At 64.3% G+C, this 56,172-nt stretch carries 55 protein-coding genes (1 of these 55 only partly in view); 23 read left to right on the top strand and 32 right to left on the bottom strand.

The features are described from left to right. Positions 1-1,308: the 3' portion of a DEAD/DEAH box helicase gene (locus tag ACX80M_RS08575; RefSeq protein ID WP_252598288.1), read on the top strand. The gene continues 387 nt to the left of window position 1, outside the view; only the last 1,308 of its 1,695 coding nucleotides appear in the window; the start codon falls outside the window, past its left edge; its stop codon occupies positions 1,306-1,308. Between the two features lie 8 nt (positions 1,309-1,316). Further along, positions 1,317-2,189 carry a DNA-methyltransferase gene (locus tag ACX80M_RS08570; RefSeq protein WP_104062147.1) on the top strand — a complete coding sequence of 291 codons (873 nt, stop codon included), beginning with the start codon at positions 1,317-1,319 and terminating at the stop codon, positions 2,187-2,189. Here the strand turns inward: ACX80M_RS08570 and ACX80M_RS08565 are convergent, their stop codons facing one another. After that, the gene (locus ACX80M_RS08565) at positions 2,190-3,038 is read right to left on the bottom strand and encodes a PHP domain-containing protein (protein ID WP_459309393.1); all 849 of its coding nucleotides are present in this window, start codon (positions 3,036-3,038) and stop codon (positions 2,190-2,192) included. Positions 3,039-3,109: 71 nt separating this feature from the next. On the opposite strand from ACX80M_RS08565, the gene ACX80M_RS08560 reads away from it, so the two are divergent. The 4 genes from ACX80M_RS08560 (at position 3,110) to ACX80M_RS08545 (ending at position 8,209) form a co-directional block, all read left to right on the top strand. Continuing rightward, positions 3,110-4,708: an aminopeptidase P family protein gene (locus tag ACX80M_RS08560; RefSeq protein ID WP_252598292.1), complete on the top strand. Its 1,599-nt coding sequence runs from the start codon at positions 3,110-3,112 to the stop codon at positions 4,706-4,708. A gap of 202 nt (positions 4,709-4,910) precedes the next feature. Further along, positions 4,911-6,275, top strand: a complete 1,365-nt coding sequence (locus tag ACX80M_RS08555) for an ABC transporter substrate-binding protein (protein WP_252598293.1) — start codon at positions 4,911-4,913, stop codon at positions 6,273-6,275. A 33-nt stretch (positions 6,276-6,308) separates the two neighbouring features. Then, complete coding sequence (locus tag ACX80M_RS08550; protein ID WP_459309392.1) at positions 6,309-7,295, top strand: carbohydrate ABC transporter permease; 987 nt, start codon at positions 6,309-6,311, stop codon at positions 7,293-7,295. A gap of 80 nt (positions 7,296-7,375) precedes the next feature. Next, positions 7,376-8,209: a carbohydrate ABC transporter permease gene (locus ACX80M_RS08545; RefSeq protein WP_252567658.1), complete on the top strand. Its 834-nt coding sequence runs from the start codon at positions 7,376-7,378 to the stop codon at positions 8,207-8,209. A 118-nt stretch (positions 8,210-8,327) separates the two neighbouring features. On the opposite strand, the gene ACX80M_RS08540 is transcribed toward ACX80M_RS08545, so the two are convergent. Continuing rightward, positions 8,328-9,356 (bottom strand): YflT domain-containing protein, encoded by a 1,029-nt coding sequence (locus ACX80M_RS08540; protein WP_252598295.1) that lies wholly within the window; start codon positions 9,354-9,356, stop codon positions 8,328-8,330. Positions 9,357-9,433: 77 nt separating this feature from the next. On the opposite strand from ACX80M_RS08540, the gene ACX80M_RS08535 reads away from it, so the two are divergent. Genes ACX80M_RS08535 through ACX80M_RS08525 form a run of 3 tightly spaced genes read left to right on the top strand, consistent with a single transcriptional unit; the run spans position 9,434 to position 12,619 of the window. Next, on the top strand, positions 9,434-10,717 hold the full coding sequence (locus ACX80M_RS08535; protein ID WP_056343970.1) for a magnesium transporter MgtE N-terminal domain-containing protein: 1,284 nt from the start codon (positions 9,434-9,436) through the stop codon (positions 10,715-10,717). Further along, positions 10,710-11,480, top strand: a complete 771-nt coding sequence (locus tag ACX80M_RS08530) for a DUF1003 domain-containing protein (RefSeq protein ID WP_252598296.1) — start codon at positions 10,710-10,712, stop codon at positions 11,478-11,480. Before ACX80M_RS08535 ends, ACX80M_RS08530 begins: the two co-directional genes overlap by 8 nt. Positions 11,481-11,491: 11 nt before the next feature. After that, the gene (locus ACX80M_RS08525; RefSeq protein WP_459309391.1) at positions 11,492-12,619 is read left to right on the top strand and encodes an Mrp/NBP35 family ATP-binding protein; all 1,128 of its coding nucleotides are present in this window, start codon (positions 11,492-11,494) and stop codon (positions 12,617-12,619) included. A 42-nt stretch (positions 12,620-12,661) separates the two neighbouring features. On the opposite strand, the gene ACX80M_RS08520 is transcribed toward ACX80M_RS08525, so the two are convergent. From ACX80M_RS08520 to sigE, 3 genes are all read right to left on the bottom strand, one after another. Beyond that, positions 12,662-13,072 (bottom strand): Sec-independent protein translocase family protein, encoded by a 411-nt coding sequence (locus ACX80M_RS08520; protein ID WP_252598298.1) that lies wholly within the window; start codon positions 13,070-13,072, stop codon positions 12,662-12,664. 69 nt (positions 13,073-13,141) lie between these two features. After that, positions 13,142-14,035: an anti-sigma factor gene (locus tag ACX80M_RS08515; RefSeq protein WP_459309390.1), complete on the bottom strand. Its 894-nt coding sequence runs from the start codon at positions 14,033-14,035 to the stop codon at positions 13,142-13,144. An 8-nt stretch (positions 14,036-14,043) separates the two neighbouring features. Further along, complete coding sequence (gene sigE, locus ACX80M_RS08510) at positions 14,044-14,661, bottom strand: RNA polymerase sigma factor SigE (protein WP_252598300.1); 618 nt, start codon at positions 14,659-14,661, stop codon at positions 14,044-14,046. 227 nt (positions 14,662-14,888) lie between these two features. Here sigE and ACX80M_RS08505 point away from each other — a divergent pair, with 227 nt between their 5' ends. After that, complete coding sequence (locus ACX80M_RS08505) at positions 14,889-15,521, top strand: O-methyltransferase (protein ID WP_459309389.1); 633 nt, start codon at positions 14,889-14,891, stop codon at positions 15,519-15,521. 83 nt (positions 15,522-15,604) lie between these two features. Here ACX80M_RS08505 and ACX80M_RS08500 read toward each other — a convergent pair whose 3' ends face one another. From ACX80M_RS08500 to ACX80M_RS08485, 4 genes are all read right to left on the bottom strand, one after another. Then, positions 15,605-15,772 carry a DUF3117 domain-containing protein gene (locus ACX80M_RS08500; protein WP_009357720.1) on the bottom strand — a complete coding sequence of 56 codons (168 nt, stop codon included), beginning with the start codon at positions 15,770-15,772 and terminating at the stop codon, positions 15,605-15,607. Between the two features lie 235 nt (positions 15,773-16,007). Beyond that, entirely contained in the window at positions 16,008-17,255 is a 1,248-nt protein-coding gene (locus ACX80M_RS08495) for a hypothetical protein (RefSeq protein WP_459309388.1), read from the bottom strand. Beyond that, positions 17,252-17,650: a DivIVA domain-containing protein gene (locus ACX80M_RS08490; protein ID WP_459309387.1), complete on the bottom strand. Its 399-nt coding sequence runs from the start codon at positions 17,648-17,650 to the stop codon at positions 17,252-17,254. The genes ACX80M_RS08495 and ACX80M_RS08490 overlap by 4 nt, the downstream gene beginning before the upstream one ends. Before the next feature lie 23 nt (positions 17,651-17,673). Next, positions 17,674-18,456 (bottom strand): LOG family protein, encoded by a 783-nt coding sequence (locus ACX80M_RS08485; RefSeq protein WP_252598302.1) that lies wholly within the window; start codon positions 18,454-18,456, stop codon positions 17,674-17,676. Between the two features lie 117 nt (positions 18,457-18,573). Between ACX80M_RS08485 and ACX80M_RS08480 the strand changes: the two genes are divergently transcribed. From ACX80M_RS08480 to ACX80M_RS08465, 4 genes are all read left to right on the top strand, one after another. Beyond that, on the top strand, positions 18,574-19,329 hold the full coding sequence (locus ACX80M_RS08480) for an amino acid ABC transporter ATP-binding protein (protein WP_104062136.1): 756 nt from the start codon (positions 18,574-18,576) through the stop codon (positions 19,327-19,329). 73 nt (positions 19,330-19,402) lie between these two features. Further along, positions 19,403-20,290 (top strand): glutamate ABC transporter substrate-binding protein, encoded by an 888-nt coding sequence (locus tag ACX80M_RS08475; RefSeq protein WP_252598303.1) that lies wholly within the window; start codon positions 19,403-19,405, stop codon positions 20,288-20,290. A gap of 95 nt (positions 20,291-20,385) precedes the next feature. After that, on the top strand, positions 20,386-21,036 hold the full coding sequence (locus ACX80M_RS08470; protein ID WP_056343998.1) for an amino acid ABC transporter permease: 651 nt from the start codon (positions 20,386-20,388) through the stop codon (positions 21,034-21,036). Next, positions 21,033-21,890, top strand: coding sequence for an amino acid ABC transporter permease (locus ACX80M_RS08465; RefSeq protein ID WP_104062134.1), 858 nt, complete (start codon positions 21,033-21,035; stop codon positions 21,888-21,890). The genes ACX80M_RS08470 and ACX80M_RS08465 overlap by 4 nt, the downstream gene beginning before the upstream one ends. 62 nt (positions 21,891-21,952) lie before the next feature. On the opposite strand, the gene dapE is transcribed toward ACX80M_RS08465, so the two are convergent. After that, a complete protein-coding gene (gene dapE / locus ACX80M_RS08460) occupies positions 21,953-23,089 on the bottom strand; it encodes a succinyl-diaminopimelate desuccinylase (RefSeq protein WP_252598304.1) in 1,137 nt (378 codons plus the stop codon). A 50-nt stretch (positions 23,090-23,139) separates the two neighbouring features. Between dapE and dapD the strand changes: the two genes are divergently transcribed. Both dapD and ACX80M_RS08450 read left to right on the top strand, forming a co-directional pair. Further along, complete coding sequence (dapD, locus tag ACX80M_RS08455; RefSeq protein ID WP_252598305.1) at positions 23,140-24,180, top strand: 2,3,4,5-tetrahydropyridine-2,6-dicarboxylate N-succinyltransferase; 1,041 nt, start codon at positions 23,140-23,142, stop codon at positions 24,178-24,180. A gap of 7 nt (positions 24,181-24,187) precedes the next feature. Continuing rightward, positions 24,188-25,045, top strand: a complete 858-nt coding sequence (locus tag ACX80M_RS08450; protein WP_374209918.1) for a hypothetical protein — start codon at positions 24,188-24,190, stop codon at positions 25,043-25,045. A 25-nt stretch (positions 25,046-25,070) separates the two neighbouring features. Here the strand turns inward: ACX80M_RS08450 and ACX80M_RS08445 are convergent, their stop codons facing one another. After that, positions 25,071-25,682, bottom strand: coding sequence for a hypothetical protein (locus ACX80M_RS08445; protein ID WP_252608993.1), 612 nt, complete (start codon positions 25,680-25,682; stop codon positions 25,071-25,073). A 94-nt stretch (positions 25,683-25,776) separates the two neighbouring features. Beyond that, a complete protein-coding gene (locus tag ACX80M_RS08440) occupies positions 25,777-26,388 on the bottom strand; it encodes a TetR/AcrR family transcriptional regulator (RefSeq protein ID WP_459309386.1) in 612 nt (203 codons plus the stop codon). A 64-nt stretch (positions 26,389-26,452) separates the two neighbouring features. Here ACX80M_RS08440 and galE point away from each other — a divergent pair, with 64 nt between their 5' ends. Next, on the top strand, positions 26,453-27,466 hold the full coding sequence (gene galE, locus ACX80M_RS08435; RefSeq protein ID WP_459309385.1) for a UDP-glucose 4-epimerase GalE: 1,014 nt from the start codon (positions 26,453-26,455) through the stop codon (positions 27,464-27,466). Positions 27,467-27,614: 148 nt separating this feature from the next. Here the strand turns inward: galE and ACX80M_RS08430 are convergent, their stop codons facing one another. The 3 genes from ACX80M_RS08430 to fdxA all read right to left on the bottom strand — a co-directional run bounded on the left by ACX80M_RS08430 (position 27,615) and on the right by fdxA (position 30,616). Beyond that, positions 27,615-28,898, bottom strand: a complete 1,284-nt coding sequence (locus ACX80M_RS08430) for a citrate synthase (RefSeq protein ID WP_104062127.1) — start codon at positions 28,896-28,898, stop codon at positions 27,615-27,617. Between the two features lie 229 nt (positions 28,899-29,127). Continuing rightward, positions 29,128-30,276 (bottom strand): succinyldiaminopimelate transaminase, encoded by a 1,149-nt coding sequence (dapC, locus tag ACX80M_RS08425; RefSeq protein ID WP_256476732.1) that lies wholly within the window; start codon positions 30,274-30,276, stop codon positions 29,128-29,130. Between the two features lie 13 nt (positions 30,277-30,289). Further along, positions 30,290-30,616 (bottom strand): ferredoxin, encoded by a 327-nt coding sequence (gene fdxA / locus ACX80M_RS08420; protein ID WP_056344030.1) that lies wholly within the window; start codon positions 30,614-30,616, stop codon positions 30,290-30,292. A gap of 134 nt (positions 30,617-30,750) precedes the next feature. Here fdxA and ACX80M_RS08415 point away from each other — a divergent pair, with 134 nt between their 5' ends. Further along, complete coding sequence (locus ACX80M_RS08415; protein ID WP_082575922.1) at positions 30,751-30,996, top strand: putative acetyltransferase; 246 nt, start codon at positions 30,751-30,753, stop codon at positions 30,994-30,996. Between the two features lie 87 nt (positions 30,997-31,083). On the opposite strand, the gene typA is transcribed toward ACX80M_RS08415, so the two are convergent. After that, on the bottom strand, positions 31,084-33,012 hold the full coding sequence (gene typA, locus ACX80M_RS08410; protein WP_058931842.1) for a translational GTPase TypA: 1,929 nt from the start codon (positions 33,010-33,012) through the stop codon (positions 31,084-31,086). Positions 33,013-33,282: 270 nt separating this feature from the next. Between typA and ACX80M_RS08405 the strand changes: the two genes are divergently transcribed. After that, a complete protein-coding gene (locus ACX80M_RS08405; RefSeq protein ID WP_459309384.1) occupies positions 33,283-34,137 on the top strand; it encodes an SGNH/GDSL hydrolase family protein in 855 nt (284 codons plus the stop codon). 67 nt (positions 34,138-34,204) lie between these two features. Here ACX80M_RS08405 and ACX80M_RS08400 read toward each other — a convergent pair whose 3' ends face one another. From ACX80M_RS08400 to ychF, 6 genes are all read right to left on the bottom strand, one after another. After that, positions 34,205-35,911 (bottom strand): dipeptide ABC transporter ATP-binding protein, encoded by a 1,707-nt coding sequence (locus ACX80M_RS08400; protein ID WP_459309383.1) that lies wholly within the window; start codon positions 35,909-35,911, stop codon positions 34,205-34,207. 11 nt (positions 35,912-35,922) lie between these two features. Continuing rightward, a complete protein-coding gene (locus tag ACX80M_RS08395) occupies positions 35,923-36,867 on the bottom strand; it encodes an ABC transporter permease (RefSeq protein ID WP_252598312.1) in 945 nt (314 codons plus the stop codon). Further along, on the bottom strand, positions 36,857-37,786 hold the full coding sequence (locus tag ACX80M_RS08390) for an ABC transporter permease (RefSeq protein WP_252598313.1): 930 nt from the start codon (positions 37,784-37,786) through the stop codon (positions 36,857-36,859). The genes ACX80M_RS08395 and ACX80M_RS08390 overlap by 11 nt, the downstream gene beginning before the upstream one ends. Before the next feature lie 126 nt (positions 37,787-37,912). Then, complete coding sequence (locus ACX80M_RS08385; RefSeq protein WP_252598314.1) at positions 37,913-39,598, bottom strand: peptide ABC transporter substrate-binding protein; 1,686 nt, start codon at positions 39,596-39,598, stop codon at positions 37,913-37,915. 277 nt (positions 39,599-39,875) lie between these two features. Then, positions 39,876-41,639, bottom strand: a complete 1,764-nt coding sequence (locus tag ACX80M_RS08380; protein WP_459309382.1) for an ABC transporter family substrate-binding protein — start codon at positions 41,637-41,639, stop codon at positions 39,876-39,878. A 24-nt stretch (positions 41,640-41,663) separates the two neighbouring features. Next, positions 41,664-42,749 (bottom strand): redox-regulated ATPase YchF, encoded by a 1,086-nt coding sequence (gene ychF, locus ACX80M_RS08375; protein ID WP_252608987.1) that lies wholly within the window; start codon positions 42,747-42,749, stop codon positions 41,664-41,666. A gap of 130 nt (positions 42,750-42,879) precedes the next feature. Between ychF and ACX80M_RS08370 the strand changes: the two genes are divergently transcribed. Next, a complete protein-coding gene (locus ACX80M_RS08370) occupies positions 42,880-44,088 on the top strand; it encodes a DNA recombination protein RmuC (RefSeq protein ID WP_252598317.1) in 1,209 nt (402 codons plus the stop codon). Between the two features lie 34 nt (positions 44,089-44,122). Here ACX80M_RS08370 and ACX80M_RS08365 read toward each other — a convergent pair whose 3' ends face one another. Continuing rightward, positions 44,123-45,202 carry a 4-hydroxy-3-methylbut-2-enyl diphosphate reductase gene (locus tag ACX80M_RS08365; protein WP_248759714.1) on the bottom strand — a complete coding sequence of 360 codons (1,080 nt, stop codon included), beginning with the start codon at positions 45,200-45,202 and terminating at the stop codon, positions 44,123-44,125. 9 nt (positions 45,203-45,211) lie between these two features. Then, a complete protein-coding gene (locus tag ACX80M_RS08360; protein ID WP_252608979.1) occupies positions 45,212-46,063 on the bottom strand; it encodes a hypothetical protein in 852 nt (283 codons plus the stop codon). Between the two features lie 203 nt (positions 46,064-46,266). Here ACX80M_RS08360 and xseA point away from each other — a divergent pair, with 203 nt between their 5' ends. After that, complete coding sequence (gene xseA / locus ACX80M_RS08355) at positions 46,267-47,592, top strand: exodeoxyribonuclease VII large subunit (RefSeq protein WP_459309381.1); 1,326 nt, start codon at positions 46,267-46,269, stop codon at positions 47,590-47,592. After that, entirely contained in the window at positions 47,573-47,791 is a 219-nt protein-coding gene (locus ACX80M_RS08350; protein WP_058931826.1) for an exodeoxyribonuclease VII small subunit, read from the top strand. Before xseA ends, ACX80M_RS08350 begins: the two co-directional genes overlap by 20 nt. A gap of 48 nt (positions 47,792-47,839) precedes the next feature. Here the strand turns inward: ACX80M_RS08350 and ACX80M_RS08345 are convergent, their stop codons facing one another. The 6 genes from ACX80M_RS08345 to ACX80M_RS08320 form a co-directional block, all read right to left on the bottom strand. Continuing rightward, positions 47,840-48,694 (bottom strand): polyphosphate kinase 2 family protein, encoded by an 855-nt coding sequence (locus tag ACX80M_RS08345; protein ID WP_252598320.1) that lies wholly within the window; start codon positions 48,692-48,694, stop codon positions 47,840-47,842. A gap of 49 nt (positions 48,695-48,743) precedes the next feature. Continuing rightward, complete coding sequence (locus tag ACX80M_RS08340; protein WP_252598321.1) at positions 48,744-49,964, bottom strand: pyridoxal phosphate-dependent aminotransferase; 1,221 nt, start codon at positions 49,962-49,964, stop codon at positions 48,744-48,746. A gap of 134 nt (positions 49,965-50,098) precedes the next feature. Then, positions 50,099-51,052, bottom strand: coding sequence for an ABC transporter substrate-binding protein (locus tag ACX80M_RS08335; protein WP_252598322.1), 954 nt, complete (start codon positions 51,050-51,052; stop codon positions 50,099-50,101). Next, complete coding sequence (locus ACX80M_RS08330; RefSeq protein WP_252608977.1) at positions 51,049-51,795, bottom strand: ABC transporter permease; 747 nt, start codon at positions 51,793-51,795, stop codon at positions 51,049-51,051. The genes ACX80M_RS08335 and ACX80M_RS08330 overlap by 4 nt, the downstream gene beginning before the upstream one ends. Then, positions 51,792-52,502 carry an ABC transporter permease gene (locus ACX80M_RS08325; RefSeq protein WP_252598324.1) on the bottom strand — a complete coding sequence of 237 codons (711 nt, stop codon included), beginning with the start codon at positions 52,500-52,502 and terminating at the stop codon, positions 51,792-51,794. Before ACX80M_RS08325 ends, ACX80M_RS08330 begins: the two co-directional genes overlap by 4 nt. After that, positions 52,502-53,602, bottom strand: a complete 1,101-nt coding sequence (locus ACX80M_RS08320; protein WP_305884352.1) for an ABC transporter ATP-binding protein — start codon at positions 53,600-53,602, stop codon at positions 52,502-52,504. The genes ACX80M_RS08325 and ACX80M_RS08320 overlap by 1 nt, the downstream gene beginning before the upstream one ends. Positions 53,603-53,832: 230 nt before the next feature. Between ACX80M_RS08320 and ACX80M_RS08315 the strand changes: the two genes are divergently transcribed. After that, positions 53,833-54,861 carry a pirin family protein gene (locus ACX80M_RS08315; protein ID WP_252608975.1) on the top strand — a complete coding sequence of 343 codons (1,029 nt, stop codon included), beginning with the start codon at positions 53,833-53,835 and terminating at the stop codon, positions 54,859-54,861. On the opposite strand, the gene ACX80M_RS08310 is transcribed toward ACX80M_RS08315, so the two are convergent. Together ACX80M_RS08310 and ACX80M_RS08305 are read right to left on the bottom strand one after the other, a co-directional pair. After that, positions 54,847-55,776 (bottom strand): N-acetylglucosamine kinase, encoded by a 930-nt coding sequence (locus tag ACX80M_RS08310; RefSeq protein WP_252614225.1) that lies wholly within the window; start codon positions 55,774-55,776, stop codon positions 54,847-54,849. The genes ACX80M_RS08315 and ACX80M_RS08310 overlap by 15 nt on opposite strands. Positions 55,777-55,902: 126 nt before the next feature. After that, entirely contained in the window at positions 55,903-56,067 is a 165-nt protein-coding gene (locus ACX80M_RS08305) for a hypothetical protein (protein ID WP_459309380.1), read from the bottom strand. Between the last annotated feature and the right edge of the window lie 105 nt (positions 56,068-56,172).

Here is a 56,172-nt window from a genome sequence, read left to right as displayed (position 1 = left end):
CAGGTGGCCAATGATCTCCAGAACGCTTCCCGCAAGCGGAACGCCCGTATCACCACCATCTACGGCGGCCGTGCCTACGAGCCCCAGGTGGAGGCCCTGCAGAACGGCGTCGAGGTAGTTGTCGGTACTCCCGGCCGCCTCATCGACCTCTACAAGCAGAAGCACCTGGTCCTGAAGAACGTCAAGATGGTCATCCTTGACGAGGCCGACGAAATGCTGGACCTCGGCTTCCTGCCGGACGTGGAAACCCTCATCGCCGGTACCCCTGCAGTCCGCCAGACCCTGCTGTTCTCTGCCACCATGCCCGGCCCGGTCATCGCCATGGCCCGCCGCTACATGACGCAGCCCACCCACATCCGGGCCGCTGATCCGGACGACGAGGGCCTCACCAAGCGCGACATCCGTCAGCTCATCTACCGTGCGCACAGCATGGACAAGATCGAGGTCGTTGCCCGCATCCTGCAGGCACGCGGCCGCGGCCGGACCATCATTTTCACCAAAACCAAGCGCACCGCCGCGAAGGTTGCCGAGGAGCTCGTGGACCGCGGCTTCGCCGCCGCCGCCATCCACGGCGACCTGGGCCAGGGCGCCCGCGAGCAGGCGCTCCGTGCCTTCCGCAACAACAAGGTGGACGTCCTGGTGGCCACTGACGTCGCCGCCCGCGGCATCGACGTCGACGACGTCACGCACGTCATCAACTACCAGTGCGTTGAAGACGAAAAGATCTACCTGCACCGGGTGGGCCGCACCGGCCGCGCCGGCAACAAGGGCACAGCAGTGACCTTCGTTGACTGGGACGACATGCCGCGCTGGGGCCTGATCAACAAGGCCCTGGGACTCAGCGTTCCGGAGCCCGTGGAAACATACTCCTCGTCGCCGCACCTGTACGAAGAGCTGGACATCCCGGAAGGCACCAAGGGCCGCCTGCCCCGCAACAAGCGCGTGCTGGCCGGCGTCGACGCCGAGGTCCTCGAGGACCTGGGCGAGACCGGCAAAAAGAACACCCGTCCCAGCGGCGCCCGTGATGGCGGGCGCGACAACAGCCGCGACGCCGGCCGCTCCGGTGCTCGCGACAGCAGCAGCCGCCGCACCAGCGAGCCCGGCGGACGCTCCGGTGACCGCCGTCGTCGTACCTCTGATGCGGCGACCGCCGGCACCAGCCCTGCCCCCGAACCGGTTGCTGCGGCTCCGGCCGAAGGCGAAGTGGACCCCCGTGCCCGCCGCAGCCGGACCCGCACCCGCCGCCGCAACGGCGAAGTGGTGGCCGGTGCCGACAACGGCCCGCAGCAGCGCAGCACCGAGGCATAACAGCCTCGATGACTGACACCGTCTGGGCGCCGGACGGCAGCAACCTGGTGGTTCACGCGGACAACGCGGAGTTCCTCCCCTCGCTGCCGGACGGCGCCTTCACCTTGATATACGTTGACCCGCCGTTCAACACCGGCAGGGTCCAGAAGCGCCAGGAAACCCGGATGGTGCTGAACACCGACGGTGACGGCGACCGCGTGGGCTTCAAGGGGCGTTCCTACGACACCATCAAGGGCGCCCTGCACCGGTACGATGACGCCTTCAGTGACTACTGGTCATTCCTGGAACCCCGGCTCGTGGAGGCCTGGCGGCTGCTGGCTGACGACGGCACGCTGTACCTCCACCTGGATTACCGGGAGGTCCATTACGCCAAGGTGATGCTTGACGCGATCTTCGGCCGGGAATGCTTCCTCAATGAGATCATCTGGGCCTACGACTACGGTGCCCGCGCCAAGTACCGCTGGCCCACCAAGCACGACAATATCCTCGTGTACGTCAAGAACCCGGCGAAATACCACTTCGACAACGCCGAGGTGGACCGCGAGCCGTACATGGCGCCGGGCCTGGTGACACCGGCGAAGCGGGAGCTCGGGAAGCTGCCCACCGACGTCTGGTGGCACACCATCGTCTCCCCCACAGGCAAGGAAAAAACCGGCTACCCCACGCAGAAGCCCGAGGGCCTCATCCGCCGTGTGGTGTCGGCGTCAAGCCGGCCCGGTGACTGGTGCCTGGACTTCTTCGCCGGTTCCGGAACCCTTGGCGCCGTGGCGGCCAAACTGGACCGGAAGTTCGTGTGTGTGGACCAGAACCAGCCGGCCATCGATGTGATGGCCAAGCGGCTGGGCGCCAAGGCAACCTTTACGTCGTTCCCGCCCAACTGATCACGCACGCACCACAGCGGTTCCCGTGCCGAGTTCCTCGATCCGTGCCAGCACGTCCGCAGTGGTCATGTTTTCTCCGAGCAGGTTCGGCTTGCCCGTTCCGTGGTAATCCGAAGAGCCCGTGATCAGCAGTCCGTGCTTGGATGCCAGGCCCCTGAGGAATTCCCGCCCCTCCTCGGGGTTGTCGCGGTGGTCGATCTCCAGGCCCGCCAGGCCGGCGTCGATCATGTCGCGGTAGGTGCGCTCCCCCACGATCCGGCCCCGGCCGGACGCCACGGGATGCGCGAACACGGGAACACCACCAGCGGCACAGACCAGTTCGACGGCGGTGGCGGGGTCGGGTGCGTAGTGCTGGACAAAGTAGCGCGAATGGGACGTCAGGATGGACGTGAACGCCTCCGAGCGGTCTGCCACCACACCGGCCGCCACCAGGGCATCAGCGATGTGCGGCCGGCCCAGGGTAGCCCCGGGAGCCACATGGTGGATGACGTCGTCCCACGTCAGCGGGTAGTCTTCGGCGAGCAGGGTCACCATGCGTTCGGCCCGCGTGAGGCGCGCGTCCTTAGCCTTGGTGATCTCTTCAAGCAGCCCAGGGTGGGCAGGATCGTGCAGGTAACTCAGCAGATGCACACTGATGCCTTGCGCGGTCCGGCAGGAGACCTCCATGCCGGGGACCAGGGCCACCCCGTTTTCCAGCGCCGCGAGGGATGCTTCGGCCCAGCCGTCCGTGGAGTCGTGATCGGTTAGTGCCACCACGTCCAGGCCCGCCCGGGCAGCCGAAGCCATCACGTCGGCGGGTGTTTCGGTGCCGTCCGAAACGTTCGAGTGGGCATGCAGGTCAATCCTCACTTGCCCAGCCTAGTTGACCGCGTCCGCGCCGGTATTGGCCCCCGGCTCGGTGCTGGTGAGACGATGGTGCCGTGAACGATGCCGAAAACACCCCGACCTCTGTCTCCCAGCCCCTCGACGAGCGCGTCAACAACCGCTCTCAGCGGCCCAGTTCCGCTGCTTTCAAGGCCTTTATGGCCAGTAACTGGGCGCCGTCCGGGCAGCACCTGCCGGCGCTCGACGCCGTGGCCAACTACGCCGCGGCCCGGCGCAAGGCCATCTCAGAGAAGTTCAAAGGCGAACGCCTGGTCATCCCCGCCGGTCCGCTGAAGGTCCGCTCCAACGACTGCGACTACCGGTTCCGTCCGCATTCCGGCTTCGCGCATCTCACCGGACTGGGCCTGGATCATGAGCCGGACGCCGTGCTCATTCTGGAACCGGCCGGTGAAGGAAAGGGCGACGGCGGCAGTCACCACCGTGCCACGCTGTACTTCCGTCCGCTGGTCGGCCGGGATACAGAACAGTTCTACGCTGACTCCCGTTCCGGCGAGTTCTGGATCGGTGCACGGCCCACCCTGGCCGAGTTCGAAGCGCGCCTGGGCCTGGCCACCGCCCACATCGATGGACTTGAATCGGCGATCACCAAGAACGTGGGTGCCCCGGAGATCGGCGGCATCTCCATCCGGCTGGTGCGCAAGGTGGACGAGAACATCGACGCCCTGGTGGATACTGCCCGGTACAACACTGCCAAGGACCCGGACAACCTGGACCTGGCTGTCCTGGATGCACTGGATGAAAAGCTTTCCGAAGCGCTGTCTGAACTCCGCCTCCTAAAGGATGAGTGGGAAATCGAACAGATGATGACTGCAGTAGCTGCGACTGTCGAGGGCTTCGTGGAGGTAGTCAAGGCCCTGCCCCGCGCCCTGACCCATGCCCGCGGCGAGCGCGTGGTGGAAGGCGCGTTCTTTGCCCGCGCCCGCGAGGTAGGCAACGAACTGGGCTACGACACCATCGCCGCCGCCGGCAACAACGCCACAGTCCTGCACTGGACGCGGAACACCGGCAGGATCAACGCCGGCGAACTGCTGCTGCTGGACGCCGGCGTTGAAGCGGACTCGCTCTACACCGCCGACGTCACCCGGACCCTGCCTGTCAACGGCACGTTCACCGCAGTCCAGCGCAAGGTCTACGAGGCAGTCCTGGATGCTGCCGACGCCGGATTCGCCGCAGCCCAGCCAGGTGCCAAGTTCCGTGACATCCACACTGCTGCCACCACCGTATTGGCGGAACGTCTGGCCGAGTGGGGGCTGCTCCCTGTGAGTGTCGAGGAAGCCGTCAGCCAGGAAGGCCAGCAGCACCGCCGCTGGATGCCGCACGGCACCAGCCACCACCTTGGCCTGGATGTCCATGACTGCGCACAGGCGAAACGCGAACTTTACCTTGACGGCATCCTCACGGCGGGCATGGTCTTCACCATCGAACCCGGCCTGTATTTCAAGAACGAGGACCTGGCCATCCCCGCGGAGTACCGCGGCATCGGAGTGCGGATCGAGGACGACATCCTGATGACCGCCGATGGTCCGGTGAACCTCAGCGCCGCACTGCCCCGCAAAGCCGACGACATCCAGTCCTGGATGGCAGGCATCTACCAGGAGCTGGACGGCGGGTTGCCAAGCGGCGCTAACCGCTAGAGAACGTACGTCCAGCGCATCCCCGCAGGGATGCGCTGGACGGTCACACCCCTTGGTGAAGCTCTCATAACAGTTTTTGGCAATCGCTTGCCAAAAGTTGGCGTTGATGATTACGCTAGCCGCGGAGAAAGAAATCGTAGACTGAGTTTTAGTCTCGGGTCTCTGCCGCAATGTATGTCTTCAAAGGAGAAGTCTCATGGGTATGTCCAAACCACGTCGCATTGGCACCATCGCCGCTGCGGCCATTTCTGTCCTGATGCTTGCCGCCTGCGGCGGCTCGGGCGGGTCAGGCGGCACCACCTCTGGCGCCACGGGCGGCAAAGTGGACGGCACTGGAAAAACGCTCAACGTCCTGATGAACGTCACCGCGCAGTATCCCCAGGAACAGCAGGCCTGGTTCAAGGAAATGAGCACCAAGTTCAAGGCCGAAACCGGCGCCGACATCCAGTGGGAGACCTTCGCCACCGCTAATGACGAGATGACCCGGATCCAGACGTCAGTGGTCTCGGGCCAGGGACCGGACGTCTACGGGCTCGGCACCACGTTCACCCCCACCGCCTACTCCACCGGGGCGTTCGTCAAGCTGGGCGACAACGAATGGAACCAGCTCGGCGGCAAAGACAAGTTCGTTCCCGCAGCCCTGGGCATCTCCGGGCCGGACGAAGCCAACCAGATCGGTATCCCGTTCGTGAGCAGGCCGTTCGTGATGGCCTACAACACCGAGCTGCTGGCAGCTGCCGGCATCGAAAAGCCTGCCACCACCTGGGATGAATTCACCGAGCACGCCAAGAAGCTCACCACGGGCGACCAGTACGGTGTCGCCGTCGCCTACAAGGACAACTTCGACCCCTGGAAGTACATCTGGGGCATGTCCATCCAGGCCGGTAATCCCATCATTGACGGAACCGAGGTCCGTCTCGATGACCCGATCACCAAGAAGGCCTACGAGACCTACTTCGGTTGGGTAACCACGGACAAGGTGGTTGACCCCTCTTCCGTTGGCTGGGCCAACCCGCAGGCGTTGGCTGCCTTCGCAGCCGGCAAGGCAGCGTACTTCCCCATGACGTCGCCGCTGTCCATTCCCGCCCTGGATGCATCCGCTGTCAAGGGCAAGTACAAGTACGCCCTGATGCCCACCGTTCCCCCGGGCGAAACCTCCAATCCTTCGGCCGGCAAGCCTGCCACGAGCATCCTCTCCGGTGACAACCTCGTGGTCGCTGACTACTCGAAGCAGAAGGACCTCGCCTTCGCGTTCATCAAGATGATCACCGACAAGGATGTCCAGCTCAACTACTTCAAGGTCTTCGGCCAGCTTCCCGCCAACCAGGAAGCCGCGAAGGAACTTGCAACCAACGAAGTGATTGCGCCGGCCCTTGAGTCGGGAGCCAAATCCGTCGCGACGCCGTTCAGCGGTGCGTGGGGCGATGTCCAACTGTCACTGACCAACGTAGTTGTCCAGTCCATTCCGGATCTTTCCTCCGGTGCAGTCAGCGACTCCAACCTGTCCCAGCGACTCAAGGACGAACAGGCCAAATCGCAGACCGCACTGGACCGGGCCAAGAAGTAAGACCGACCCACCAACTGCGGAAGGTTACGGAAAATGGCTAGCAGCGTTACCGAGCCCCGGCCGTCGGACAGCAGTCCGGCGGCCGGGGCGGCCGCCGAACCCGGCGAAACCACACCCCCTGGGAAGCGCCGCAAGGGACTCAGCGAGAAGAACCGGCCCCTGTGGCTCCTGATTCCGGGCGGGCTGCTGATGACGATCGTCATCCTGGTCCCCCTGGCAATGGGCATCTGGATGTCGCTGATCGATCTGGATCAGTACACCCTTCGCCAATGGGTCAGCGCCGAATTCATCGGCATCCAGAACTACATTGAGGCGGCGCTCAGCAGCGAGTTGCTCCGCTCCATCTGGCTTTCTGTTTCCTTCGCGGTGATCTCCACGGTGGTGACCATCCCGCTGGGCGTGGCTGCCGCCGTCGTCACCCAGAACGCTTACCGTGGCCGTGCTGTGGTCCGCTCCATCTTCCTGATCCCCTATGTCCTGCCGTCGTTTGTTGTGGCCAGCGTGTGGCGGACCATGCTGCAGCCAGATGGCATCGTCAACGTGACCCTGAACAATATGGGAATGGACGGCGGACTGTGGCTTAACGGCCCCAACGCGTACTGGACACTGGTGTGGGTGGAAATCTGGGCGGCCTGGCCGTTCATCTACTTGCTGGCACTGTCCGGTCTGCAAGCTGTGGACCACGAGGTCCACGAGGCGTCGGCCCTGGACGGGGCACTGTGGTGGAACAAGCTGCGGTACGTGATCTTCCCTTACCTGAAGGGACCGGTTTCGCTGGCCTTCCTGCTTGCCACGTTGAACCACATCAACAACTTCACTCTGCCCTATGTCCTGTTTGGTGCGCCGGCACCGTCCGATGTGAATGTGCTGCCGATCCTGGTATACGTCACCAGCTTCCAGAGCTTCCGGTTTGGCCTCAGCGCCGCGATGGCGGTCGTTTCGCTGATCCTGATCGCCATTCCGCTCTTCATCTACCTGCGCGCAGTCCGGCTTGATGTGCACGAAGGAGGAAAGAAATGACCATCGACGCGGCAAACCCGATCGAGCAGCAGAAGAAGCAGCCCATCCGGCGTGACGCGGCCCTGGAGGTCACACGCCTGATGCCGCGGCCGCTGCTGGCCACCCTCACAGTCCTGCTCTGCGCCCTGGTCCTCATCCCGATCGTGTATATCTTCCTGGCCTCACTGAACACGGATGTGGGAGTTGCCAGCGGCGAGTTCTGGCCGAGCAGCTTCTCCTTGGACAGCTACACCAAGATCTGGGATTCCGTGGGGCTGGCGAAGGCCATCGGCAACAGCCTGATCGTTTCCGGCGCCACAGCAGTCGTCTCGGCCATTATGGCCATCGGCACGGCCTACGTGCTGGTCCGGTTTGAGTTCCGTGGGCGCCTGACGGTGCTGCGCGGGCTGCTGGGTCTCCAGTCCGTCCCGGGCACCCTGATGCTCCTGCCGGTCTTTGTGCTCTTCTCCTCCGCCGGCACTTACCTGGGCGTGACCGTCATCGGCACGCTCTGGGGCCTGTTTATCGCCTACCTGACGTTCGCGCTGCCGTTCTCAACCTGGGTGATGGTCACGTACCTCCGCGGCCTGCCGAGGGAATTGGAGGAAGCGGCGCGCATCGATGGCGCTTCCAACCTCGGGATCCTGTTCCGGATCATCATTCCGCTCAGCTGGCCGGGAATCATCGTTTCCGCTATTTTCGCCTTCCTGCTGGGCTGGAATGACGTGCTGTTCGCGTCGGTGTTCACCCGGCCGGACACGCACACTGCCGCAGTTGCGCTCCAGGTCTTCGCGTCGGCCGTCGAGGGTGGCGCGATCCCGGTGTATTCGCAGTTGATGGCGGCTTCGCTGGTTTGTGCCGTCCCTGTGGTGGTGCTGTACTTCATGTTCCAGAAGTACCTCGTTGGTGGCCTGACAGCCGGCAGCGTCAAGTAAGACAGCTTCGAACCACAAACAACTCCGCCCGGTACAGCAGTTGCTGTACCGGGCGGAGTTGTTTGTTGCGGGCCGTGTTCTTCGGGCCTTGGGTAAACCTGGCCTCCGGCGGCGCCGCCTAAGGTGTGGATTCGCCGGAGTCCTTGGTGGAGTCAGGCTGGGACTGCGTCCGGGACCGATCTGCGGCAGGCTGTTCTGAGCCGGTCTGTTCGGTGCCAGGCTGTTCGGCGCCGGTCTGGCCTGTGGTGGCCTGGTCTGTGGCGGCCTGGTCTGTGGCGGCCTGATCTGTGACACGGACGCCGTACTGGGGCCGGCCGTCAGGGAGGTCCGGGTAGCGGACGGCGGCCGCGGGAGCCTTGGCCGGCTGGGCCGCTGCCTCCGGCTGGGCCGCTGCCTCCGGCTGCGTTCCCTGGTCCGGGCCGGCGGCCTGGCCCACGCCTTGGGCTGTCCCTTGGCCCGAAGTACCGGCACCCTGCTGTCCGTAGGGGTCATTCCAAGTGGCAGGGCGTGCGGGTGCCGGACCAGGCTGGTTGCCCGGCTGGCCCTCCTGGCCGGGCTGCTGACCCTGCTGACCCGTCTGGCCATACTGCTGGTTCTGGTAGCCCTGGGGATTGTACGGGGCGGCGGCTGCTGCGTCCGAGCGGGTCATGGGCAGTTGCTGGAGCAGCCGGCGCGCATCATGGGCAGCTTCCACCGACACCACAACGTCGTAGCTGGTGGCCACCACCTGGCTGGTGGAGGTGAAATCCCGCTTTCCACGCTGCATGGCATACGTGACGATGCCGAACAGCATAAAGAAGGCAGCCCCCATCAGCACAGACGCCAGGATGGAGAAATAGCCGGGCGACGGTGCGAAGAAGGAAAGCATGACGCCAACGAAGAGGCCGAACCACATACCGCTGAGCGCCCCGGAGAGTGCCACCCGAGGGTAGCTGAGGCGGCCGGTCACCCGCTCAACCATCTTAAGTTCGTTGCCCACGATGGAAACCATCTGGACCGGGAACTGCTGGTCGGCGAGGTAGTCCACCGCCTTCTGGGCATCCAAGTAAGAGGTGTACGAGCCTACGGTGTCACCGGTGGGCACCGTGCGGGCGTCGTCGGGCCCACTGGGGCCACCGGCCTTGGGAGCACCAAAAATGTTTGACATACATCCATTCTTGCCCATCAGCATGTATGCCGCCTGTAAATTCAGCTAAAAGAGAGCAGACTCGGTAGCCTGTAGACGTGAGTACAAATCTTTCGCGCGTCTTCGTGGCCCGCCTGCTGGGTCTTGACGTCTTCGACCCCTTGGGCGACCGCTTGGGCAGGTTGCGCGATGTGGTGGTGCTCTCGCGTGGCAGCCGCGGCGCCCCGCACGTGGTGGGCATCGTCGTCGAAGTTCCCGGTAAAAAGCGCGTCTTTGTGCCGATGACACGCATTACCTCCATCGACCAGACACAGATCATCTGCACGGGACTGGTTAACCTCCGGCGCTTTGAACAGCGCGGCGCGGAGACGCTGGTGGTCGCGGAAATGTTCGACCGCCGCGTCACTCTCCGGGACGGCAGCGGCGACGCCACCATCGAGGACATCGCCATGGACCAGCACCGGTCCCGCGACTGGTTCGTGAGCAAGCTGTTCGTCCGCCGGGGCCACTCCCTGTCCCCGCTCAGCCGGCTGCGCCGGAACGAGACCATGATCATCGACTGGGCCGACGCCCTCCAAGGTGCCCGCACCGAACCCCAGGCAGCCACCCAGTTCGTGGCCAACCACGAGGACCTCAAACCCGCAGACTTCGCCGAGGCCCTGCAGGAAATGAGCGACAAACGCCGCTTCGAAGTGGCCAGCGAACTCCAGGACGAACGCCTGGCCGACGTGCTGCAGGAAATGCCCGAAGACGACCAGGTGGAGATCCTCTCCGCCCTCGACGTCGAACGCGCGGCGGACGTCCTGGAGGAAATGGACCCCGACGACGCCGCCGACCTCCTCGCCGAGCTCCCCTCTGCACAGGCGGAGGAGCTTCTCCGCCTCATGGAACCCGAAGGCGCCGAGGACGTCAGGCGGCTCCTCGAATACGACGAGGACACCGCCGGTGGCCTGATGACGCCTGTTCCGGTGATCCTCCCCCCGGAGGCAACTGTCGCCGAGGCACTGGCCCACGTCCGCCGTGAGGAACTCTCCCCCGCCCTCGCCTCGTCCATTTTCATCACCCGGCCGCCGTTGGAAACCCCCACGGGACGGTTCCTGGGCGTTGTGCACATCCAGCAACTGCTCCGCTATCCGCCGCCGGAGCCCCTGGGCAACCTCGTGGACAAGAACCTTGAGCCGGTCTCCGACCAGGCCCACATCAGCGAGGTGGCGCGCACCCTCGCTACCTACAACCTGAACTGTCTTCCCGTGGTCAATGACGCAGGCCGGCTCGTGGGGGCGGTGACTGTTGATGACGTTTTGGATCATCTGTTGCCGGATGACTGGCGCGCCTATGATGGCGAAGCCCCGATAAGAAAACTGGGAGGCCGCATTGGCTGACACTGGCGCCCCCAAGCATCCCAATAAGAAGGCGGCGGCCAAGGGCGGACTCGACACACCCCTGAGTGGCCGCCAGCGCATCCTGCCGAAGTTCTCACCCGACCCGGATGCATTCGGCCATGCGACGGAAGGGTTCGCCCGGTTTATGGGCACGCCGCAGTTCCTGGTCTACATGACGGTCTTCGTCGTCATCTGGCTGGTCTGGAACACGTGGGCACCGGCGGAGTGGCAGTTCGATTCGCGCCTCCTGGGCTACACCCTCCTGACACTAATGCTTTCGCTGCAGGCCTCCTACGCGGCCCCGCTGCTGCTGCTGGCCCAGAACCGGCAGGACGACCGCGACCGGGTCTCCCTCCAGCAGGATCGCCAACAGGCGGCACGCAACCTGGCCGACACCGAGTACCTCACCCGGGAGCTGGCGTCGCTGAGAATTGCGCTGCGCGAGGTTGCCACCCGCGACTACGTCCGGGCGGAGCTGCGAACACTCCTCGAGGACATGCTGGAAGCGCAGGAGGAACTGCGGACCCACGATCCCGCCGGATCCGGCAGCCACGAGTCCCCGCGTGAGAAGGTCAAGGAAAAGCTGAAGGAAAAGCGCGACAAACAGCGGAACCCCCGCACGCAGCAGATTCCCAAAGTCAAACCCAGCCATGTCGCCACGGAAACCGCCGCCAAGGACGCCGTCACCAAGGACACTGCCGCCACCGACCCCGCAATCCAGGATCCGGCCGTCCCCAAGCACAACCCCACCACCGAAAGCTGAGCCCCGCCCGCATGAGCGCCTCCCTGGATCAGGCAGTCCACGCTGCGCTGGCCACCGTGATCGATCCTGAGCTCCGCCGTCCCATCACGGAACTGGGCATGGTGGAGTCCGTGGATGTCGCTGCGGACGGCCGGGTCAGGCTGGCTGTCCTGCTGACCATCGCGGGCTGCCCCCTGCGCGGGACCATTACCGCAGACTCCGAGAAGGCGCTGTCCGCAGTTCCGGGCGTGACCGCCGTCGAGGTTGAATTGAAAGTGATGAACCAGGCCCAGCGGGACGCCCTGAAGGAACAGCTCCGCGGCGCCTCCGGGCAGCGCGGGATTCCGTTCAACGAGCCGGGGTCCCTGACCAAGGTGTTCGCGGTGGCAAGCGGCAAGGGTGGTGTGGGCAAGTCCTCGCTGACCGTCAACCTTGCCTGCGCCCTGGCCGCCCAGGGCCTCCGTGTCGGCATTGTGGACGCCGACGTCCATGGCTTCTCGGTTCCGGCCCTGATGGGCATCACGCAGGCGCCCACCCGGGTGGACGACATGATCCTGCCCCCGGTGGCCTACGGCGTAAAAGTGATTTCCATCGGTATGTTCGTCGCCGGAAACCAGCCGGTTGCCTGGCGTGGGCCGATGCTCCACCGGGCCCTGGAACAGTTCCTGACGGACGTCTACTTCGGCGACCTCGACGCCTTGTTCCTCGACCTGCCGCCCGGCACCGGTGACATCGCGATTTCGGTGGCCCAGTTGCTGCCGAAGGCTGAGATCCTGGTGGTCACCACACCCCAGGCCGCAGCTGCCGACGTCGCCGAGCGCGCCGGTGCCATCGCCACCCAGACAGGTCAGACGGTGGCCGGCGTCATCGAGAACATGTCATACCTGGAAATGCCCGACGGCGGCCGGATGGAGCTGTTCGGAAGCGGCGGGGGGGCGGTCCTCGCCGAACGGCTCACGACGACGGTGGGCACCGATGTGCCGCTCCTGGGACAGATTCCGCTGGACATCCTGCTGCGGGAAGGCGGCGACGCCGGCACGCCCATCGTGCTTGGCCGGCCAGAAACTCCGGCAGCCGTTGCTTTGACCGAAATTGCCGGAAAACTTGCTGCCAGGCCCAGGGGCCTGACGGGGATGAAACTGGGGCTGCAGCCGCGATAACGCAGCGGTTGCCGACCAGAGGCGACGGGGCCTAAGTGTGGCCTAAGTGGCTTCGGTATCGAACGGGGCGGGTTCGCCCTGAGGCAGTGACTGAACCACACGTTCGGGACGGGAGGAAGCCGCCCCGCCTGTGGCAACCGCCCCTGCACCGGCGACGGCAGCCACCGCGGCCGGCGCTCCAGCACTGACGGACTTGGTGTCGTCGTCCAGGAGGGCTTCCTTGATGATGCGCCGCGGATCATACTGGCGGGGATCGTATTTCTTCCAGTCGACATCGTCGATGTCGATGCCCACTTCTTCCTTGATCTGCTCCCGCGCACCGGAGGCCATCCGGCGGACTTCCTTCACGAGATTCGCAAGTTTCTGGGTGTATTCGGGCAGGCGCTGGGGACCGATCACCAGGATGCCGATGATCAGCAGGAGGAAGAACTCCGGGCCGTTGATTCCAAACACTTTAGGAAGATTACCCTCTCCGGAGCCCCGCTGACGATTCCTGCCCGCCAGCGTCGCACAGTGCCTGCATCACGGAGCCAGCATCTCCCCGAGTTTGCGGATTCCCCGCTCCAACCGGGCGGCGGGAGAGTCGTCCGCTGCGGTCACCGGGGAGTCGGCAGGCGCGGTGCTGACACCCGCGTTAATTCCTTCTACGGCGAGGACGCTGAGCCGCTGCAGCACTGGAACGGCGTCATCAGCCTGCTCCGCCGGGAGGTCGGACTCAACAATGAAAGTTCCTGCCGTGGTCTCTACGGTGGCCCTCCAGGGCGCCTGGCTGCTGACCAGCAGCTTCCCCTCGTTCTGACCGGCGATCTGTTCGGAGTTCTGCTGGGTGTCCTCGCCCGACTGCTGCTCGGCGTCCACGGGATGCTGTTCCACGATAGTGGCATAGTGTTGCCCATCGGTCAGGTGCATTTCCACCGCCGGCCGCCCATTCAGCGTTATGGCATTGGCGCTCCGGACGTGGAAGCCGAGTGACGCCAGTTCCGGACAGACCCAGCCTTCAGAGCGCAGGGCCAACAATTGCGGAGCACTGATCTCCCTGCCGTCGGCCGGTAGCCGGGCCGTATGCTGCACCAGACTCCCGTTGATAGCGGATTGGGCGACGGGCAGGCTGTCCCCCGCCAGCGCAAAAGCGCTGACGGCAAGAATTCCAGCGGCTGCTGCTGTCCCGCCGGCGGCAAGTGCCACGGCTCGCGCGGCCCGGTACGGGCTCGGGGCTGGCTCGGCCGCGGCCGCGAGCAGCTGCGTCCTGACCAGCAGCCGGGCCGTCAGGTCCTCGCTGGCAGGCGGCACGGCCGCGTCTCGGAGCCGCTCGATGTACTGGCGTTCACGCTTCAGCGCCGCTGCACATTCTGCGCAGGTTTGCACGTGGTCGGCGCCGCGGTGATGCCGGCGGCCGAAGGGGTTCTGGGGCGTCATGGTGCCGATCAGAGGATGCTGGCGATGCGCGGCAGCGAAAGCTTCGGCGTGCGTCCTTGCTGTGGCCTGGGATCGCGGTGCGCCAGCTTTTCGCGCAGCATGGTCCGGCCCCGGTGGATACGGGAACGGACGGTACCCAGTTTGACGCCGAGTGCAGCGGCCACTTCGTCGTAGGACAGGCCTTCCAGGTCGCAAAGCACGACGGCGGCGCGGAAGTCCGGGGGCAGCTCCTCCAAGGCAGCCTGGACATCGAGGTCCAGGTTGTTCAGTTCGAAGCTCTGTTCCGGTCCGGGTTCACGCCCGGGAATCCGGGATTCGGCGTCATCGGCCAGCGCGTCAAACCGGATGCGGGTTTTCCGGCGGGCCTGGTCCAGGAACAGGTTGGTGGTGATGCGGTGCAGCCAGCCATCCAGTGTCCCTGGCTTGAAATTCTCCAGTGACCGGAAAACGCGGACGAACACCTCCTGGGTGAGGTCCTCGGCGTCGAACTTGTTCCCCGTCAGGCGGTACGCCAGCCGGTAGACCTTGGCGGAGTGGTTGGCCACCACTTCCTCCCAAGTGGGCCTGACCCATACAGCGGCGGAATCTTGCGTCGCAGGGACAGGTGCCATACCTGATGCTGACATCGTCCACTCCCATCGTGGATTGCTATCGCCCGGATACTGCTGACATCTCTTGTTCGGCGCCGATCACCTCACGGATGACCGGATATCCATCATTTCAAAGTTGGCTGGGAATTTCCTGACCGGGGCGGTTCTTCAGCCAGAGGCACAACGATTCCCTTCCGCGGCTGGCACCCCCTCACACAGTAGGCTGTACTAAACACTCCCCTGCCGCCCAGAAAGCGAATCACATGAGCGCCGACAAATCCACGAGCTGGTCCTATGCAGAAGATCTGCCCGCAGAGGATGAGGTTATGCTTCGTGCCAGGGAGCGCTCTTTCGAACTGGGCGTGACGCCCATCGGCGCAGGTGTTGGTGCGGTCCTGACGGTGTTGACTGCGGGCTCGAAGGCCCAGACCGCCGTCGAAATCGGCACCGGCGCGGGTGTCTCGGGGGTATGCATCCTGCGGGGGCTCGGACCGCAGGCCGTGCTGACCACCATCGACGTGGACGTCGAACATCTGAAGGCGGCACGTGAAGCCTTTTCGGAGGCCGGCAGTCCGGCCAACCGCACCCGTACCATTTCCGGCCGCGCCGGTGATGTCCTCCCGCGCCTGACCGACTCCGCTTATGACCTGGTGTTTGTTGATGCGGACAAGCCCGGTCTGCCCGGCTACGTGGAACAGGCCGTCCGGCTCCTGAAGGCCGGCGGGCTGCTCATCATCAATGACGCACTGGACAAGGACCGCGTGGCCAACCCGGCTGTCCGGGAGTCCAACACGGTGGTGCTCCGCCAGGTGGGCAAGGCAATCCGCGACGACGACCGCCTGGCGTCCGCGATGCTTCCCACGGGCGACGGCCTGCTGGTCGCGGTTAAGAAGTAGATCCACAGCAAATAAGCCAAGGTCCGCAGCGGGTTGGCTGCGGACCTTGGCCTTGCGGGATTATTCGGCAACGCCGAACGGGATTATTCAGTCACGCCGACGAGGCATTCCTTAAGGTTGGCCGCCTCCGCAGCGTTCAGTTCCACCACAAGCCGTCCGCCGCCTTCGAGCGGTACGCGCATGATAAGGCTACGGCCCTCTTTGGTGACTTCCATAGGGCCGTCGCCGGTGCGTGGTTTCATAGCCGCCATGAGGAATTTCCCCTCCATTTAGTCCCAGGACATATCAGCCCGGATGGGCTGTGTCCGCATGGTCAAATCAAGCCGCCATGGCGGCCCGTACTGATGCCGCCACGGCTGAACATTTCTGAATGCTTTTTGTCCCTGCTTACTTACTATTATCCCGTAATGACCCGCACGTAGCTAATCGATGGACATTTACGGCCGCGTCGGATTCCCCAATCTGCCGGCCAGGCGCCGCCCGCGATCACGGCGGATAATCGCCGCCGCCCGGAAGCTGCGCCCATGCCCACAGCCAGACGATCCACACGATCTGGAGCAGGACAAACATTGTCAGGACCGTGCCGCGGTATGCCTTCGACCGGGACAAGAGCGCGGCAGCCAGGGCCAACGGGAACAGCGGGAGCAGAATCCGGAAAGTACTGGTCTGGGGGTGGAGGAACACCAGGAGGTAGCCCATGTAGCAGGCGCACCACAAGCGCAGTTCCACACCAAGCCGGACCACCGGCGGGGAGAACAGCAGGAGCGCAAAGAGGCCGGCAAAGACGAATGGCGCCACGATCCCCAGGACGGGGCCAAAGAGGTCGACGCCGGCGTCGAACCAGGGCTTGAAGGGCACCAGGTCATGGCCGCGCCACACTGTTTCGGTTTTGGTATACGCCTCAATATCTCCGGTGGCGGCCCAGGCCGCTGCCGGCCACAGCAGTGCCGAGGCACCGCACACCACGGTTAGGCCCGCCAGGGACGCCAACTCCCCGAGGCTGTGGGTGCCCGGCCGCTCCCCGCGCCCCGGTTCGAACAGTCGCCAGAGGAAGAGAAGCCCCACCATGGCGGCAAAGGGAACGCCCACGGGTCGGGAGAGGCACAGCAGCAGGACCACCGGCATGGCAACGAAATAATGACGCCTGATGACGAGCAGCAGGGCGGTGGCCAGCAGGAAAACAGTCAGGGGCTCCGCGTACGGGACCTGGAGAATGGCGGACACCGGAAAGGTCGCGAAGAATGCCACGCCCCAAAGCGCCGCAGTGTGCGAAGCCTTGTGCCTGAACAGACAGTACAAAACCAGCGCCGCACCTAACCCCGCCAGCATGGCGACGACCGTAAGCGCCACGGCAGGGCTGATTCCGGTCAGGCCTGCGAGCGCACGGCCCAGGGCCGGGAAGAGCGGATAGAAGGCCCACGCATTTTCCTGCACGTTGCCGGCGGCATCCGTTGGAAGCGGTGAGGGATAACCGTCGGTGATGATCCGGCCGTACCATCGCGCATCCCAGATATTGATGAAGTTCCAGTAGTCAGGGCCGGCCGGAAACCACGGGTTAGGCCCTTGGTGCAGGGCTGCTGCCATAAAGACGCAGGCGCTGACCAGCCGGGCAGTGGCGTAGAGGGCGGCAACCTGCAGCCACCAGGGCCAGCGTTGGACCGCCCACCTGGCGCGGGCGCCGAATGCGGTGATCAACGCCGTCGGGCCCGTCCGGTCCCCCGCGTCAGTGCTCAAGCGCCGGCCTCCGGGCGCGCCGCCCGTTCCGATTCCAGCAGCCGTGCCCGGAGCCTGCCCATTTCTTCGTCTTTGGCCGCGATTTGGTCCCGCAGTTCGTCGAGGACCTGGTCCACCTGATCCATCCGGTATCCACGCAGGCCGAGAGAGAAGCGGACCCGGTCGACGTCGCCAGGTGCAGCGTCCGCGGGCAGCAGCACCGGCGGAAGGTTGGCGGGCGGCTGCCCGAACCCCCGGTAGAGAATCGGATTCTCCGGGACCTCGGAGCCTGTGGCCGGTTCACTGCCCCGGCGGAGGCTGCGCAGAATGCCGCGGCGGCCACCGGCGCCTGCCCACAGGGTGGCGGCGATCAGCACGAAGGCGAGGTAGACCAGGAAAAAACTCACAGCACCCATCGTGCCAGATATGGGCCGACGGCCTATTCGGGCCGTTGCTCGCCGTTGGTGGAAACCGGGGGCGTCCAGTGCAGCACCAGCTGCACCGCTTCGGCGGGATCGTCCACCACCTGGATGAGGTCCAGGTCCTTTGCGGAGACCATTCCCTCGGCCACGAGGGTGCCCTTGATCCATTCGATCATCGGCCCCCAGAAGTCGACGCCGAGGAGCACGATCGGGAAGGAGGTCACCTTCCGCGTCTGGACCAGGACCATGGCTTCAAAGAGTTCATCCAGCGTTCCCAACCCGCCGGGAAGAACGATGAAGCCCTGGGCATACTTGACGAACATGGTCTTCCGGGCAAAGAAGTAGCGGAAGTTAATGCCGAGGTCCACCCACTGGTTCAGGCCCTGCTCGAAGGGCAATTCAATGCCCAGGCCGACGGAGACGCCGTTGCCTTCCACGGTGCCGCGGTTGGCGGCCTCCATGGAGCCCGGACCGCCGCCGGTAATGACGGCCACGCCCGCGGCTGCCAGCTTCCGGCCTACTTCCATGCCCATTTCGTAGTACGGGCTGCCGGGCTTGGTGCGGGCCGAGCCGAAGACACTGACGGCGGGCCCCAGATCGGCAAGCGCGCCGAACCCCTCGACGAACTCGCTCTGGATCCGGAGGACGCGCCAGGGGTCCGAATGGACGAACTGTCCTGCGCCTTTGGTATCAAGCAAATGCTGGTCGGACATTTCCACAGCCGCCTGCTTGCGACGGAGTTCAAGGGGCCCCTTACGGCGCGGCTGGGTAGTTTTGGCCGGATCTGCGTTGATGCTCATCCCCCAAGGCTAATGCCAAGGCCAGCGTGCCTGTGGCAGGTATCTCTTGAATCACGATCCGCGCGAACTTGGCGTGATTCACCTCATAACCAGCCAATGTTCGCTAGATTCTTCTTTATGACTACTCATGTGCCCGGCGATGCGCTCGTCTCCCTGAATGGTGTGAATAAGCATTACGGTCAGTTGCACGTTTTGAAGGACATCAATCTCCACGTCCGTAAGGGCGAAGTGGTGGTGGTCATTGGCCCGTCAGGCTCAGGAAAGTCCACGTTGTGCCGTGCCATCAACCGTCTGGAAACCATCGAAGGCGGCACCATCAGCATTGATGGAAAGGTGTTGCCGGAGGAGGGGAAGGAGCTGGCCCAGCTCCGCGCCGACGTCGGGATGGTCTTTCAGTCCTTCAACCTCTTCGCGCACAAGACCATCCTTGAGAACGTGACGCTTGGTCCCATCAAAGTCAAAGGCGTTGCCAAGGCCCAGGCGGACAAGGAAGCCATGGCATTGCTGGAGCGCGTGGGCGTGGGGCACCAGGCCCCCAAACTCCCGGCGCAGCTCTCCGGCGGCCAGCAGCAACGCGTGGCCATCGCCCGCGCCCTGGCGATGAAACCAAAGGTCATGCTCTTTGATGAGCCCACCTCTGCGCTGGACCCCGAGATGATCAACGAGGTCCTTGACGTCATGATCCAGCTGGCCAAGGAAGGCATGACCATGGTTGTGGTCACGCACGAAATGGGTTTCGCCCGGAAAGCCGCCGACCGTGTGGTTTTCATGGCGGATGGCCAGATCGTGGAGGATGCCAAGCCGGAAGAATTCTTCACCAACCCGAAGAGTGACCGAGCGAAGGACTTCCTGTCCAAGCTGCTCACCCACTGATTTTCCATCAACGAACACACACTCCAGTTCGCACCCAGGCCGTGACCCACGGCCGACCAATGAAAGGAATGTCATGAAGGCATTTATGACCCGCCGGAAGTCGTTCTTCGTGGCGGCTACTGCTGCCCTGGCGTTGTCCCTCAGCGCATGCGGCGGCACCACCCCCGGCACCACCAGCGATCCCACTGTTGCCGACAAGCCGACGTTTGCCGCCGGCACCACCATGGCCAAGCTGTCCGCCGCAGGCACCATCAAGATCGGCACAAAGTACGACCAGCCGCTCTTCGGCCAGGTGGGCCTGGACGGCAAGCCGGTAGGCTTCGACGTCGAGATGGGCAAGCTGATCGCAGCCAAGCTGGGCATCGCCGCGGACAAGATCGAATGGTCAGAGACTGTCTCAGCCAACCGCGAACCCTTCATCGAGCAGGGCAAGGTGGATATTGTCATCGCCACCTACACGATCAATGACAAGCGCAAGCAGGTTGTCAGCTTCGCGGGCCCGTACTACGAGGCCGGCCAGGCGCTGATGGTGAACAAGGACAACACGTCCATCACCAAGCCTGAGGACGTCGCAGGCAAGAAGGTGTGCTCCGTCACCGGTTCCACCCCTGCCGCGACAATCGTGGACAAGTACAAGGCCGAGCTCGTGCCGGCAGCCACCTACTCCGCCTGCCTTGAGCCGCTGCGCAACAAGCAGGTCGAAGCGATCACCACGGACAACGTGATCCTGGCCGGCTTTGTGGACAAGGAACCGGATGCCTTCAAGCTGGCGTCGGATCAAACCTTCACCAAAGAGCCGTACGGCATTGGCCTGAAGAAGGACGACACCGAATTCCGCAACTGGATCAACGACCAGCTCGAGGCGTTTGGCAAGGACGGGTCCTACAAGAAGGCCTGGGAAGCAACCGCAGGTTCGGTCATCAAGACCGCCCCTGAACTTCCCGCCATCAAGCGCTACTAGGTAGCCACGGCGGCTTCCGGGGAATTCGTTGACCGCGTTCCCCGGAAGCCGCCGGCCTGCTTTTTGACCCCCTACGCCCAGAGCCGAAGGATCCTATGGAAGTCATCATTGAAAACCTGCCCCTTTATTGGGAAGGCCTTCTCCGCACCCTTTTCCTGTCCGTCGTCTCCGGCATCATCGCCCTTATCCTCGGAACACTCCTGGCAGCAGCCCGAGTTTCCCCCGTTGCGGCCCTCCGGGGATTCAGCACCGTCTACGTGGAAATCCTCCGGAACACCCCACTGACCATTGCCTTCTTCTTCGCAGCGATCGTCCTGCCCCGCCTCGGCGTGACCTTCCAGCAGTTCGAGGTCGCAGCGATCATCGCCCTCAGCGCCTATACAGCGGCCTTCATCGCTGAAGCCGTCCGCTCAGGCGTTAACAGCGTCCCGCTCGGCCAGGCTGAGGCCGCGCGCAGCATCGGCATGAACTTCGGCCAGGTCCTGAATCTCATCATCCTGCCGCAGGCGCTTCGGACCGTGATCCCGCCGCTGATCAACATCCTGATTGCCCTCGTCAAGAACTCTTCCGTCGCCGGCGCGTTCTTTGTCCTGGAACTGTTCGGCTACGGCCGCCAAATGGCCAACGCCAACGGTGACCAGGTCATGGCAGTACTGCTCGGCGTCGCGTTCTTCTATCTGCTCCTCACCATTCCGCTGGGCATCCTTGCCAGCACCGTGGAACGAAAGGTGGCGATTGCCCGATGACTTCAGTCCTCTACGACGTTCCCGGCCCCAAAGCGCGCCGGGTCTCGCTGATCGGTTCCGTGGTTGGAACCGTGCTGATCCTGGGCCTTCTGGCATGGATTGGCATGACTCTCGCCCAGCAGGGCATTTTTGAAGGTCGCCGCTGGGCGATCTTCACCCGGGGCGACGTCTGGACGCTGCTCGCCAATGGCCTCGGCGCAACGCTCACCGCCGCCGCCCTCGCCGCAGTGATCGCGTTTCCCCTCGGCCTGATGTTCTGCCTGCTGCGCATCTCGCTGGTCGCCTGGATCCGGATTCCCGCCCGCGTGGTCCTGGAGTTCCTGCGCGGCATGCCGGTTGTGCTGATGATGCTCTTCGTCCTGCTGGTGTTCGGGACGAGTTCCTTCGTCGCGGTGGTGGCCGGGCTCGTCCTCTACAACACCGCTATCTTCGCGGAGATCATCCGGGCCGGCATCCAATCACTGCCGAAGGGACAGCGGGAGGCGGGCCTGACCATCGGCCTGACCAGCTTCCAGTCCCGGATGCTCATCGAGCTGCCGCAGGCTGTCCGCCGTATGATGCCGTCGCTGGTTGCCCAACTCGTGGTGCTCCTGAAGGACACCTCCCTGGGCTACATCGTGGCGTACGGCGAACTTCTGCGCGCAGTGCAGGTCATGGCGGACTTCCTCGGGAACGCGTTCCTGTTCCCCATCTTCTTTGTGGCTGCCGCCATCTACATTGTGATCAACATCTGCGTTTCCCGGCTCGCAATCTGGATCGAGCGCCGCGGTTCCACGAAGACGGCAGGCGGTGTTGCCAAAGCGCCAACCGCTGTGGTCGCACCGGAACTACCGGATGTACGCGAATCCAAGTAGCCACATCCACACACGCAGAAGGGTCCGCAGCCTGCAGGCTGCGGACCCTTCTGCGTGCAGGCTTACGCCGCGAGCCAACTCCGAAGCGCCCGCAGGCATTCCCGGATGGCGTCGGCGTCGACGTGCTCGTTGTCCTTGTGGGCCAGCAGCGGATCGCCGGGGCCGAAGTTCACTGCCGGGATCCCCAGTTCGCTGAAACGCGCGACGTCGGTCCAGCCGTATTTCGGTTTCGGCTCGGCTCCGACGGCGGCCACGAAGGACGCGGCGGCCGGGTGGTTCAGTCCCGGGCGCGCACCGGCGGCGGCGTCGGTGCGGACCACAGCGAAGCCCGCCAACAGTTCGCGCACATGCGCCTCCGCCTGGTCCGGCGTCTTGTCGGGGGCGAAGCGGTAGTTGATTTCGACGACGCAGCGGTCCGGGATGACGTTGCCGGCCGTGCCGCCGTTGATCTTCACGGCGTTGAGGCTCTCGCGGTAGTCGAGGCCGTCCACGTTGATGGTCCGCGGCTCGTAGGCTGCCAGCCGGGCCAGGATGGGTGCCGCCGCGTGGATGGCGTTGCTGCCCATCCACGCACGGGCAGAGTGTGCTGCCTCGCCCACCGTGGTGGCCTCAAAGCGGCTGGTGCCGTTGCAGCCACCCTCGACGGTGCCATGGGTCGGCTCCAGGAGGATGGCAAAATCGCCGCCCAGGAGGCTGCCGTGGTTGCGGACCAGGCGGCCCAGTCCGCTCTTGACCGCTTCCACTTCCTCATGGTCGTAGAACACGAAGGTGACGTCCCGCTGGGGCGCCCCGCCGCCGTCGAACATTGTGGCCGCCAGCGCGAGCTGCACGGCGACACCGCCCTTCATGTCCGTGGCTCCTCGTCCGTAGAGCACGCCCTCCCCGGGGACACCCGAATCCCAGGTGGACGGGACGGTACCGCGCGCGCCTTCAGTAACCGGCAGCGGCACTGTGTCCAGGTGTCCGGCGAGGATGACGCGTTCCGCCCTGCCGAGTTCCGTGCGCGCGATGATGGCGTCACCGTCGCGGACCACCTGGAGTTCCGGGATGGCCCGCAGAGCCACTTCGACAGCGTCCGCCAGTTCCGTCTCATTCCCGGAGACACTGTTGATATCCATCAGGGCGGCGGTCAGCACGGAGACGTCCTGGCGGAGGTCCAAAGGCACGGTGATCGATTCAGGGGCGGTTTCGGCAGTCACGTTGCCAGTCTAGTTCGAACCCGGTGCCCGCCTCTCGGTAGACTGGGGCCATGACTGAGACCGCTACCTCCGCCGCGCCCAAAGACCAGAACGCAACTTCCGAAGCCCGCTCCGCCTACGGCTTCGGCTTGGCAACCATCGCCACCGCAACGGGCGGGGAAAATGCCGAAGCCACCGTCCTTGACGTCTGGTTCCCCGCGCCCGCGCTGGGCGTTGCGGCCGAAAACCTGCGCGCCGTGGAGAATGCGGACGAAACCCTGGTCCAGCTCGCCGCGAGCGGCACAGACGCTGACCGCGGGACCGAGCAGAAAGTGGTCTTCGTCCAGATCAACCTTGACGAAGCTCCGGCTGACACTGCAGACGCGTACCTCCGGCTGCACCTGCTTTCCCACCGGCTGGTCCGGCCCAACACGATCAACCTGGACGGCATCTTCGGCAAGCTGCCCAACGTGGTGTGGACCAACTTCGGCCCCGCCGCGGTGGAAGGCTTCGAACTGACCCGCGCCAAACTTCGCCGCCGTGGTGCCGTCACCGTCTACGGCGTGGACAAGTTCCCCCGCATGGTGGACTATGTGGTGCCCGCCGGCGTCCGGATCGCCGACGCCGACCGTGTCCGTCTCGGTGCCCACCTCGCCGAAGGCACCACCGTGATGCACGAAGGCTTTGTGAACTTCAACGCCGGCACCCTGGGCGCCTCCATGGTGGAAGGCCGCATCTCCGCCGGCGTCGTCGCCGGCGACGGCAGCGACGTGGGAGGCGGCGCGTCGATCATGGGCACACTCTCCGGGGGCGGCAAGGAAAAGATCGTCATCGGTGAGCGCGTCCTGCTGGGCGCCAACTCCGGCGTCGGCATCAGCGTCGGCGATGACTCCGTGGTGGAGGCAGGCCTCTACGTCACCGCTGGAACCCGTGTGCTCGTTCCCGGGCCCAAGGACGAGAATGGCGAGGACACCGCCAAGATCGTGAAGGCAGCCGAGCTGTCCGGCGTCCCCAACCTCCTGTTCCGGCGCAACTCCACCACCGGCGCCGTCGAGGCGCTGCCGCGCAAGGGCCAGACGGTGGAACTCAACGACGCCCTCCACGCCAACTGACCCGTCGGTGGCACGTGGACGCAGTTTCGTTCGCCCCACCGTGCTGCTGCTTACCCTGGCGCTGGCGGGCGCCGGCATCTACACAGCGGTCTCCTTCCTGCAGCGCTCCGAAACCCTGGTCCCGGAGCGCTGCACGGCCGACGTCGGGACCCAAAGCGCAGAGCTTGCAACGGACCAGGCGGTTAATGCCTCACTGATTACAGCGGTGGCGGTGCAGCGCGGGCTGCCTCCCCGGGCAGCCAGCATCGCCCTTGCCACCGCCATGCAGGAATCCAAGCTGCGCAACATCGCCCATGGCGACCAGGCCGGCCCTGACTCCCGTGGACTCTTCCAGCAACGTCCCTCGCAGGGGTGGGGAACCGAGGCCCAGGTGATGGACCCGTACTACGCTGCCAATGCTTTCTACGATGCCCTGGTCAAGGTTCCCGGCTACGAGTCCCTGGAAATCACCGACGCCGCCCAGCGTGTCCAGCGCTCGGCCTACCCCCTCGCGTACGCCCAACACGAAGATATGGGCCGGTCCTTCGCGTCCGGCCTGACCGGCCAGGCGCCCGCCTCGCTGCTGTGCACTTTGCGTGCCCCGCAGGAACCGGGCATCCCCGCCGCCGTCGAATCCGAGCTAGCCCAGGCGTTCGGGCCGCTCGCCATCACCACGGAGAATGATTCGCTCGTGGTGGCAGCTGACGGCAGCCAGGCCTGGTCCGTGGCGCAGTGGGCAGTTGCCAATGCCAAGGGCCTGGCGGTGACGCGCGTGGACGTTGCAGGCCGGAGCTGGGACCGTGAGGATCAGGGCGGCTGGCAAAAATCCGACGCGCCCGCCGGACAGGTCCGCATTACAGTTGCACCGGCCGGCACCGGCAGCTGACGGCCCGGATGCTGACCGCCCCGCCTCAGACCAGGATGTCCACCACGGGCTGGACGTAGCTGCGGAAGAGCTCCGGCGCGGACATGAGGTTATGGCTCATGATGATCTTGTCCGGCTCCAGGTACCACGCCCGCTGTTCGTTCAGCGGCAGTTCGATGATGGTCAGGGTGAAGTCCCGTGACCCCCGGCCCACCTCCAGCAGGCGGTCATCCACCATGTCGCCCAACAGCTGGTCCGAACCGCTGGCCACCCGTTCGGCTTCCAGCCGGACGTACTCGCTGCGGCGCTCCCGTGCCCAGGTCAGGGCTGACCCGAAATGCGCCTGCAGGACACGCTGGAGGGCCGGGGAATTCCCGAATTCCCCAAAATCCGGAGGGGACAGCTCCGGTGACGTCTGGGGGTGTGCCTTCAGCAGCTGCTCCCACCAGGCCTCCCATTCGGTCTTGAGCGCACTCTGCCCGCCGACGTCGGCGGTGAGGTGCGAGTGGTCTGCATGGCGGATCTTCGGCGCGGCATGCGACAACGCGGGGTGGCCGGCGCCGTCGAGTCCTGCCGCATCACGGACGAAGAGCGCGATCATCAGAGGCCCGGACGTATCCGTGGTGATCTGCCAGCCGGAACCACCTGTGTGATGCATCCCTACTCCTCCTGTGGCCTGCCTGTACCGGCCTGACCAGCCGGTTCCGCTCCCCCGGCTCCCAGTCTATTCCCGTTGCCACCGGACGGTAATGTCAGGCGGCCAGGCTCTTCAGGTGCCGGTCCAGGACGTCGTGGCACATCTGTGCCGTCATCCAGGCGGGCTGCAGGAGGGCGTGCATGCACAGCCCGTCCAGCGTAGCCAACAGCCTCTCCGCCTCGACGGCCAGCGACTGCTGCCCGTCGCCGTCGTCCGGTACCAGGCCCGTGATGACCTGCCCGACGACGGCTGCCACCTCCCGGTGGCTCCGATCCGCCTCGGCTGCGAGGAAAGGACGGATCCTGGCCGCGTTTTTGAAGGCCATCCACACGCAGGCGTCCACGGCCCGCTCCTCGTCGAGCGGCAGAAATTCACCCAGCAGGGTTAAAACCGCCTCACGATGCGGGCCGGTCCCGGGTTTGCTGGCGGCCATCGCCGGCAATGCCGCGGTGAGCCGGCCCGTGATCCGGTCCACAACGGCGGCAAAGGAATGGCTGAGCAGTTCTTCACTGCCGGCAAAATAGTGCCGGACGGAGCCAACGGCGAGGCCTGCTTCGTCCGCCACCTCCCGCAGTGAGGCCCGCTCGAGGCCGTCGACGGCGATGATCCTAAAGACCGCTTCAACGATCTCTGCGCGCCGGGCTTCGGCATCTACAATTTTGGGCACCCCTTTTATTTAGCACACCCGTGCTTAAATCCACACATCCGTGGAATTGGGATAGCGTGGGGGCATGAAAATTCTGGTCACAGGTGGCACCGGGTACATCGGTTCGCACACAGTCTTGTCCCTGCAGGAAGCCGGCCACGACGTGGTGGTGATCGATAACCTAGTGAACTCCAGCGAGGAGTCACTGCGCCGGGTTGCCGAACTCAGTGGCAAGACCGCGGAATTCCACAACGTGGACCTGGTGGACGAAGCCGCGGTGGAAGGCGTCTTTGCCGCCCACACGATCGACGCCGTGATCCACTTTGCCGGGCTAAAAGCCGTGGGCGAGTCGGTCCGCGAACCGCTCAAGTACTACTACAACAACCTCGTAGGCACGCTGAACCTGATCCGGGTGATGGACCGCCACGACGTCCACTCCATCGTCTTCAGCTCGTCCGCCACGGTGTACGGCGAGCACAATCCCATCCCCTACGTGGAAAAGATGGAGATCGGCGCCAACAACCCGTACGGCCGCACCAAGGAACAGATCGAGGACATCCTCGCCGACCTGGGCGCCGCTGACAGCCGCTGGCACATTGCCCTGCTGCGCTACTTCAACCCGGTGGGCGCACATCCGTCAGGCCGCATCGGCGAGGACCCGCAGGGCATCCCCAACAACCTGGTGCCCTTCATCGCCCAGGTGGCCGTGGGACGCCGCGACAAGCTGATGGTGTTCGGCGGGGACTACGACACCCCTGACGGCACCTGCCTGCGGGACTACATCCACGTCGTCGATCTCGCCGAAGGCCACGTGGCAGCCCTCAACCACGTGGCGGACCGCTCCGGCGTCTACCGCTGGAACCTTGGCTCCGGGAAGGGCTCCTCCGTCCTGGAGGTCCTGCGATCCTTCGAGAAGGCCGTGGGCCAGCCCATCCCCTACGAGATCACCGGACGCCGCGCGGGCGACCTCCCGGCCTTCTGGGCCGACGCCACCTCCGCCCTGGCCGACCTGAGCTGGTCCACCACGAAGACCGTGGACCAGATGTGCGAGGACCACTGGCGCTGGCAGAAGAACAACCCCCTGGGTTACACCTCCTAGCATCGGTTGCTCCCCATCGATCGCTCCGTAACGGCCCTTTAGGACGCTCAAAACGGCGTTTACGGAGCAATCGATGAGAGTACGACGGCGGCCGGCCACCTTCGCGAAGAAGGTGACCGGCCGCCGTCGTTATTTAGTCAGGGCCGGCTTAGCGGACCGGGTAGTCGCGCTCGGGTTCGCCGATGTACAGCTGGCGCGGGCGGCCGATCTTGGTGTTCGGGTCGCTGATCATTTCACGCCATTGGGCGATCCAGCCCGGCAGGCGGCCGATTGCGAACAGTACGGTGAACATCTTCTCCGGGAAGCCCATGGCCTTGTAGATCAGGCCGGTGTAGAAGTCCACGTTCGGGTAGAGCTTGCGCTGGATGAAGTAGTCGTCGTTCAGCGCCTTCTCTTCGAGGCGCATGGCGATCTCGAGCAGTTCGTCGTTGCCGCCGAGCTTGGTGAGGATTTCGTGGGCCGTGGCCTTGACGATCTTGGCACGCGGATCGTAGTTCTTGTAGACGCGGTGTCCGAAGCCCATGAGGCGGACGCCGTCTTCCTTGTTCTTGACCTTCTCCATGTAGTCCTCGGGCTTGGTGCCGTCGGCCTGGATCTGGCGGAGCATCTTCAGCACTGCCTCGTTGGCGCCGCCGTGGGCGGGACCGAAGAGGGCGTTGATGCCGGCTGACACCGAGGCGAAGAGGTTGGCGTTGGAGGAGCCCACCAGGCGCACGGTGGAGGTGGAACAGTTCTGCTCGTGGTCAGCGTGCAGGATGAGGAGAAGGTCCAGCGCCTTGGCGATGACCGGGTCCACTTCGTACTGCTCGGCCGGCAGGCCGAAGCTGAGGCGGAGGAAGTTCTCCACGAGGTTGTGGGAGTTGTCGGGGTACAGCATGGGCTGGCCGATGCTCTTCTTCAGGGCGTAGGCGGCGATGACCGGCATCTTGGCCAGCAGCCGGTACGTGGAGACTTCTACCTGCTCAGCGTTGAACGGATCCAGCGAGTCCTGGTAGAACGTGGACAGCGCCGACACGGCCGAAGAGAGCACAGGCATCGGGTGGGCATCACGCGGGAAACCGCTGAAGAAGCCCTTGAGCTCTTCGTGCAGCAGCGTGTGGTGACGGATACGCTGGTCGAAGGCTTCCAGTTCCGTGGGTGTCGGCAGGTTGCCGTAGATCAGCAGGTAGGACACCTCAAGGAAGCTGGAGTGCTGCGCCAGCTGTTCGATGGGGTACCCGCGGTAACGCAGGATGCCGGCATCGCCGTCGATGTAGGTAATTGCGGACGTGGTTGCTGCGGTGTTCATGAAGCCGGGGTCAAAGGTGACTGCGCCCGTCTGCTTGAGCAGCTTGGAAACGTCGTAGCCTTCGTTTCCTTCAACAACCTGGATGCGCGGGAGCTTGAGCTCGCCTCCTGCATGGTGCAGGGTTGCGCTGTTGGTCTCAGTCATGGAGTCCCCTTCATGAGGCGCGTGGGCCTCTGTCGAAAGCTTGATCCAACATCCGGTGAGCCGTGGCAGTGACCCTGTTCATCCAGGAATCCAACACCCGGGCTGCCTTCTTGTAAAAAGCCACCATTGATAGTCACTTAAAAAGTACCGCCCGTTTGCGGGTGTCACTAATCGGAGGCGTGCGAAACCCCCGTAAAATGCCGCCTTTGTGGTGCGAGTCACATGATTGTTACGGCGCCGTGGCCAGTCTGGCCACTGCGGCGTCAATCCGTTCATCAGTGCCCGTCAATGCGACACGCACAAACCCGTTGCCGGCTTCGCCGTAAAAGACGCCTGGCCCCACCACGATGCCTCGCTCAGCAAGCCGGGCCACGGTGTCCCAGGTGCTCTCTCCCGCGGTGGACCAAAGGTACAGTCCGGCGTCGGAATCCTTGATCTCCAGCCCGAAGCCCTGCAAAGCCGGCACCAGGCGCTCCCGGCGTCCGCGGTAGAGGTCCTTCTGGGCCTGGACGTGGGTGTCCTCGCCCAACGCAACCCGCATTGCTTCCTGCACCGGGTAGGGGACGATCATGCCGGCATGCTTGCGGCTGTTGACGAGGTTGGCCATGATGGCCGGGTCACCGGCCACAAACGCTGCGCGGTAACCTGCCACGTTGGACTGCTTGCTCAGCGAGTACACGGCCAGAAGGCTCTCGTGGGACCCGCCGGAAACGCGCGGATCCAGGATGCTGGGCACGGGCTCGCCGCCGCGCTGTGTGTCCCACGCGCCCCACCCGAGTTCGGCGTAGCACTCGTCCGAGGCCACCACGGCGCCCAGTTCGCGGGCCTGCGCCACAAGCGCTTTAAGGGACTCAACATCCCTGACGCTTCCGGTGGGGTTGCCCGGGGAGTTTACCCAGATCAGCCGCACGCGTGCGCGGGTGGCATGGTCCAACTCGTCGAGGTGGTCGGTAGCGACGGAGGTGACGCCAGCGAAAGTAGCCCCGATGTCATAGGTGGGGTAGGCAACCTTGGGGCGGACGACGACGTCGCCCGGCTTCAGCCCGAGCAGGAGCGGCAGCCACGCCACCAGCTCCTTGGAGCCGACGGTGGGCATAATGTTCTTAGGGTCCAGGCCGGGGACGCCGCGGCGCCGCTCGAACCACGCCGCAATGGCTTCCCGCAACGGAACGGTGCCGTGGACCGTGGGGTATCCCGGGGCGTCCGCGGCGGCCCTGAGGGCATCCTGGATCACAGCGGGAGTGGGGTCGACTGGCGTGCCGATCGACAGGTTCACGGCCCCGCCGGGGTGCTCAGAGGCTTTGGCCAGGTACGGTGCCATGGCCTCCCACGGGTAGTCGGGAAGGCTCAGGCCAAAGCTGTTCACGGCAGCGGTCAACGCGATGCCCGGCTCAGTGGTCTTGGTTCTGCAGCGGCAGGGCGGCGATCATCGGGTGATCCTTGCCCGTGTTGCCCACCTTGGCGGCGCCACCGGGCGAGCCAAGGTCATCGAAGAATTCGACGTTGGCCTTGTAGTAGTCAGCCCACTCTTCGGGGGTGTCATCCTCGTAGTAGATGGCTTCCACCGGGCATACCGGCTCGCAGGCACCACAGTCGACACACTCATCGGGGTGGATGTACAAGGAACGCTCACCCTCATAGATGCAGTCAACGGGGCATTCCTCGATACATGCCTTGTCCTTGACATCTACACACGGCTGCGCGATTACGTACGTCACGTCCCTTGCCTCTCCACGATATTTCCCGGCAGTGGCCGGCACTTGAATCCGGCACCGGCCGGACTATTGACTTCTGAGCCTATTATCTCCCAGCCCGTCCACGCGAACCTAGCCGGCCGCCTTAGTATGAACTGGTGAGTCCCGCCCAGCCTACGCCCCGAGAATTTCTGGCCACCGCCCCGCCCGGAACACGGGTTGTAGTCCGCTACCGGATCGACGGCGGCCTGACGGACGCCCTGGGGCATCTGGTGGCCACTGACGACGGCGGCTGCACAGTCCGCACACGGAAGGCCGACGTCGTGATCCCCTTGGACCTGGTGGTGGCTGCCAAGGAAGTGCCGCCGGCGCCGGAGCGGCGCCCCGCTCGCGTCCGCAACTGACGCTTTCCTGACACAAAGGAAGCCGCCGGCACGACGGCGGGATTCCCGCCTGCCGTACCGGCAGCTTCAGTGACGTGCTATTTGGGACTAGGCCTTGGCGCGTGCCCGGGTGGACTTGGCGCGCTGGTTGACGTCCAGGATGAGCTTCCGGATGCGGATGGACTCCGGGGTGACCTCGACGCACTCGTCTTCGCGGGCGAATTCGAGGGACTCTTCGAGGGTCAGGTCGCGCGGGGGCGTCAGGTTCTCGAAGGTGTCCGAGGAAGCGGCACGCATGTTGGTGAGCTTCTTTTCCTTGGTGATGTTGACGTCCATGTCGTCGGCGCGGGAGTTCTCGCCGACGATCTGGCCTTCGTAAACCTCGGAGGTGGGACGAACGAAGAAGGAGCCACGTTCCTGCAGGTTGATCATGGCGAACGGCGTCACAACGCCGGCGCGGTCGGCCACCATCGAACCGTTGGTGCGGTACTCGATCGGGCCGGCCCAGGGCTCGTAGCCCTCGGAGATGGAGGCTGCGATACCGGCGCCGCGGGTGTCCGTGAGGAACTTGGTGCGGAACCCGATCAGGCCACGGGCCGGAACGATGAACTCCATGCGGCACCAGCCGGTGCCGTGGTTGGCCATGTTGGTCATGCGGCCCTTGCGGGCGGCCATCAGCTGGGTGACGGCGCCGAGGTACTCTTCCGGCACGTCGATGGTCATGTGTTCCATCGGCTCGTGGATCTTGCCGTCCACGGTCCGGGTGACAACCTGCGGCTTGCCGACAGTCAGTTCGAAGCCTTCACGGCGCATCTGCTCGACCAGGATGGCCAGCGCGAGCTCGCCACGGCCCTGGACTTCCCAGGCGTCGGGACGCTCGGTGGGGAGAACCTTGATGGAGACGTTACCGATCAGTTCCTTGTCCAGGCGGTCTTTCACCTGGCGGGCCGTGACCTTGGCGCCCTTGACCCTGCCGGCCAGCGGCGAGGTGTTGATACCGATGGTCATGGAGATCGCGGGATCGTCCACGGTGATCAGGGGCAGCGGCTGCGGGTTGTCGACATCGGTCAGGGTCTCACCAATGGTGATTTCCTCGATGCCGGCGACGGCGACGATTTCGCCCGGACCTGCAGACTCGGTGGGAACACGGTCCAGTGCCTTGGTGGCCAGCAGTTCGGTGATCTTGACGTTCTTGAGCTCGCCGTTGGCGCGGGCCCAGGCAACGGTCTGGCCCTTGCGCAGGGTGCCGTTGTAGATGCGCAGCAGGGCAAGACGGCCCAGGAACGGGGAGGCGTCCAGGTTGGTGACGTGTGCCTGGAGCACGCCGTTCGGGTTGTACGTCGGAGCCGGGATGTGCTCGATGATGGTCTTGAACAGCGGCTCAAGGTCCTCATTGTCCGGAGCGGAGCCGTCGGCGGGCTGGTCCAGGGAGGCGCGGCCTACCTTCGCTGCTGCATAGACGACCGGCACTTCAAGGATCTTGTCCAGGTCCAGGTCCGGAACTTCGTCGGCGAGGTCCGAGGCGAGGCCCAGGAGGAGGTCCATCGACTCGTGGACAACTTCCTCGATGCGGGCGTCGGGGCGGTCGGTCTTGTTGACGAGGAGGATCACCGGCAGGTGCGCGGCCAGGGCCTTGCGCAGCACAAAGCGGGTCTGGGGCAGCGGGCCCTCGGAAGCGTCCACGAGGAGTACAACGCCGTCCACCATGGACAGGCCCCGCTCTACTTCGCCGCCGAAGTCGGCGTGGCCGGGGGTGTCGATGACGTTGATGGTGATGGTTTCACCGTTGGAGGACGGTCCGTTGTAGGCCACGGTGGTGTTTTTGGCCAGGATGGTGATGCCCTTTTCGCGTTCCAGGTCACCGGAGTCCATGACGCGGTCTTCGAGGTGGTTGTGTTCGGCAAAGGAGTTGGTCTGCTTGAGCATGGCGTCGACCAGAGTGGTCTTGCCGTGGTCAACGTGGGCCACGATCGCGACGTTGCGGAGGTCACTGCGTGATGCAGTGGCTACCGCGGTGTTGGTGGTGGTTTCAGACATGCGTGATTGCTCGATTCAGTGGTGAAGTCAGCTGTTGTTTCGCGACATTTCCAACCGGAACGCACGATGGATTAGCCCAATAACACAAGGCTCCTTCCCTCATTCTAAACGCTGAGCCTATTGTTGGCCTAAAAATCTCGGATCGGCCCAGTCCGGCCGGTGGGCAATTCCGGCGCGCCACGGCCCAAAGAGTGACCAAGCTCACTGGATTTTTGTGACTTGGTGCACCATCATTGCTGTGATAGCCACAGCAAGCCCGGAGAATCCCTGATGCGAAAAGCCTCGGCTCTGACCCGCTTTGTCGCCTCTGGAATCGCGGTAGCCGCGCTCCTAGGCGGCTGCGGACAGACCCCAGCAGCAACACCGGACTCCGGCGTGCCATCCCCGGCGCAGCCGGCCGCGGCCGGCGCATACCAGGCCCGCGGCGGCGATCCGATCAGCCTGCCTGCCGGCTCTGTGTACCGCAACCCGGCCAGCGGGCGTGACGAGGTGGTGGTGCCGGACATGCGGCACACTGCCCTCCTCATAGGCGATTCCCAATCCGAACCTACTGACGGGTGGCCACGTCTTGGCCTTGCCGCCGTTGGTTACAAGGTCCACTTCTGCGGGCTCGGCGGCACGGGATTCGTGGCGTCCAACGGCAAGACGGGCAACTACATCGACGCCTTACAGCGCGGCGACTGGAAACTGCCGTACGGGACGCCCGCGCTGATCGTCATCCAGGGCGGCGGCAACGACGCCGCGCACGGCGCCACCGATGCCCAGATCGTGGCCAACGCCGACCGCCTGATCGGGGCACTCCGGAAACGCTATCCAGGCGCCAGGATGGCCATGATAGGCACACTGGCCCGCGGCGCCAACTATGGCGGCGGGCGGAGGACCCAGGTGGACGCGCTGCTGGGCACGGTGTCCGCCAGGAACGGCATACCCTTTGTGGGCGTGGGCGACTGGCTGTCGAAGTACAACCTCGCGAAGAACCTGGCAGATGCCGTCCACATGGATGCCGCAGGCCGCAGGTCGCTGGGCGGGCTGCTTGGATCCAGGCTTAGGCAGCTGGGGCTCGAAGGCCCATCGCTGGACGGAACAGCCTCGGTGGCAGCTTCCGAAGCCACCCCAGCGGACTGAAAAAAGGAATGGAGCCGGCGCCCTGAAGGCACCGGCTCCATCCTTAACCCGGGATGCTGCGGCCGGATCAGGCCACTTCGGGCGGAAGCATCAGCTTCGCACCGGGAATGGCGTTGAGCAGCGCCTTCGTGTACTCCTGCTGCGGATACTCGAAGACGTCGTCCGTGGAACCGGTCTCCACCAGCTTGCCCTTTTCCATCACACAGACGTGGTCGGCAATCTGCCGCACCACAGCCAGGTCATGGGTGATAAAGAGGTAGGTCAGCCCGAGGTTGGCCTGCAGGTCCGCGAGCAGGTTCAGCACCTGCGCCTGGACCAGTACGTCCAACGCGGACACGGCTTCGTCGCAGATGATCACTTCCGGATCCAGTGCCAGCGCACGGGCAATGGCAACGCGCTGGCGCTGGCCGCCGGAGAGCTCGTTCGGGAACCGCTGCATGCTTGATTGCGGCAGCGCCACATGGTCGAGCAGCTGGCGGACCTTCTTCTCCCGGCTCGCTTTGTCGCCGATCCTATGGACGCGCAACGGCTCCTCGATGGTACGGAAGATGTTGTACATCGGGTCCAACGAGCCGTAAGGATCCTGGAAGATGGGCTGCACCCGCCGCCGGAATTTGAACAGTTCCGACGCTTTCAGCAGCGAGGTGTCGACGCCGTCGAAAAGAATCTTTCCATCGGTCGGCTTTTCGAGCTGCAGCACCATTTTTGCCACGGTGGACTTGCCCGAGCCGGACTCCCCCACAATTGCAGTAGTGGTTCCCCTCGCGACGTCGAAGCTGACCCCGTCCACGGCTGCGAAATCCGTCGACTTCCCCAGCCCTTGCCGCAGCTTGTAGACCTTGCGCAAGTCCCTGATCTCCAGGACATGGTCCGCGGCAGCCGCCTCCGCATCAGGGGCGAGAAGATCAGACGCTTCCACGCCCTGTTCCTTGGCGACCTGGATCCGGCGGCTCGCCAGTGAAGGCGCAGACTCAACCAGCCGTTTCGTGTAAGGATGCTGCGGATTCTGGAGCAACTCCAGCGACGGTCCAGCCTCTACAACCTGCCCCCGGTACATCACCACCACCTTGTCCGCACGCTCGGCCGCCAGCCCCAAGTCATGGGTGATCAGCAGCACAGCGGTGCCCAATTCCGTGGTCATGGTGTCCAGGTGATCTAGGATCTGTCGCTGGACCGTGACGTCCAGTGCCGACGTCGGCTCATCCGCGATCAGGAGCCGCGGCTGGCAGGAGAGTCCGATGGCAATGAGGGCGCGCTGGCGCATACCGCCGGAGAACTCATGCGGGTACTGTTTGGCGCGCCGGTGGGCATCCGGAAGTCCCGCCTGAGCCAGTACCTTTGCGATGTCGTCCGGACCACTGGGGCGGCCGTTCGCGCGGAGGGTCTCCTTGACCTGATAGCCGATCTTCCAGACCGGATTCAGGTTGGACATCGGGTCCTGCGGAACCATGCCGATGGTATTGCCGCGGAGCTCGATCATCCGTTTCTCGGTGGCATGGGCGATGTCTTCACCGTCGAGCAGGATCTGTCCGCCGGACACCGCACCATTGGTGGGCAGCAGGCCGATGGCGGCCAATGCTGTTGTGGATTTGCCGGAGCCTGACTCCCCCACGATGGCCACTGTCTCCCCGGGCATGATGGTCAGGTGGGCGTTGCGGACTGCCTGAACCTCGCCAGTGCTGGTCTTGAACGTGATGGCAAGGTCGCGGATTTCCAGAAGGGGACTGGTTCCTGAATACCCTGCCTCGTCGACGCGAACGTCGGGAATCGTCATCTTTTCGCCTCTCATCGCTGCCGGCTCTTCGGGTCAAGAGCGTCACGCACAGCGTCACCCAGCATGATGAAGCTGAGCACTGTAATGGACAGGGCAGCTGCCGGGTAAAGCATGATTTCCGGCTTCGTCCGAATGGACGACTGCGCACCCGCAATGTCATTGCCCCAGGACATAATGCTTTGCGGCAACCCAATGCCTAGGAACGACAGTGTGGCCTCCAGAACAATGAATATGCCCAGATCCAAAGTTGCCAAAACGATGATCGGCGCCAGTGCGTTCGGCAGGACATGGCGCAAGAGTGCCCCAACCTTCGACACGCCCAGAGCGCGGGCGGCTGTGACAAAATCAGCATTTCGGACCTCGATGACCGCGCCGCGAGCCATGCGTGCCATTTGCGGCCACGCGAGCAAGGCAATAATCACCACCACGGTCCATACGCTCTTGTTCTCCCGGAAGGCGGGCAACTGGGTAATGACCAGAGCGCCAAGGACCAAAGGCAAGGCGAAGAAGATATCACTGAGCCGGGCCAAGACGGAATCTACCCAGCCGCCGTAGTAACCCGCGATCGCACCAATCGTCACGCCGATGATCACGACGCAGAGCACAGACAGGACGCCCACCGAGAGCGAAGCCTGCGTTCCGTGGACCACCCTCGAATAGATGTCGCACCCCTGGAACGTAAACCCGAATGGGTGCCCGGGCGCTGGACCGGCCTCGGAATTGCCTAGTTGGCAGTCATCGTTCGGCGGCACCGTCGACAGGAGGCTCGGGAACAACGCGATGATGATCAAAGTCAGAATCAACAGCGACGAAATGATGAACAACGGACGACGGCGAAGCTTGCGCCAGGCGTCAGCCCAAAGGCTCAGTGGTGCCTGATCCGTCTTCAGGGCATCTGTTGCCTGCAGCGGCGTCTCATCTATGGGTGCAACAAAATGGGTATCTCTACTGGTCATAACGAATCCTCGGGTCCAGCCAGGCGTACAGGAGATCAACGAGCAGGTTGGCGACCACGAACACCAGCACCAGCACGCTGACTATAGAAACAATGGTGGGCCCTTCAGTCCGCAAAGTGGCTTGGTAGAGCTTGTTGCCTACCCCCGGAACATTGAAGATGGCTTCCGTGACAATCGCACCGCCCATCAGACCGCCGAGGTCTGCGCCTAGGAACGTTACGACGGGGATAAGGGAGTTGCGCAGGATGTGCGCCACCACAACGCGGGGCCGGGAAAGACCCTTGGCGGTAGCTGTCCGCACGTAGTCGGCATTCATGCTCTCGCTGACGGATGCCCGCGTCAGCCGGAGCACGTAGGCAAACGACACCAGGCCCAGAACCGTTGCCGGCAGCAATAAATTGCCCCAATCGGCGTTGGCGCCGACGGTCGGTTTGGCCCAGCCCAATTGGACTCCGAAGACCAACTGGAAAGCAAAGCCGAGAACGAAGGTGGGAACTGCGATGACCACGAGCGAAGCCACCAGCACGGTGGAATCAAACCAGCCACCACGACGCAGTCCCGCAAAGACGCCGAAACCCACGCCGAATACGGTTTGGATAGCCAGCGCCTCTATGGCCAACATCGCCGTCACTGGAAAGACCCTCGCTAACGAGGCTGCAATCGGCTGGCCGGTGAAGTCGTTGCCGAGGTTAAAGGTGAAAATGTTCTGGAGGAAAAGTCCATACTGGACCCAAAACGGTTCATCGAGGTGGTACTGGCTGCGCAGGGTATCGATGACTGCCTGCGGGGGCTGGCGATCTCCGAAGAGCGCGGCAATGGGATCGCCGGGAAGGGCGAAGACCATGTAATAAACCAAGAGGGTGGTACCAAGGAAGACGGGGATTGCCTGAAGGAGCCGGCGAAGGATAAAGCGGACCACTGGATCACCGGCCTTCGGGGAGCGAAGAAAGGGGTTTCATTTTGTGCCTTCCTGCCGTGCAGGACAATGGGGGCCCGGCTTTGTGCCGGACCCCCATTCGCCTGGCGGCAAGTTAGATCATGGAGACTACTTGGCCGTGATGTTGTAGTAGAGGATTCCGCCATTCCAGCCGGTTTCGGCCTTCACAACGTTTTCGCTCCACACAATCGGCTTTGCCTGGTCCCAGAGCGGCAGTCCGGGCAGGTCCTCGAAGAGGATCTCCTGGGCCTGGTTGAACTTGCCGTTCGCCTCATCAGTGGTCTTGGCGGCAAGGCCCTCCTGGAGCAGCTTGTCGAACTCAGGGTTCGAGTACTTCTCGTAGTTGGAGGATGCGCCCGTTGCCCAGACCGGTCCGAGGAAGTTGTAGAGCGACGGGTAGTCACCCTGCCAGCCGGCGCGGCTCAGGCCCGGGAGGGACTGGGACTTGCGCAGGTTCAGCACTTCAGCGAACTTGGCAAAAGGCTGGATTTCGGCCTGAATGCCGAGGTTGTTCTTGAAGCCGTTGGCAACGGCGTCAATCCATTCCTTGTTGCCACCATCAGTGTTGGAGGCAATCTGCAGCGGCTTGGAATTGTCGTACGGCTGGATCTTGTCAGCCTGGGCCCACAGGTCCTTGGCCTTCGCGGCGTCAAACTTCAGGATTTCGCTGCCCTTGAGGCCTTCCTTGAATCCGTCGATAACGGGCGGCGCGAAGGCCTTGGCCGGGGTGCGGGTTCCGTTGAAGACCACCTTGGCGATCTCTTCGCGGTTAATGGCGTACGACAGTGCCTGGCGGCGCAGCTTTCCGGCTTCACCCTGGAAGTTCGGGTTGTAACCCGGGATGTTCAGGGTGGAGTTGGTGGCCACCGGCTTCGTGGCGTTCCTGTCCTGGAAGTCTGAGACGTAGGTCTTCAGTGCGTTGGACGGCAGTACATCCGAGATGTCCAGGTTGTTGGCCTGAAGATCCGTGTATGCGGGGCCCGGATCGGTGTAGAACTTGAAGGTCACGCCACCGTTCTTCGATTCGCGCGGACCGCTGTAGTCAGCGTTCTTGACGAGGGAGATCGACTGGTCATGGACCCAGGAGCCGGTCTTTTCGAACTTGTACGGACCGTTGCCTACGGGGTTTTCGCCGAAGGTCTTTGGATCCGCCAAAGCAGCGGACGGCAGCGGGAAGAACGCCGAGTAACCGAGGCGCAGCGACCAGTCAGCTTCCGGCTGAGCCAGCTTCACCGTGAGGGTCGAATCATCCGTGGCCGTCAGGCCGGACATTGTCTCGGCGGTGGGCGCCGGAGTGGTGGTGGTCTTGCCGTCAGCTGCTTTTTCGGTGGTCACGGCCGAGACATCTGCATAGCCCGCGATGGACTCGAAGAAGAATCCGTTGTTCTGCAGGTTCTTGGAGTTCGCTGCGAAGTTCCAGGAATCAACGAACGTCTTGGCGGTGATCGCTTCACCGTTCGTGAACTTCTGGCCCTGCTTGACCTTGATGGTCCAGTTCTGGGCGTCAGAGGACTCAATGGACTCTGCCAGGGCGTTGACCGGCTTGCCGTCGGCATCGTAGCTCCGCAGGCCTTCGAAGAGCAGCTCGACAACGCGGCCGCCATAAACTTCGTTCGTATTTGCCGGTAGCAAGGGGTTCTGTGGTTCGTTGCTGTACGCGGTGATCACCTTGTTGGGATCGCCGGCCGACTGGCTGGCACCATCATTGCTGCCGCCTCCAGCGCCGCAGCCTGTCAGGGCAAGGGCTGCGATCGCCACCATGCCGAGTGCTTTGGAAGTGCGCGTGAAACGCATTCCGCCTCCTATGAGTTGTGGGAGATGTTCAGGGGAAATCTTTTGCTCCCCGGCAGGCCCGTCACAGGTTCCCACTGTGACGTGGCCTACATATATGAGTAGCCTAACCGCACAAAGTCCAAATACTGGTACTCCGTTGCTAAACCGTAACCAGTTAATCGCCAATAACTAGCCGGTACCCGGAAGTGGCGCAAATCACATGCTACTCGTTGGTAGGGGATGCTGCGAATCGAGGACGGGGGCGGGCTCCCACTAGGACGACAAGCCCCAGGAGGGCCTATTTCCGGCGCCACTCCCACACATTCCACCAAACGCCCAAAGGGCCTGAGCTGGGCTTGATACCCGTCACGCGGCTGCTGAAAGCCACGGTTCCAGTGGTCTGGTACAGCGGCAGGCCGTACGCGCTGTACCACACGCGTTTGTCGATGTCAGCCAACAGTTCGTCCTGCTTTGCAAGGTCCGTAGTGCCGGACAGTTGCTCCATGGCTTTGTCTGCGTCGCCGTCGGAAAATCCGTTGAAGTTGCTGCCGCCACCGGTCTTAAAGATCTGCGGGACGCGGCTGACGCCGACCCCGGGTCCGATAGAACCGAGGATGGCTGCGTCGTAGCTGCCGCCGCCGAGCGCTTTCGCCCAGTCCGAGCTGCCGAGGCCCGCGTCTTCAACGGTGAATCCGGCGAGGCGGGCGGAGTCGCGGATCAGGGAGAAGGCCCGCACGCGGTTGGGGTTGTCCCTGTTGTACAGAATGCGGACCGTCGGGGCAGCATCCCGCAATTGCGACTTCGCGCCTTGGATGTCCACGTCAGAGTATTCGGCCGAACCGTTGTTTTTCACGGCGTCCGGATACTTCGGATGGGGTGGCAGGAAGACGTGCGAGTCCAGGGGTTTCGCGTCGGCGACAAATCCGCCCACCACGTCATCCACGATCTCCTGGCGCGGAACAGTCTTCAGGAAGGCCTCCCGGACATTCTTGTCCGCGAACAGCCCCGAAAAGTTGAGATCGAGGTGGTCGTAGCCGGACTGGCTGTAGCGCTGGACGGTATTGCCCTGCTCCACCAGTCCGTCGAAGAGGCTTTCGGTGCCGGCAGAGGGCTGCGGGGCGATGATGTCCGCCTGGCCGTTCCTGAGGGCGGCGATGGCGGTAGAGGCGGCACCGGTGAACCTTACGGTGATGTCATCGAGGTAGGGCTCCGGTCCCCAGACATAGTCCCTGTTCCGGACCAACCGGATCGAGGCGTCCGGAACGATGTCCCGGACAATGTACGGGCCGCTTGAAAGGTACATCGCAGGATCGTCAGGAAGCGTCTTGGCGTCGAAGCCGGAATTCCAGAAGTCGCTGACCCGCTTCAGCGGGGCGTTGGCCGAGGGCTGTCCGGTGTCGCCCCGGGGCGACTCCCTGATCAGATCAACAAGATCGCCTTCGTCATTGAGGCCGCTTTTAGCGGCGACAACATGGGCCGGGAGCCCGACGTCGAACGCTACTTCCCAATCAGCGTACGGCGCGGCGTATTCCAGCGTGATGGAACGCCCGTCACTGCCGATCTCCGGGAGCGCGGTGGACCCCAGGCCGCTCTTGTCAGCCGCGGCCGAAAAGTACGAGGTGCCGGTCCCCGTATGGGGTTCAGCGTCGTCGAAGTAGCCCGAGCCGGCGGCCCAGGACAGGAGGAGGTCGCCGGCGTCGATGGCTTCGCCGTCGGACCATTTCACACCCTCATTGACGGTGTACTTCACCTTCAGCGGCTTGTCGGAGATCTTCTCGTACCGGCCGAATTTCTCGTTCCGGACCACCTTCTCGGTGTCATCCACGTAGTAGAACCCGGAATGGATGATATGGCCGATCTTGGTGTTGATGTCCGTGTTTCCGTCGGCGCTGAACGGGTTGAAGGACGTGAAGGCGTTCACCTCGGCCACGGTGGCGCTGCCGCCGCGGTTCGTTTCACCCACCACCACCGGAGGCGCTCCCCCCGAAGCGGAGCACCCCGAGATAACCAGCGCCGCAGCGACGGCCCCGGTGATGACCTGAATCAGACGCCTCACGGGCATGCCGTCTCCTTTGCCTGTCCGGAATCAGACGTTGAAGCGGAACTCCACCACATCGCCGTCAGCCATCACGTACTCTTTACCTTCGATGCGTACCTTGCCACGGGACTTGGCTTCAGCCATGGAACCGGCCTCGATGAGGTCATGGAAGGAAACCACTTCAGCCTTGATGAAGCCACGCTGGAAGTCGCTGTGGATGACGCCTGCTGCCTGCGGCGCGGTGTCGCCCTGGTGGATGGTCCAGGCGCGTGTTTCCTTCGGACCGGCCGTGAGGTACGTCTGGAGGCCCAGGGTGTGGAAGCCGACGCGTGCCAGCTGGTCGAGGCCGGACTCGTCCTGGCCGTTCATTTCCAGCATTTCGCGCGCTTCCTCCTCGTCCAGCTCCACAAGGTCGGATTCGAGCTTCGCGTCCAGGAAGATGGCGTCCGCCGGGGCCACCATGGCCCGCAGTTCGTCCTGCTTCCCCGGGCTGCCCAGGATGCCTTCGTCGGAGTTGAAGACGTAGATGAACGGCTTCGCGGTCAGGAGGCTGAGCTCCTTGAGGTACTCCATCTCCAGCTTGTCGCTCGTGATCGAGGAGAAGACCGTGTCCCCGCGTTCCAGGACCGCCTGCGCAGCCTTGATGGCCGCCAGTTCGGCAGCCTCCCGCTTCTTGATCTTGACTTCTTTTTCGATCCGAGGAATGGCATTTTCGATGGTCTGAAGGTCAGCCAGGATCAGCTCGGTGTTGATGGTTTCCATGTCCGAGCGGGGATCCACTTTGCCGTCGACGTGGATGACGTCGGGGTCATCAAACACCCGGACCACCTGGGCAATGGCCTCGGCCTCACGGATGTTGGCAAGGAACTTGTTGCCCAGGCCTTCGCCCTCCGATGCACCCTTCACGATGCCGGCAATGTCCACGAAGGACACCGGAGCGGGCAGGAGGCGCTGCGAGCCAAAGATGTCAGCTAGCTGCTGGAGCCGGGGATCCGGCAAGTTCACGACGCCGACATTGGGTTCGATGGTAGCGAACGGATAGTTCGCAGCCAGCACCTGGTTCCGGGTCAGTGCGTTGAAAAGAGTTGATTTGCCGACGTTGGGCAGTCCGACGATGCCAATAGTAAGAGCCACGAGCATTGATTCTACCGGTTGCCGGACGCATGGGCCCCAGGCGGTCCCCCGCAGTGTCGGCACATGCTGGAAGGTCTGGTCGAATATGTCGGTTCCGTAAATTGTCACAGGGGCATGCCACAGTGTGGATATGGATGCTCTAGCCCTGATTCTTGCCCTGTTGATGCTGCTGGTGGGTGCCGTCGCCGGCGCCGGCACCACCTACTTTTCCCTCCGCCGGCACAGTCGTGCCTTTGAGGAGGACTTCGACGCCGTCTCGTCGCGGCTTTCCGAGGTCAGCGCCCAGTTCGCCGCCGCGGACGCGGAGCGCCGGCTGCTCTCGATGCAGAACCGGGAACTCGGCGAGTCCCGCAATCAGGACGGGAGCGTCCTCCGGGCACTCGCCCCCGTGGCGGAAAAGCTGACCGCGGTGCAGCAGCAGGTGGCACTGCTGGAACGCGACCGCCTGGAACAGTACGGCCAGCTGGCGCAACAGCTTCAGGAGGCAAGGCTTTCCGATGCCCAGCTGATCCGGTCCACGCACGCCCTCGAGTCAGCGTTGCGCTCCAACAGTGCTCGTGGACAGTGGGGCGAAGTTCAATTGCGCCGAGTGGTCGAGGCATCGGGCATGCTCAAGCACGTGGATTTCCTGGAGCAGGTCCACAGCGCCGGGGCCGATTCAGCGGTCCGTCCCGACCTCGTCGTCCAGCTGCCGGGCCAGAAGCAGCTCGTGGTGGACGCCAAGGTGCCGTTGTCCTCCTACCTGGAGGCCCAGGAGCTGGGTGCGCGCCAGGAAACGGGTACAACCGGGAATCCCGGCAGCCAGCAATCCCTGCTGACTGCCCACGCCAAAGCGCTGCGGGCCCACGTGGACTCGCTCAGCAACAAGAAGTACTGGGACATCCCCGGGAACTCCCCCGAGCTGGTGATCTGCTTCCTGCCGGCCGAATCCATCCTGGCCGCCGCCCTGACAGCCGATGCGACTCTGTTGGACTACGCGCTTTCCAGGAATGTGGTTCTTGCCTCGCCCAGTACACTGCTCGCGGTGCTCAAATCGGTGGCTTTCACGTGGCGCCAGGACGTGCTGACGGACAGCGCGCGGGAACTGTTCGACCTCGCCCGCCAGCTGTACGAACGCATGGGAACGCTCGGCGATAACGTGGGCAAGCTCGGTTCGTCCCTGAAGTCCTCGGTGGACCGGTACAACGCCCTGATCGGCACCCTGGAAGCGCGGATCCTGCCTACCGCACGGAAGCTCAATGCCATGGATGAATCCGGGCTGCTCACTCCGCCGGCACTCGAGGTCACGCCGCGTTCGCTGGCGGCCCCGGAGTTTCAGCAGGACGAAGCCGCCGCCTGACGCGAGGTAGCCGCCTGACGTTGCCGGAGACTGGTCAGTCGCGGGACCGGCGTCCGCCGAGCGCCCGGCTGACGTCTCCGGCTTCCTTCAGGGTCGCGCGGAGTTCCTTAGGCAACGAAAACAGGAGGTCTTCTTCGGCTGTGACAACTTCCTCCACGGAGCCATAGCCGTAGTCGGCCAGCAGTCGCAGGACGTCCGTGACCAGGATTTCCGGCACGGAAGCCCCTGACGTGACTCCGACCGTTGCCACGCCTTCAAACCACGCCTCGTCCACTTCGTTGGCAAAGTCCACCCGGTAGGAGGCCTTAGCCCCGTACTCCAGGGCAACTTCGACCAGACGGACAGAGTTCGAGGAGTTGGCCGATCCCACCACAATGACCAGGTCAGCCTGGGGGGAGATCTTCTTGATGGCCACCTGACGGTTGGTGGTGGCGTAGCAGATGTCGTCGCTGGGCGGATCCTGCAGGGTGGGGAACCGATCCTTCAGCAGGCGGACCGTTTCCATGGTCTCGTCCACGCTGAGGGTGGTCTGGGACAGCCAGATGACCTTTTCCGGATCCCTGACGGTTACCTTGTCCACTTCATGGGGACCGTTAATGATCTGGATGTGTTCCGGGGCTTCGCCGGCGGTGCCCTCGACTTCTTCGTGACCGTCGTGGCCGATCAGCAGGATGTCGAAGTCGTCCTTGGCGAACCTCACGGCTTCCTTATGAACCTTCGTCACCAACGGGCAGGTGGCGTCAATGGTGCGCAGCCCTCGGTCCTCCGCTGACTGGACGACGGCCGGCGATACCCCGTGGGCGGAAAAGATCACCAGGGCGCCTTCCGGAACCTCGTCCGTCTCATCGACGAAGATGGCACCCTGTGCCTCCAGCGAGCTCACCACGTGGACGTTGTGCACGATCTGCTTCCGGACGTACACCGGCGGACCGTAGTGCTCCAAGGCCTTCTCGACGGCGATCACGGCCCGGTCCACACCGGCGCAATAGCCGCGGGGCGCCGCCAGGAGTACCTTTTTGGGACCGGTCACCGGAGCCGCGGCGGCTACCTCCTCAGGCGAGCGCCGCCTGCGCGGGACAGTTGGCATCGAGAGGGACACAGCTGAGGAAGTCATCCCTCCATGCTACCGGGTGGGGGCCCGCCGCCCCGGCGAAGCGATCCGGATCACAACGGCCGCAGCGACAAGCACAGCGCCGGTTATCGCGGCACCACCGACCCAGGATTGGAAGCTGCTGGACGCGGCCGCCACAAACGCATCCTTGAACATGTCCGAAAGCCCATTGCCGCTAGCCGTCCCCACGACGGCATCCCTGGCGACCTGCGAGCCGGCAGCCCACAGCCCCCCCAGTGCCAGCGCCCCCAGTCCCACAGCGAGAATCACGGTCCAGCGACGGCGCGCGGACACCAGCGCTAGCGCAAAGGCGATTCCCGCTCCAATGGCAAGGGAGTAGCCGAGCGGCGCGTAGGCGGACGCTCTTTCGACCATTTGGCGCTGCTCAGGCTCGCCAACGTTGACCAGCGTCTGCTCCGGCGCAGTCAGCGGGAGCCCGGTGGTGCGTGCGAGCTCCTTCGTCGCCAGCGCCACCAGGGGTGCCACGTCCAACGTAAGCGACGACGGGGAGTCAGGTTCGGCGGGAGCCGATGCGGGTGCGGCGAAGCTGAGCCGGTGGCTCTTTCGCAGTGTTTCCTCCCAGGCCGCCGGGTAGCCGGGCAAGGCTGTGAGGGAACTGGCAGCCGCCTCAAGCACTGGCGTGACCAGACCTGCCAGGGCGTCCGGGATGGCCCCTGTATCGATGGTGCCCACAGCGGCCGCGGCGAGCCTCTGCTGGAATTCTGCGTCCTGCCCCAGGGGAGCGGCCAGGGCCACAAAGCCATCCTCCTGAACCACGTTGCGGTCAAGCCAGATGGCGGGTACGGCCAGGGCGGACAGCAAAACGCCCACGACGACGGCGATGGCTGAAACGAAGGTGCGCAAAACGGGTCCTCACGGGTTGGCGGCAGCACAGCCATCATAGAGCTGGTGTCTGGACAAAGAATGTCAGTCTCGGGTGATACAGCTTATGGATAAGGTTGAATGGCAACCGCCAGCTCACTGACGGCCGCCTTTCAAGCACGAACCGCTACCTGCCGAACAAAGGACCACCATGCCGCCACCCACAGTTTCCCGGGGCAGCGGACATGTCTGAACAGGCTGCGCTGCCGGGCACTGCTGCCACCACGTTGCCTGCCACGGCCGGTGAGACCAGCCCGGACAATCCATGGCCGCTGCAGTTGCTGTCCCAGAAACTCAAGGCCCATATCGATCGCACCCCGTCCGCATGGGTCGAAGGCCAGGTCATCGAATTGAACCGCCGCGGGGGTAACGCGTACCTCACCCTCCGGGACGTGGACGCGGAAGTTTCCCTGCCGGCGTCGGTCTGGACCAAGGTTCTGGACCGGCAGAACATGCCCCTGGAGCGTGGCTCCCGCGTGGTTGCCTTGCTCAAGCCGGAGTTCTGGCTGAAGACCGGGCGGCTCAACATGCAGGTTCGGGACATCAGGCCTGTAGGGCTTGGCGACCTGCTGGCGCGGATCGAACGGTTGCGCCAGGCCCTCTCCGCCGAGGGGCTGTTTGCCGATTCACGGAAGAAACCACTGCCGCTGCTCCCGCACCGTATCGGACTGATTACCGGACGGGACTCCGACGCCAAAAAAGACGTCGTCCAAAACGCCGCACTCCGCTGGCCCGCAGTTGAATTCGAGATCCGGGAAGTGGCGGTCCAGGGCAACACTGCGGTCTCGCAAATTATCCGCGCCCTGCAGGAACTGGACAGCCGCCCCGACGTGGACGTCATTGTCGTCGCCCGGGGCGGCGGAGCCTTGGAGGACCTGCTGCCTTTCAACAGCGAGGAACTGATCCGTGCTGTCGCGGCCACGGCCACCCCGGTGGTCAGCGCCATCGGACATGAGGCGGACCGTCCCCTTCTAGACGACGTGGCGGACCTGCGCGCGTCCACGCCCACTGATGCGGCTAAGCGGATCGTTCCTGACGTTGCCGAGGAACTGGCGGGCGTGCGCCAGGCACGGGAGCACCTGCGCAGGAGCATCGGCAGGCTCGTGGACAGGGAGTCGGACCGGTTGTCCGCACTCCATTCCCGGCCTGTTCTGGCCACCCCGGAAGCCATGGTCACCGGACGAGCGGAGGAAATCGAACGCCTCCTGCGGAGATCATCGGCCGCTGTCAGTTCAACGGTGGTACGTGCAGCTGATCAGCTGGTTCACCTGCAGGCCCAGGTCCGTGCCCTGTCACCACAAAAGACGCTGGACCGCGGCTATGCCGTGGTCGAACTGGCCAACGGCCGGCCGGCCCGTGCCACTGAAGCTGCCGGCCACGCTGTGGTTCGAGACCCGTCGGAGGCGCCGTCGGGAACTGCGTTGTCCGTACGCGTGGCCCATGGCCTGTTCGGCGCCACTTCCACTGGGGAACTTCAACAAGGAGAAGCACATGCCCGAAACAAAGCCTGACCCGGAAATCCAAGCACTGAGCTATGAGGAAGCCCGCGAACAGCTGGTGCAGGTGGTGGGGAAGCTTGAGGCGGGCGGCGCCAGCCTCGAGGAATCCCTGGCACTCTGGGAACGCGGCGAAGCCCTGGCAAAGCGCTGCGAAGAGTGGCTGGAGGGCGCCCGCAAGCGGCTCGCTGCCGCCCGCGACCAGCCGCTCTGACCAGTCACTGAAGGCGGCCCACCCCTCGGAACGGCGCGCCCCAACAGGTCAGGACCGCTCAACCAGTTCCCGTTCGATCGGGACATCGAACTCAGCTTCCGGCCATTCCAGCTTCATGTCAGACAGCGCGCCCAGCACCAACTGCTGCACCGCGATCCTGGCGTACCATTTTTTGTTGGCCGGAACCACATGCCAGGGTGCCGCTTCCGTGTTGGTCTCGTCGAAGGCAGCCTGGTAGGCGCCCATGTAGTCGCCCCAGAACGCCCGCTCCTTGAGGTCACTGCTGCTGTATTTCCAGTGCTTGGCGGGGTTGTCCAGCCGGGCAAGGAGCCGGGCCTTCTGTTCATCCTTGCTGATGTTGAGCATCACCTTGATGATTTTGGTTCCGGCATCGGTCTGGCGCGCCTCGAACTCATTGATGGCCCGGTAGCGGCGCTTAAGTTCGGCAGGCGTCGCCCAGTTATGGACCCGGTGGATTAGGACGTCCTCATAGTGGGAGCGGTCGAAGATGCCCACCATGCCCGCTCCGGGCACCTCCTTCTCGATCCGCCAGAGGAAGTCATAGGACTTCTCCTCCTCGGTGGGTGCCTTGAAAGCCTTGAACTGGACGCCCTGCGGATCCATGGTGGCCATGACATGGTTGACGATTCCGCCCTTGCCCGCGGTGTCCATGGCCTGCAGGATCAACAGAAGCCGTTTTCTCCCGCCGAAGCGCGACGCCGCGAACAGCTTTTCCTGAAGTTCGGCCAACGCGCCGTCCAGTTCAGCCAGAATTGCCTGGCCATCGGCTTTGTTGCCCTTGTAACCGGGCGTCGCGTCAGGGTCGGCGTCGGCCAGCGAGAAGCCTTTCCCCACCCTCAGCGTATCGACGGGGTGCTTCTCGAACTCAACGACGTCGGCCATTGGGGTCCTTTCCCAAGGTTCCACGCGCCGAAAGACGCGTCACCACAGGCTAGTTCCCTTTGTACCTGCTCAGGAAGTCCCCCATACGGTTGATGGCCTCCTCAAGGTCCTTCACCAGCGGCAGCGTGACCATCCGGAAGTGGTCCGGGCGGACCCAGTTGAAGGCGCGGCCGTGGGAGACCAGGATTTTTTGCTCGCGCAGCAGGTCCAGGACAAACTTCTCGTCATCGCGGATGTGGAAGACCTCGGGATCGAGCTTCGGAAAGAGGTACATGGCGCCACGGGCCTGCTGCGTGCTCACACCAGGGATGGCGTTGAGCATGTCATAGGCCTTGTTTCGCTGTTCCAGCAGCCTGCCGCCGGGCAGGATGAGGTCGTTGATGCTCTGGTAGCCGCCGAGGGCGGTCTGGATGGCATGCTGGGCGGGCACATTCGCACACAAGCGCATGTTGGCCAGGAGGCTGATGCCTTCCAGGTAGTCCGAGGCATCCTTCTTCGGGCCCGAGATGGCCATCCAGCCGGCACGGTAACCGCAGACGCGGTAGGCCTTGGACAGTCCACTGAAGGTGAGGCAAAGGACGTCGTCACCCGTAAGCGCGGCCATGTTGATGTGGACGGCGTCCTCGTACAGGATCTTTTCGTAGATTTCATCCGCGAAAAGGATCAGGCCATGCTTTTCAGCCAGGGCCACGATCTTCTCCAGCGTCTCTTCGGGATAGACCGCGCCCGTGGGGTTGTTGGGGTTGATCACCACGATGCCCTTGGTGCGCGGCGTGATCTTGGCTTCAAGATCCTCAAGGTCCGGCTGCCAGCCTGATTCCTCATCGCAGAGGTAGTGCACGGGCTTCCCGCTCGCAAGGGCAACGGAAGCGGTCCACAGCGGGTAGTCCGGTGTGGGGATCAGTACCTCGTCGCCGTCGTTGAGCAGCGCCATGAGCGACATGGTAATCAGTTCGCTGACGCCGTTGCCCAGGTAGATGTCGTCCACATGGATGTTCTGGATTCCACGGGTCTGGTAGTACTGGGAGACCGCGGTCCGGGCCGAGAAGATGCCCCGGGAGTCGCTGTAACCCTGGGCATGGGGCAGATGGCGGATCATGTCCACCAGGATCGCGTCCGGGGCTTCAAATCCAAACGGCGCAGGGTTTCCGATGTTCAGTTTGAGGATCCGGTGACCCTCCGCCTCCATCTGCTGGGCGGCCTGAAGAATCGGTCCACGGATGTCGTAAAGGACGTTGTGAAGCTTGGTGGACTGCTTGAATTCTGCCATCCATCAAATATGCCATATGACGGATGTACTTCGGTTGAGACCTCAGACACAGACGTGCAGAGAGCGGACGACGGCGGCTGCCGGCCAGTGTGGGTCCGGCAGCCGCCGTCGTGATTACGTTGTGGAGTCAGGTGCTACTTGACGATGCCCTTGTCCTTGAGCCAGGTGGCGGCGGCGTCTTTGGCATTTTGCTTCTGGCTGCCGCTGACTGCGCGGTTGAGGTTGACCAGGTCCTCAGTAGTGAGGATCTTCGATACGGCATTCAATGCGGCCATGGCCTTGTCGGTCATTTTTGCCTTGTTGTACAGCGGCAGGACCTGCTGGGCCTTGAAGTTGTTCTTGGGATCCTCCAGAACCACCAGGTCGTTGTCCGCGATGGACGGTGTGGTGGTGTAGATGTCAGCCACCTGGACGTCGTCGGTCAGCAGTGCCTGCAGGGTCAGGTTGCCGCCGCCGTCGCTGAAGGGCTTCAGTGCCTTGAGTTCGCAGCCATAGTTCTTTTTGAGTCCCGGGAAGCCATAGGCGCGGGTTTCGAACGTGGCCGGCGCCGCCATGGTCAGGTCCTTGCAGACCTTGGCGAGGTCCTCAATGGACTTCAGCTGGTACTTCTCTGCGGTGGCTTTGGTGACCACCATGGCGTCCTTGGACTCAGCTTTCGATGCTTCCAGGACTGCTAGTCCTTCGGGGAGCTTCCCCGGCAAGGCCTTGTAGACGTCGTCGGCCGAGACCTCGGCAGCTTCAGGATCCACATGCGAGAGCAGGTTGCCGGAGTAATCCGGGACAAGGTCAACCGAGCCGTCCTGGACCGCTTTGAAGTAGATTTCGCGGGCACCGATGTTGGGCTTTGTGGTTGCCGTGACCCCTGCAGCAGTCAGCGCGCCGGCATAGATCTCAGCGACGATCTGGCTCTCCGGGAAGTCAGCCGAGCCGACCACCAAGGAGCCGCCGCCGGCGCTTCCGGCGCTGGTGCTGGGGGTCTTCAACGGATCACTCCCGCCGCAGGCCGTCAGCGCGACGGCCAGGCCGACGCCGGCAGCCATGCCAGCCAGTCCCCGGCGGGTAAGGATTGTCCTGGTGTTCTCTTTCATGGGGTACCTCCTTGAACGGCAGCTGGCGCAGGCGCGGCAGCTGGGAGATCAGCGGCGGCCTTCTGGCCACCGCGCAGATCGGTTTTGAGGCCGGGCGAAAGAAGGACTCTTTGCACCGCGGCCAGGATGAGGTCAACAACGATGGCCAGCCCTGCAATCAGCAGCGACCCGGCAAGCATCCGCGGGAAGTCCTGCAGCGCCAAGCCGTCAAAAAGGTAGCGGCCCAGCCCGCCCAAGGGCAGGTAGGCAACCACCGACACCGTGGCGATGACCTGCAGCACGGCGGTTCGGACACCGCCGAACATGACCTGCAGCCCGTTGGGCAGCTCAACCCGGAACAGGATCTGCAGCTCGGTCATGCCCATGGCCCGGGCAGCGTCCACCACGGCCCGGTCCACACTCGAAATGCCGGCATAAGTTCCGGCAAGGAGCGGCGGCACGGTCAGGATGACCAGCGCCCACACCGGCGGCATCAGGCTGCTTCCCGCCAGGAGGGCGAAGAGGACCAGCAGGCCCAGGGTAGGCAGGGCCCGCAGCGCCCCTGCCACCGCTACGGCCACTACGCGTCCGCGGCCCGTGTGCCCGATGTAAAGCCCTGCCGGAACCGCGATGGCCGCGGCAATCACCAAGACCAGCCCGCTGTATTGGAGGTGCTCCAGCAGCCGGACCGGGATGCCGGAACTGCCGGTCCAGTGCAGCGGATCGGCAATCCACGCCAGGGTGTCCACGAAAACGTTGCTCACGGCGCGGCCCCCGTGTGGATGTTGGCGTCGGCCAGGTAGCTGGCGGCGGAAGGCGCCGCGGGGCCCGAGGCTTTAGCGGCGCGGGTCCAAGGCGTCAGCAGCCTTTCCAGGACGACCAGTACAGCATCCATCAGCAGCGCGAGCACCAGGATGGCGATGATTCCCACCACCACTTCCGTGACGAAGTTCCGTTGCAGTCCGTCGGTAAACAGCATGCCCAAGTTCCCCACGCCCAGCAGTGCCGCGACGCTAACCAGGGAGATGTTGCTGACGGAGACCACCCGCAGCCCGGCGAACATCACCGGAAGGGAGAGCGGCAGGTCGATCTGGACAAAGCGCAGCCACGGCTTGTACCCCATGGCAATCGCAGCTTGCCGGAGATCCTCCTCCACGGAGTCAAAAGCATCCAGGGCTGCCCGGACCAGCAGCGCCACCGCATAGATGGTCAGGGCAACAATGACGTTGAGCGGGTCCAGGATCCGGGTTCCGAGAATCGAGGGCAGGATGATGAACAGCGCCAGCGACGGGACGGTATACAGCAGTGAACTGGCGGTCACCACCACCGACCGAAGCGCAGGGTGGGTCCGCGCCACCTGCGCCAGCGGAATGGAAATAACCAGCCCCAGGACCATCGGGATCAGGGCCAGGACCAGGTGCTGGCCCGCCAGTCCCATGACCATGCCGCTGTTTGCCAGGAACCACTCCATCAGAGCGCAGCCTGCCTGACCTGGCGGGCTTCCTCAATGACGCCGAGGACTTCCTGTGCCCTGATGGTTCCCAGGACCTTGCCGTCGCCATCCACCGCCACACCTTGGCCGGACGGGGACGAAAGGGCCGAGTCCAGCGCCCGCCGCAGCGTCTCGCCGGGGCGGAAGAGTGACCCGCCCGGGATGAGCTCTGAGTCCGTCCCCGGCCTCGCCCAGCCCAGCGGGCGCAGGTCCGCATCCACCACGAGCTGCCAGTCGGTCACCCCAGCGGGATCGCCGGCGAACTGGCCGGCACTCATCACGAGCGTGGGCACCGGGTGGATGGACACGGCGTCGGACGTGGTGAACCCGAGGTGGCGGAAACCACGGTCCCGGCCGACGAAGGACGCCACAAAATCATTGGCCGGTGCCCGGAGGATTTCCTCAGGGGTGGCGTACTGGGCCAGCCGGCCGCCGACGGCGAAAACGGCCACCTTGTCGCCGAGAACGGTTGCCTCGTCGATATCGTGCGTGACGAAAACGATGGTTTTTGCGAGGTCCTTCTGCAGCCTCAGGAGTTCCTGCTGCAGTTCGTCACGCACCACGGGGTCAACGGCGCTGAACGGTTCGTCCATCAGCAGGACGGGCGGATCGGCGGCGAGCGCCCGGGCCACACCGACGCGCTGCTGCTGGCCGCCCGAGAGCTGGGAGGGGTACCGTTTCCCGAGCGCGGAAGCCAGCCCGACGACGTCGAGCAGTTCCGTGGCGCGCTTGCGGGCCTCAGCCTTGGAAACGCCGTTGAGCCGGGGCACGGTGGCGATGTTGTCCAGCACGGAACGGTGCGGCATCAGCCCGGAGGACTGCATGACGTAGCCCATGGACCGTCTCAGCTCCGCGGCAGGAACCGAGGTCACGTCCCGCCCGTCCACGGTGATCACGCCGGACGTCGGTTCCACCATGCGGTTGATCATCCGCAGCGAGGTGGTCTTGCCGCAGCCGGACGGCCCTACAAAAACGGTGATGGAGCCCCTGTCGATGGACATGGTGAGCTGGTCCACAGCGGGCTGCCCGCCCTGATACTGCTTGGTGACGCTCTGGAACTCAATCATGGCTTGGTCCATTCCCGGACTTACCTGTTCTGTTGGACGGCATCGGACAGTGTTGGGTCATAAGCTCACTGATATTTACGGTAACGCAATCCGTTCACAGCGTAACCGGATCCGAAGGCAATCCGGGCAAGAGAATCCCTACTGTAACCATTCGTTGGACAGCCGCCCGCGGATGGGTCCTTCGATCACAAGGTGCCGGTGCTGCGCTTACGCCCGGCTCTGCCCGCGCCTAGAGTTGGACTGTGACCAACTTGGAAGTGGCTCCGCAACAGGAACTTTGTCCGCCCGCAGGCCCTGAAGGGACGTCCGGCCCTTGCCTGCAGCTCTGGCCCGAACGCGAGGTTCCGCTGGGCGGCGTGCGGGCCATGAACGTCCGGCGCACGCTCCCGCAGCGCGGCCTGCCCACCATCGGAGCCTGGTGCTTCCTGGACAGTTTCGGTCCGGACCGCATCGCCATGTCCGTACTCCCCCACCCGCACACGGGCCTGCAGACGGTCACCTGGCCGCTTGCGGGGAACATCCGGCACCGGGACAGCGTGGGCAGCGATGTTGTGGTCCGGCCAGGTGAGCTGAACATCATGACCGCCGGGCACGGGGTGTCCCACTCCGAGTTCGCCGTCCTGCCGGATCCCGACGCGGGCGCGCCGCTGCCCGTGCAGCGCGGCCTGCAGCTCTGGGTAGCGTTGCCGGATTCGGAACGCCGCCGCGAGCCCGCGTTCGAGCAGCACCGGGAACTGCCTTCAGTGACGGGGCCGGGTTTCACTGCGACTGTGATGGTGGGCGAATTCGCCGGGGCGGTGTCGCCGGCCACGATGTACTCCCCCATCGTCGGAGCGGACATCTCCTGCGACGGCCTGGCCGTCCTGCCGCTGAACGCTCACTTTGAGCATGCTGTCCTGGTGCTCGACGGCGGGCTGACGCTGGACGGGCAGGAGGTCCCGCCCGGGCCGCTGGGCTACCTGGGCGCGGGACGTACGACGCTGGAGTTCCAGGCCCTGCCCGGCACACGGTTCCTCCTGATCGGCGGGGAGCCGTTCCAGGAGGAACTGCTGATGTGGTGGAACTTCGTGGGCCGCACGCACGACGAAGTGGAGCAGGCCCGTGCGGACTGGGAAGCCCAGGCCGCACTGCCTGACGCTGCAGCCCGCGGAGCCCGCTACGGGCTGGTTGAAGGGCACGGTCCGGATGCGGGCGCTGAAGCCGGACGCATCCCCGCCCCCATCATGCCGGCCGTCAGGCTGACACCCCGGAAGCGGTCAGTGGGCCCCTGACGCTTCCGAGACCAGCTTCAGGACGCCAAACACAGGGTCCTGGTCCAGGACACGGACATCGGAGACGCCGGCGGCGGCAAGGTGGCTCCGGAAAGAGTCCTGCAGCGGAATCACGTTCATGCCGAGTCCGCTGCCGAGAATTACCGGGCCGTCGATTCCAAGCTTCCGCAGGGCCTGCGCAGCCAGGCCGGCAAGGTCTTGGCCGGCCTGGTCCACGAGCTCCTGGCTGACCGGGTGGCCCGCCGCAGCCGCCTCCACCACCAGGCGTGCCTGCTGGGCCCAGAACCGGCGGCCGGTGTCCGGGGAATGGAAGAGCGCAATCAGCTTGTTGGGGTGGTCCACTCCGCAGGCTGCAAGCAGCGCCTCGGTCAGCTGGTCCGCCGGGAGTCCCTGGTTCATCCGGCGCAGGCTGTGCCGGACCGCCTCACGGCCGAGCCAGTAGCCGCTGCCTTCATCCCCAAGCAGGTAGCCCCAGCCGCCGGCCCGGGCTTCGTCGCCGGTGGCATTCCTTCCCCAGGCTGCAGAGCCGGTTCCCGCGATCACGGCCACGCCGGTACTGGCGCCGCCCGCGGCCAGCAGCAGCCGTGAGTCGTGGACCACCGTGACTTTGGCCCCCGGAACATGGGGTTCGATCAGCGCGGCAAGGGCTGCGGCGTCATCGTCGGTGTCTATGCCACCGGCCCCGGCATACACCTGGGCCACCTGGCCGCCGCCGATCCGGGAGAAGAGATCCGCGAGGTTCATCGCCGCCTGTTCGCGGCTGACGTTCTGGACGTTGGAGCTGCCGGCGGACTCGTCGGCCACGGCAACGCCGTCCTCAAACCTGACGCCGCGGGTCTTTGTACCTCCGATGTCCAGGCCGATGATGACCCCCGCGAGGGGACCTGGGGCGGCCGCGGACGTGGCGCCGCCCAGCGGGTGGTGTCCGGAAGTTGTGGTCTGGGGGTGCTCGCTATCAGTCACGTCCCCCAGCCTACTGAAACGCTGGCGGCGAAGCGCTGCCGGGCGGCGGGAGGCCGTCGTGTCTCAGCACCGCGCCGCCTATCCCCTGCCTGAACGGGCGACGACGAGGCCCGCCAGCAAATGCGGGCCCTCCTGCAGGACCATCTCCCGGAAGAAGCGGACAGGATCGGGCTCGGCGTCGGGGCCGGGTTTCCGCCGGCGCCAGCCCAGCCCGATTTCGCGGTAGGCAAGGCCGGATTCCAAGGTAAGGACCCGTCAGTATTCAACACGCGGCTATTGTGATTTGTCGGGTTTGAGAGTGTAGTTCCATTCGCCGTGCCATTGATGGCGGGTGATGGGAAGGGCCGC

It is taken from the genome of Pseudarthrobacter sp. MDT1-22, assembly GCF_054511035.1.
This window is presented reverse-complemented; position numbering and strand designations above follow the sequence as displayed.

Bases quoted from the DNA above. Each gene is read 5' to 3' on its own strand.
- ACX80M_RS08465 (WP_104062134.1), top strand. From the start codon at position 21,033: ATGACTTCAGTCCTCTACGACGTTCCCGGCCCCAAAGCGCGCCGGGTC.
- ACX80M_RS08515 (WP_459309390.1), bottom strand. From the start codon at position 14,035: ATGACGCCCCAGAACCCCTTCGGCCGCCGGCATCACCGCGGCGCCGAC.
- ACX80M_RS08505 (WP_459309389.1), top strand. From the start codon at position 14,889: ATGAGCGCCGACAAATCCACGAGCTGGTCCTATGCAGAAGATCTGCCC.
- ACX80M_RS08430 (WP_104062127.1), bottom strand. From the start codon at position 28,898: ATGACTGAGACCAACAGCGCAACCCTGCACCATGCAGGAGGCGAGCTC.
- ACX80M_RS08345 (WP_252598320.1), bottom strand. From the start codon at position 48,694: ATGGCCGACGTCGTTGAGTTCGAGAAGCACCCCGTCGATACGCTGAGG.
- ACX80M_RS08480 (WP_104062136.1), top strand. From the start codon at position 18,574: ATGACTACTCATGTGCCCGGCGATGCGCTCGTCTCCCTGAATGGTGTG.
- ACX80M_RS08555 (WP_252598293.1), top strand. From the start codon at position 4,911: ATGTCCAAACCACGTCGCATTGGCACCATCGCCGCTGCGGCCATTTCT.
- ACX80M_RS08325 (WP_252598324.1), bottom strand. From the start codon at position 52,502: ATGGAGTGGTTCCTGGCAAACAGCGGCATGGTCATGGGACTGGCGGGC.
- ACX80M_RS08380 (WP_459309382.1), bottom strand. From the start codon at position 41,639: ATGCCCGTGAGGCGTCTGATTCAGGTCATCACCGGGGCCGTCGCTGCG.
- ACX80M_RS08365 (WP_248759714.1), bottom strand. From the start codon at position 45,202: ATGACTTCCTCAGCTGTGTCCCTCTCGATGCCAACTGTCCCGCGCAGG.
- ACX80M_RS08350 (WP_058931826.1), top strand. From the start codon at position 47,573: ATGCCCGAAACAAAGCCTGACCCGGAAATCCAAGCACTGAGCTATGAG.
- galE (WP_459309385.1), top strand. From the start codon at position 26,453: ATGAAAATTCTGGTCACAGGTGGCACCGGGTACATCGGTTCGCACACA.
- ACX80M_RS08400 (WP_459309383.1), bottom strand. From the start codon at position 35,911: ATGACGATTCCCGACGTTCGCGTCGACGAGGCAGGGTATTCAGGAACC.
- ACX80M_RS08335 (WP_252598322.1), bottom strand. From the start codon at position 51,052: ATGAAAGAGAACACCAGGACAATCCTTACCCGCCGGGGACTGGCTGGC.
- typA (WP_058931842.1), bottom strand. From the start codon at position 33,012: ATGTCTGAAACCACCACCAACACCGCGGTAGCCACTGCATCACGCAGT.
- ACX80M_RS08525 (WP_459309391.1), top strand. From the start codon at position 11,492: ATGAGCGCCTCCCTGGATCAGGCAGTCCACGCTGCGCTGGCCACCGTG.
- ACX80M_RS08475 (WP_252598303.1), top strand. From the start codon at position 19,403: ATGAAGGCATTTATGACCCGCCGGAAGTCGTTCTTCGTGGCGGCTACT.
- ACX80M_RS08445 (WP_252608993.1), bottom strand. From the start codon at position 25,682: ATGCATCACACAGGTGGTTCCGGCTGGCAGATCACCACGGATACGTCC.
- ACX80M_RS08340 (WP_252598321.1), bottom strand. From the start codon at position 49,964: ATGGCAGAATTCAAGCAGTCCACCAAGCTTCACAACGTCCTTTACGAC.
- ACX80M_RS08470 (WP_056343998.1), top strand. From the start codon at position 20,386: ATGGAAGTCATCATTGAAAACCTGCCCCTTTATTGGGAAGGCCTTCTC.
- ACX80M_RS08570 (WP_104062147.1), top strand. From the start codon at position 1,317: ATGACTGACACCGTCTGGGCGCCGGACGGCAGCAACCTGGTGGTTCAC.
- ACX80M_RS08550 (WP_459309392.1), top strand. From the start codon at position 6,309: ATGGCTAGCAGCGTTACCGAGCCCCGGCCGTCGGACAGCAGTCCGGCG.
- ACX80M_RS08490 (WP_459309387.1), bottom strand. From the start codon at position 17,650: ATGGGTGCTGTGAGTTTTTTCCTGGTCTACCTCGCCTTCGTGCTGATC.
- ACX80M_RS08540 (WP_252598295.1), bottom strand. From the start codon at position 9,356: ATGTCAAACATTTTTGGTGCTCCCAAGGCCGGTGGCCCCAGTGGGCCC.
- xseA (WP_459309381.1), top strand. From the start codon at position 46,267: ATGTCTGAACAGGCTGCGCTGCCGGGCACTGCTGCCACCACGTTGCCT.
- ACX80M_RS08485 (WP_252598302.1), bottom strand. From the start codon at position 18,456: ATGAGCATCAACGCAGATCCGGCCAAAACTACCCAGCCGCGCCGTAAG.
- ACX80M_RS08370 (WP_252598317.1), top strand. From the start codon at position 42,880: ATGGATGCTCTAGCCCTGATTCTTGCCCTGTTGATGCTGCTGGTGGGT.
- ACX80M_RS08395 (WP_252598312.1), bottom strand. From the start codon at position 36,867: ATGACCAGTAGAGATACCCATTTTGTTGCACCCATAGATGAGACGCCG.
- ACX80M_RS08500 (WP_009357720.1), bottom strand. From the start codon at position 15,772: ATGGCGGCTATGAAACCACGCACCGGCGACGGCCCTATGGAAGTCACC.
- ACX80M_RS08405 (WP_459309384.1), top strand. From the start codon at position 33,283: ATGCGAAAAGCCTCGGCTCTGACCCGCTTTGTCGCCTCTGGAATCGCG.
- ACX80M_RS08320 (WP_305884352.1), bottom strand. From the start codon at position 53,602: ATGGACCAAGCCATGATTGAGTTCCAGAGCGTCACCAAGCAGTATCAG.
- ACX80M_RS08385 (WP_252598314.1), bottom strand. From the start codon at position 39,598: ATGCGTTTCACGCGCACTTCCAAAGCACTCGGCATGGTGGCGATCGCA.
- sigE (WP_252598300.1), bottom strand. From the start codon at position 14,661: ATGTCAGCATCAGGTATGGCACCTGTCCCTGCGACGCAAGATTCCGCC.
- ACX80M_RS08545 (WP_252567658.1), top strand. From the start codon at position 7,376: ATGCCGCGGCCGCTGCTGGCCACCCTCACAGTCCTGCTCTGCGCCCTG.
- dapD (WP_252598305.1), top strand. From the start codon at position 23,140: ATGACTGAGACCGCTACCTCCGCCGCGCCCAAAGACCAGAACGCAACT.